Origin of the sequence: Pseudonocardia sp. NPDC046786 (assembly GCF_040645415.1) — a bacterium.
GTDB lineage: Bacteria > Actinomycetota > Actinomycetes > Mycobacteriales > Pseudonocardiaceae > Pseudonocardia > Pseudonocardia kongjuensis.
The window spans coordinates 173,014-229,916 of sequence record NZ_JBEYYF010000007.1 but is presented as its reverse complement, the minus strand read 5'-3'; the positions used below and the strand labels follow the sequence as shown (position 1 = coordinate 229,916).

Here is a 56,903-nt window from a genome sequence, read left to right as displayed (position 1 = left end):
GGGATCGCCGCTGCTCTACCTGGACGCGATGGCGCTGGCCGCCGCGCTGCTGGTGCTGGGGATCGTCGCCGGTCTGCTGTCGGCGGCCGTGCTCGGTCGCCCGGGACGGCCGGTTCGCCCACCTGGAGACCGGCCTGGACCTGCACCGGCGGCTGCGCGCCAATAACCGGTACAGCCGGCGCACCATCGGGTTGGCGCTGCTGGTGCGCTGGGCACGGTCGGGGTGGTCCTGCTGACGTTGCTGCTCGCCGACGTGCTGGTCCCGCTGGGCCCGGTCGCTGGCACGAGCGCTACTGGAAGCTCGTCGTGCAGGGCTGGGACCGGAGGCTCGCCGGGACCCCTTTCAAGAACTTCGCCTCCCGGGCGCTGGGCGTCCGGATCGGCAGGCGGGTGTTCGACGACGGCGGCGCCTTCGTGCACGACGGGGCCGTCGCCGGCGACGGCGCCCGGATCGGCTACGACGCCTTCCTCAAGATGGGCGAGGAGGTCCCGGCCGGTGCGCTCTGGGAGGGCAACCCGGCGTGCGCCCCCACCACGTCCGAGCGAACGGAGCGACCGCACGATGACGAGCATCCCCACCTCCCGGACCGGCCTCCCGGCGGGCCGGGCACCGGGCATCGAACAGCGCCGGGTGGTGCTGACCTGGTTGCCCGGTCGAGGCGCCGGCACGGTTCGCCGCGGCCGGGTTCCCGCCGGGGCTGCGCTCCGGCGGGCCGCTGCACACCTTCTTCCCGAGCGTCGACGCACCATCAAGATCGATTTTCAGCAGCCGCAGCCCCGGGTGTTCGATCCCGATGACCACCACCCCTACGTGGAGCCCGGGTACGCGCTGCCCTGGGCCGCAGCGGTGGCGGACCGGATCGCCGGCATGCGGGAACACCCGGTGCGGATCGAGTCCTACGTGGAGGGGTACACGGTGGACCGGCGCGGGACGGTCGAGCTGTCCGACACCGGCCCCGGGGCGTCGTGCTCGGCGGCTTCTCCGGGCAGGGCTTCAAGTGCGCCCGCGGTCGGCGAGATCGTCGCCGGCCTCGTCCGGACCGGTATCACCCACTGATCACGGATCGGGAACCCGGACGGTCGCCCGCGGGACGTTCCGGTGCCCGATTCGTGATCACCGCCGCAGCCACCCCGCGCCGGGAACCCGCCGGCCGGACCCGGGAGTTGACCGGGGATGACCGTCCCACCCCGTCCGGCGCTCGCGGTGCTGCTGCGCGCCGTGATCGTGCTGTGTGTCGTGGCCGTGCTGGTCGCGGTAGAGCTGACCTCCCGCTCGGGCGTCGGCTGGCGGCTGACGACGTTCACCTACCAGGCCAACGTGCTCGCCGCCGTGTTCTACGCCGGCACGCTGCTGACCCGCAGGCTCGACGCCCGGCCCGGGCTGCGTGGCGCCGTCGTGCTGTACCTGCTCGGCGCCGGGCCGGTGTGGCTGGTGTTCCTCATCGACCGGAGCACGGGATTCACCCCGGCGAACGTGCTGCTGCACCTGGTCGTCCCGGCGCTGGCGCTCGCCGACTGGCTGCTGACCGGCCGGGACCGGCCCGGGGCGCGCTGGTGGCATCCGCTGCTGTGGCTGCTGTACCCGGCCGGGTACCTGGCGCTGGTGCAGCTGGTGCTGGACGGCGCCCCCTACTACTTCCTCGACGTCCGCGTGCTCGGCTCGACCGGGCTGGTCCTGAACGTCGTCGGGCTGGGCGTCGGCTTCCTGGTGCTCGGCCTGCTCGTGGTCGCGCTCGGGCCGCGCGGTCAGGACGACAGGAAGCGGTCGATCTCCGCGGCGAACGGCTCCGGGTCCAGCAGCATCTCCAGGTGACCGCCGGGATAGCGGTGCACCCGGGACCGGCGGATCCCGCGGTTGAGCATCGTGGCGTTGCCGCGCGGCACGATCGGGTCGTCGTCGCCGGCGATGATCAGGGTGTCCGCGGTGATCGCGGGCAGCAGCGGCAGGCTGGTCCAGCCGGACAGCGCGAGCAGCTGGTAGTAGTACCCGCGCAGCGGGCCCCGCCGGGAGCCCGCCCCGAGCGCCTCGGCGGCGCGTTCCGGGTGGTGCCGCAGCGACCCGCCGTAGATCTTCGAGGCCACCGCGTCGACATAGGACGGGTCCTGGTGGCGTTTCGGCGAGGTCAGCACCGCCATCACCCGAGGTGACGCGGGCACCATCAGCGCGCCGGGGCCGGTCGCGACCAGCACCAGCTTCCGGACCCGCCGGCGGCGGCCGATCGCGAGCTGCTGGGCCAGCATCCCGCCCCAGGAGAAGCCGAGCACGTCGGCCTCGCCGATGCCCAGCTTCGTCAGCACCTGGCCGACCCGGTGCGCCATCCACGACAGGTGGTACGGCATCCGGGGGGCGGGCGAGCCGCCGATCCCGGGCGGATCGAACCGGATGATGTCCAGGTCCGCGGGCAGCGCGGCGACCAGCGGATCGAGGACGTCGGTCGCGGCGCCGATCCCGTTGCACAGCAGCAGCGGCGTGCGCCGCGCCCCGGGGCCGGACGCGGGCCGGCGCACGACGCGCAGTGAACGACCGCCGACGAGGACGTCGTGTTCCTCGAGCGGCGCGGGGCGGGGAGCTGATCCGGACATCACGGGCGAGCGTAAGCCTTGGCGGCGCCACCGACGGTGTGAGAGTGACCCGTCAGATAGGTGCCCGGCGCCGGGAACAGCGGCCGGAGCCTGCGCCCGCCCAGCTCGGGCGGCGCGTCCCGCAGCGCGCCGGACCGCTCGGCCAGCCAGCCGGCCAGGTCGTCCCACCAGGAGCCCTCGATCCGGCTCGCGGCGGCCAGCCAGGACTGGGGGTCACCGTCGCCGGTCCCGCAGCTCGCCGCCCGGAACGAGGCGCCGGGCCGGGGCGGGGCGATCAGCGCGCCCGCCTGGTCGCCGGGCGCGAGCACCAGACGGCAGGAGCCGCCCAGCATGCGGGCCGTGCGGTGGCCGCCGGTCCACGGCTGGACCGGATCGTCGGCGGCCGCCACCAGGTAGCCGTCGCGGCGGAGCTCGGCGGGACGGACCGGCGTGCCCAGCACCCTGACACCGCCGCCGCCACTGCCACCGCCGTCGTCGTCCGCGTCGAAGGCGGAGTCGGCGAGCGCCGCGAGATCGGTGTGCAGGGCCGCGGGCAGCGGCAGCAGATCGGCGGCCCAGGCCCGCATCGCGCGGGCCGCACGGCCGGGGGCCGCCCCGCCGGTCCCGTCCGGGACCGCCCACGGCAGCACCCGGTCCGGCCCGCGCCGCCACGCCCAGGCCGCGACGGCGGTGGGACCGTCCAGCACCCCGTCCCGGGCGGCCCGCTCGGCTGCGGCCCGGGTGACCGCGGGATCCGGCCGGAACCCGGGCAGCGCGTCCGACTGGTCGAGCACGGTCGCCAGGTAGCCGACACCGGCGACCCGGTCGTCCAGGCCGATCGCGGCCTGGTGCGCCTGCACGGCCGCGGCCAGCAGCCCGCCGGTGCGGACGCCGAGCAGCGAGACCCGGGGTGCGCGGGCGATCCGGGTGCATGCCTCCAGGGCGTCCAGGACGGCGGCGGCGTGCGCGTCGAGGTCCCGGCCCGCGTCGGCCGGTCCGGCCGGTCGCCAGGACAGCGCGAACACCTGCAGCCCGCGCCCGACCAGGTGCTCGACGAGCGAGAAGCCGGGGGCGAGATCGGCCAGCCAGTACCGGTGGACGAGCGGCGGCACGACCAGCACCGGCGCGTCGTGCACCCGTTCGGTGACCGGCAGGTACTGCAGGAGCTCGAACACCGGGGTGCGCAGCACGACGGCGCCGGGGGTGGCGGCGACGTCCCGGCCGACGACCGGGCCGCCGCGGGCGTCCCGGGCACCGGTGTCGAACGGCACGTCCGGGCCGCCGGGGGCGGGGGCGGTGAACACCCTCCCGGAGGCGTCGGGCCCTGACTCGTCGGGCTCGGTGGCGTCGGGTCCGGGTCCGGGTCCGGGTCCGGGTCCGGTGCCGGGCTCGTGATCGGGATCGGCCTCGGGATCGGCCTCGGGATCGGCCTCGGGATCGGCCTCGGGATCGGCCTCGGGATCGGCCTCGGGATCGGCCTCGGGATCGGCACTGCCCGCCGGGCCCGCCGGGTCGCCCGCCGGCGTCCCGGTGCCGAGCAGCAGTGCGCGCAGCCGGGCCGCGTCCGCGGCGGGCAGCGGGGACCCGTCGGCGGCGGCGTCGTCGAGGAGCCCGGACAGCGCGTCGGCGGTGACCCGCTGCAGCTGCGCCAGCCGGCGGCGGACCGGATCACCGGCCCGGTCACCGGGCACACCGTCACCGGGCACACCGTCGCCGGGCGGGGAGCCGGACATCCCGATCCCGACCCGGCCGAGCTCGATCACCCAGCCGGCGCCGCGGCGCAGCAGCAGCGACGGCCGCGCGGTCAGCGCCGCCGCCAGCCGCAGCCCGGCGGCGGGCAGCGCCAGCGGTCCACCTGCTGCCGGCCCGCCGGCACCGTCCGCGCGTCCCTCACCCGTCGTCATCGGCTCCATCATCCCCACTACCGGCCGTCGGGGCGCGTTCACCCCGCGTCCGTCGCCCGGTCAGGCCGGCCCGGCAGGGTGGGCCCGTAACCCGGCCCACCCCGCCCGCCCCGTAACCCGGCCCACCCCGCCCGCCCCGTAACCCGGCCCACCCCGCCCGCCCGTAACCCGGCCCACCCCGACCCGCACCCCGGAGCCCCGATGCCGACACCGTCCCCGGCGCCCGCGCCGCCGACCGGTCCGCGTACCGCCCGGCCCGGCGCGTTCCTGCGGGAGTTCCTGCGCGACCCGCTGCACACCGCGTCGCTGCTGCCCAGCTCCCGCCCGCTGGCCGCCGCGGCGAGCGGACCGGTGCCCGGCACCGGCGAACCGGTCGTCGTCGAGCTGGGGCCCGGCACCGGCGCCTTCACCGGGGCGATCGCCGAGCGGCTCGGCGGGCGCGGGCACCACCTGGCGGTCGAGCTGAACCCACGGCTGGCCGGGCTCCTGGAGCGCGCCCGTCCCGGGCTCGACGTCGCCGTCGCCGACGCGCTCGCGCTGCCCGCACTGCTCGCCGAGCGCGGGCTCGGCCGGGCCGACGTCGTCGTCTCCGGGCTGCCCTGGGCCGCCCACCCGGCGACCGGCCGGACGCTGTCCGCGGTGCTCGCCGGCTCGCTGCACCCGCACGGCGTGCTCACCCAGTTCGGCTACACCTGCACCCGCTCGCTTCCGCCGGCCCGCCGGCTGCGCCGCGAGCTGGCCGCCGCGTTCGCCGACGTCACCTGCGGCCCGACGGTGTGGGCGAACCTGCCGCCCGCCTTCGTCCTGACCGCCCGCCTGCCCCGCCACCCCTGACCTGGACCGACGGCGGGCAGCGCCCACCCCGGATCGGCGGGCGGGCGCCGGGCTACCCTGATCGGCGCCCCGCGGCCGGGTCGCCGCCGACCGAGACGCCCGCGGGAGTTCGCAGGTTCCCGCCCGGGAACGACCCACGGACCAGGGGAGACGTGTGTCGGAGACCCAGCTCGTGTCGCCGGAGACCCGCCCGCTGCGGGCATGGCAACGCAGCGCGCTCGCCCGTTACCTCGCCACCTCGCCGCAGGACTTCCTCGCGGTCGCGACGCCCGGCGCCGGCAAGACGACGTTCGCGCTGCGGGTCGCCTCCGAGCTGCTGCGCGACCGGGTGATCGACGCGGTGACGGTCGTCACCCCGACCGAGCACCTGAAGTTCCAGTGGGCCGAGGCGGCGGTCGCCGCGGGCATCGCGATCGACCCGGAGTTCCGCAACTCCGCGGGCGGCACCTCGCGGGACTACCACGGCATCGCCGTCACCTACGCCGGCGTCGCCGCACACCCGATGCTGCACCGCAACCGCACCGAGAACCGCCGGATGCTGGTGATCCTCGACGAGATCCACCACGCCGGCGACGCCCGCAGCTGGGGCGACGCCGTCTACGAGGCGTTCGAACCGGCCACCCGCAGGCTGGCGCTGACCGGTACCCCGTTCCGCTCCGACGACAACCCGATCCCGTTCGTCGAGTACGTGCCCGACTCCGACGGTGCGCCCCGCAGCCGGGCCGACCACCAGTACGGCTACGCCGAGGCGCTCGCCGACAACGTCGTCCGGCCGGTCGTGTTCCTCGCCTACTCGGGCACCTCGAACTGGCGCACCAGCGCCGGCGAGGAGATCTCCGCCCGGCTCGGCGAGCCGCTCACCCGCGAGCAGACCGCGATGGCGTGGCGGACCGCGCTGGACCCGGCGGGCGACTGGATGCCGTCGGTGCTCGCCGCCGCGGACCGGCGGCTGCAGAGCCACCGCGACGGCGGCATGCCCGACGCGGGCGGCCTGGTCATCGCCTCCGACCAGGCGACAGCGCGCGCCTACGCCGGGCTGCTGCGCCGGATCACCGGCGACCAGCCCGCCGTGGTGCTGTCCGACGAGGCGGGCGCCTCGGACCGGATCGCCGAGTTCGCCCGCTCGCAGGAACGCTGGATGGTCGCCGTCCGCATGGTGTCCGAGGGCGTCGACGTGCCGCGCCTCGCGGTCGGCGTCTACGCGACCTCGGCGTCCACGCCGCTGTTCTTCGCCCAGGCGATCGGTCGCTTCGTGCGGTCGCGGCGGCCGGGGGAGACGGCGTCGGTCTTCGTCCCCAGTGTGCCGGTGCTGCTGGGGCTGGCCAGCGAGCTGGAGGCGCAGCGCGACCACGTCATCGGGAAGCCGCAGCGTCCGGAGGAGATCTGGAACGACGCCGAGCTGAACGAGGCGAACAAGCAGCGCGACGAGCCCGACGACGACAAGGCGTTCACCTCGCTCGGTGCGGACGCCGAGTTGGACCAGCTGATCTACGAGGGTGCCACCTACTCCGCCGACGAGGAGGACTACCTCGGCCTGCCCGGGCTGCTGGAGCCCGATCAGGTGCGGACGCTGCTGTCCCAGCGGCAGGCGGACTGGATCAAGAAGGGGTCGCCGCGCACCGGCGCCCAGGCCCGGGCGACCCCGGCGACCGAGCCGCCGCCGCCCCCGCAGGCGCAGCGCGGGCAGAGCGTCCGGGAACGGCTGCAGACCCTGCGCAAGGAGCTGAACACGCTGGTCGCGCTGCACAACCACAAGACCCGCAAGCCGCACGGGAAGATCCACAACGAGCTGCGGACGCACTGCGGCGGACCGCCGGTGGCGATGGCCACCATCGAGCAGCTCGAGGAGCGGATCGCGACCCTGCGCTCCTGGCGCTGACGGCCGGCGGGGGAGCCGATCAGGGAGCGCGTCCGGGCCGTTCCGGGAGCGCCCCTCCGGTGCCGACGTCGCCGGGGGCGGGCTCGTCGCCGTCCCGGGACCGGAGCGCGACGGCGAGCACCACCAGCAGGATGCCCACCGCCTCCAGCCCGCCCGGCAGCTGTCCGAGCATGACCACCCCGATCCCGGTCGCCGTCGCCGGGAGAAGCGCCAGCAGCACCGCGAACCGGGCCTGCCCGACCCGGCGGAGCACGACCTGGTCCAGGACGTAGGGCACCACCGACGACAGCACACCCAGCCCGACGGACAGGGCGAGCACACCCGGGTCCAGCAGCGGTGCGAGATTCGCCACACCGGCGGATCCGTCGGGGTCGACCAGCAGCAGCGGCAGCAGCACGACCGCGGCCACGGTGAAGCCGGTGGCGAGATCGTCGATCCCGGTCCCGGCCCGGGCGACCCGCTTGCCGAGCAGGATGTAGGCGGCCCACATGGCCGCGGCGGCGAGCGCCCACAGCACGCCGGACGGGCTGCCGGACCACCGGACGTCGGCGATCAGCAGCACCCCGGCGGCGGCCAGCCCGACGGCGCCGAAGTCGCGCAGGCGGCGCGACGCCAGCGCAGCGACCAGCACCGGCCCGGTGAACTCGATGGCCACCGTGGTGCCCAGCGGGAGCCGGGCGATCGCCTCGTAGTACGCGACGTTCATCAGGGCCGTGGCCAGGCCGAACAGCCCGGCACGCAGCAGCCGTACGCCCCGCCACGCGGCGCGCCCGGGGCGCCGCCAGGCCAGCAGGACCAGTGCCGCGCCGATCAGCCGCAGCTCGGCGACCGCGGACGGCGCCAGCCGGTCGAACAGGCCGACGGCGAGCGCCGCGCCGACGTACATCGACGTGCCGCCGGCGAGGAACAGCAGCGGGGCCGGTACGCGTTCGCCGAACGGTCGTGCACTCACCGGAGCACGGTAGCCCCCGACACACCCTGTTTACCGACGCCCGCTTGCACGGGTGGCTCCCGTCCCCGCATGATTCACACGCAGTCAACTTCATACGCAATCGGTCACCGCGGGTACATCGCGGCGTCACCTGCTCGATCCGGACCCGGTTCGGACGTGACGGGCGTCGCGACTCGCCCCGGGAACACGTGCAGGGGCTTCGAGCGTCTGCTTTAGTGTGGGCGACCCGCCTGGTGCGGTCGTCACAGTGATACGGCGGAGGGCCGCCCGAGGCCCGCCGCCGCGACGGAGGGAGACCGCTATGCAGCCCGAAACGCTGACCCGGCCCGAACTGACCCTCGCCGACCGCTGTGACCGTTGCGGTGCGGCGGCCAAGGTGCGCGCGATCCTTCCCTCCGGTGGGGAACTCCTCTTCTGCAACCACCACGGCCGTGCTCACGCCGACAAGCTGCGTGAGTCCGGTGTGGAGGTGCAGGGCGGGGAGTGATTGCCCGCGGGCGTGACTCGTCGCGCCCATCAGACTCGACCGAGCGGGGCGGGGATCCGACCAGGATCCCCGCCCCGCTCGCGTGTGCGATGCCCCGTTCGGCGCCTGAGATGCGCTGAGCGGGCCGCGGTGCCGGTCCCGAGGGGGTCACCCCGGCCCGGGCCCGAGGCCGGGCGGTGGACGACGAAACGCCGCCGGGACCCGATGGGTCCTGGCGGCGTCGTGGACGGTGCTGCGGCTCAGGCCTCGACGAGCCGCCCGGTGACGACGTGGTTGCCGTTGCGCGACGCCGCCGCGGCCGGCTTCGGGTCGGGCGGCAGCGGCGTGTTGCCGAGGATCAGGTCCGCGGCCCGCTCCGCGACCATCACGACCGGCCCGTAGGTGTTGGAGTTCGGGACGTCCGGGAACACCGAGGCGTCGACCACCCGCAGCCCGTCGACCCCGTGCACCCGCATCGTGGCCGGATCGACGACCGCGCCCTGGTCGGTCCCCATCCGGCAGGTGCTGGTCGGGTGCAGCCCGTTCTGGGCCCGGCGGCCGATCCAGTCGAGCACCTGCTCCGGGGTGCGGACGCTCGGCCCGGGGAACGTCTCGCCGCCGTCCAGCCCGGCGAACGCGGGCTGGTCCAGCAGCGTCCGGGCGATCTGGATGGCCTCCACCCAGCGCCTGCGGTCCCGCTCGCTGCCGAGGTAGTTCAGCCGGATCTCGGGCGGCACACCGATGTCGCGGGAGGTGGCGCGGACGGTCCCGCGGGCGTCCGACGTCATCACGCTCACGTGCATCTCGTAGCCGTGCCCGGCCGGCCGCACATCCGGCGCGAACCGCATCGCGACCGGCGCGAACAGGATCATCACGTCCGGGATGCCGCCGGCCAGCGAGGTCGAGGCGAAGCCACCGATCTCGAAGTGGTTGCTCGCGCCGATGCCGGTGCCGGAGACGAGCCAGCGGGCCGCGGCACCGGGGAGCTTGTGCACCCGCCGGTGGGTCGCCAGCGAGACCGGGCGGACGCAGGCGTGCTGCAGGTGGATCGCGAGATGGTCCTGCAGGTCGGCGCCGACACCGGGCAGCTCGGCGCGCACGTCCACCCCGATCGATGCCAGGTGCTCCGGGTCACCGACGCCGGACACCTGCAGCAGCTGCGGGGTCGCGATCGCGCCGGCGGCGAGGATCGTGTCCCCGGCGTCGACGTCGCGGAAGGTGCCGTCGCCCGCCCGGTACCGGACCCCGATCACCCGGGTGCCGGTGTGGTCGAACCGCAGCTGGCGGACGTTCACGCCGGTCCGGACCTGCAGGTTCGGCCGGGACGCCGACACCGGGTGCAGGTAGGCGTCGGTCGCGGAGTACCGGCGGCCGCGGAAGATGGTCCGCTCGGTCCGGGAGAAGCCCTCCTGGCGCGGCCCGTTGACGTTGTCGACGACCGCGTGCCCGGCCTGGCCCGCGGCGATCAGGAACGCGTCGTTCAGCGGCCCCGCGGCGGGGGCGCGCTCCAGGATCTGCGGACCCGACCCGTCGGCGTCGAGCGCGATGCGGTGCTCGGAGAGCCTGCGCTCCAGCCGCCGGTAGTACGGCAGGCAGTGCGCCGAGCTCCACTCCTGCAGGCCAGGACCGGTCGCCCAGCGGTCGTAGTCGCCCGGGTTGCCGCGCTGGTAGACCATCCCGTTGATGCTGCTGCTCCCGCCGAGCACCTTGCCCCGGGGGACGGCGACCCGGCGCCCGGCGAGGCCGGGCTCCGGCTCGGAGGTGTAGCACCAGTCGTACCGCGGGTTGCCCCAGGCGTGGGAGAGCGCCGCGGGCATCCGGATGACCGGGTCCCAGCGGTGGTCGGGCTGACCGGCCTCCAGCATCAGCACCGTGCGCGACGGATCCTCGCTCAGGCGATGGGCGAGCACGGCACCGGCCGACCCACCGCCGACGATGACGACGTCGTACCGCGCCATACCGATTCTCCCGTTTCCGAAGTTGGCACTGTTGGCACTCACCTGCACGGATTGACCCATTCGAGTGAGCAACCCCCCTTGCGGGCTCTCACGGTACGCCGTTCCACCGGGCCGGGCTCACCGGCCCGTACCCTCACTCGTGTGACCACGGCGGAGGACAACGCTGACGACCCTGACGGCGCCGGCAGCGCCGGCAGCGCTGAGAGCGCCGACGACGCGGACAGGGCGCTGGCCGCGCTGGGTGCCCAACTCGACGCCTCCGTCGCCGATCTGGAGTTCGCCCGACGACGGGTCCGCGAACTGCAGGAACTGCGTGCCCGAGGCCTCGGTTGGAGAGAGATCGTACCGCGCGAGGAGCGGCCGTTGATCGTCGAGACCGTCACCCGAGCGTTGGACGGTCTCGGCGCGATAGGGGGACGCTTCCGCCGTGAGGAGGCGGTCGCCCTGCACGCCGAGGGGGAGACGATCGCCGGCATCGGCCGGCTGTTCGGGGTCAGCAGGCAGCGGGTGTCGGCCTACCTGCAGGAGCACGTCCAGCTGCAGGCGCTGCGCGCCGCCGCCGAGGCCGACCACGCGCCCTCAGAGCGCTGAGCCGGCCGCCGCTCAGGCGTCGTCGCGCCGGTGCCGGGCCCGCCGCTGGGCGGGGACCCGCGGCCCGGCGGGCGGCACCCCGGGGCGGCGGGCGGCCGGAATCAGCGCCGTGCGGTCCGGAGGTCGCTCACCGGACGACGGCCGGGGGCCGGTGCCGCGCGGGGCGGCGGCGCGCTGCTCCAGCCGGGCCAGCTCGCGGACGTCGCGGATCCGGGCGGCGAGCGCCGTCGTCACCACCTGCAGCGCGCCGGCGAGCCGATCGGCCGGCCGGGCCGCGGAGTCCCGGCGGTCGAGCAGCTGCAGCGCGCCCGCGGCGTGCGCGCCGACGAGCACCGGCACGGTCAGCGACCGCACCAGCCCGCAGCCGGCCGCGACCGCGGCCAGGCCCGGCGGATCGGCCCGGGCGAGATCGGGCGTGACCAGCACCCGGCCGTCGTGCGCGGTGCGCAGCGCGGGACCGGCGCCGGAACGGGCCTGCAGCTGGCCGATCCGGGTGGCCGCGGTGTCCGAGCCGAACACGCGCCGCCGCTCCGGATCGCGCGGGTCGGCCGGCTCGTGCAGGACCAGCACCGCGCCGGCGACCCCGGCCGCGGGCACCAGCGCCACGCAGATCCCGGACAGCATCGCCGCGACGTCGACGTGTGCGACGGACGTCGCGCCGGCCTGCAGCGCCACCCGCACGAGCGCCGGGCCGGGATCGGGTGCGGGCCGCCCGGGAGCGCCCGTGGGCCAGAGCGAGGCCGCCATCTCGTCCTTCCGTGTACCGCCGTGGTCGGCCCGAGGATATCGACCGGGTGACGGCGCCGGGCGGTGGCGCGGCTGGGATATCGTCCGGACGTACCGCGGGAGCCCGCGCACCGAGGCTGAGAGGGCGGCAGGACCGGCCGCCGACCGTTCGAACCTGATCCGGTTGACACCGGCGTAGGGAGGCCGCCCCCGTGCGCGCTCGTGTGCTGTCCCTGTTCGGGGCACTGCTGCTGCTCGTCCTCACCGGCTGCTCCGGCGGCGCCCCGGCGTCCGGACCGGTGCGGGTGGCGCTGGACTGGACACCCAACACCAACCACCTCGGGCTGTTCGTCGCCCAGCAGGCGGGCTACTTCGACGAGGCCGGCCTGGACGTGGAGTTCCTGCCCTGGAACGCCACCTCGCCGGACACCCTGGTCGGCACCGGCGCCGCCGACTTCGGCATCAGCTTCCAGGACTCGTTCACCTTCTCCAGGGCCGCCGGCGCCGACATCACCTCGGTGATGGCGATCCTGCAGCACTGGGCCACCGAGGTCGCGGTGCGCGCCGACCGCGCCGACATCCGCTCCCCGCGCGACCTCGACGGCAAGGTCTACGCCGGGTTCGGCGGGCCGGGCGAGATCCCGAAGATGCAGGCCGTCATCCGGGCCGCCGGCGGCCGCGGCGAGTTCACCACCGAGGTGCTCAACACCGCCGCCTACGAGGCGCTCTACGCCGGGCGGGCCGACTTCACCGAGCCGTTCGTCAACGTCGAGGGCATCGAGGCCGAGCTGCGCGGCGAGCCGATCCGGACGTTCCGCTACACCGACTACGGCTTCCCGGACGCCTACAACGTGCTGCTCATCGGCAACTCCACCCGGCTCGCCCAGGACCCGGAGCGGGCCCGCGCGTTCGTCGGCGCGGTGCAGCGCGGCTACCGGCTCGCCGCCGACGACCCGGCCGAGGCGGCCCGGATGCTGAAGGAGGCCAACCCGGGTGCCTTCACCTCCGACGAGCTGGTCGACCGCGGCGCCGCGATGCTCGCCGAGCGCTTCCTGCGCGACGAGCAGGGCCGGGTCGGCTTCCAGACGGCCGAGCGCTGGTCCGGGTTCTCCGGCTTCCTGTACTCCACCGGCTCGGTCACCGGTCCGGACGGCGCACCGGTCACCGAGCTGCCGGACTTCGCCACCTGGTTCACCAACGACTACCTGACGCCGTGATCCGCAGGCTCGGGCCGGCCCTGCTGGTCGTCGGGCTGCTGCTGGCGGTCTGGCAGGTCGCGGTGACCGTGTCCGGCGTCGCCCCGCAGGTGCTGCCCTCGCCGGCCCGGGTGCTCGAACAGGGCTGGGCGTTCCGCGACGCGCTGTGGGCGAACACCCTGCCGACGGTCCAGGTGACGGCGATCGGCTTCGCGGTGTCGCTGATGGTGGCCTGGTCCGTCGCGGTGGCGGTGGACTTCTCGCCGTGGCTGCGCCGCGCGCTGACCCCGCTGCTGGTCGCCTCGCAGACCCTGCCGGTGATCGCGATCGCCCCGTTGCTGATCATCTGGTTCGGCTTCGGGCTGTTGCCGAAGGTGCTGGTCATCGCGCTGGTGACGTTCTTCCCGGTGGCGGTCGGCCTGATCGAGGGCTTCGCGGCCACCGACCGGTCGGCGACGGCGCTGCTGCGGAGCATGGGCGCGAGCCGCTGGCAGCGGTTCCGGTACGTCCGGCTCCCCGGGGCGATGCCGTCGTTCTTCACCTCGCTGCGGATCGCCATCACCTACGCCGTGACCGGCGCGATCTTCGCCGAGTACGTCGGCGCCCGGGCCGGGCTGGGGATCTTCATGCAGCTGCAGCGCAACCAGTTCCGCACCGACCTGGTGCTGGCCGCGGTCGCCGTGACGGCCGCGCTGTCGGTGACCCTGTTCGGCCTGACCTACCTGGTGCAGCGCCTGGTCACGCCGTGGTACCGGGGGGACCACCGGTGAAGGTCTCGGTGCGGGACCTGGCGGTGTCCTACGGCGATCGCCCGGTGCTGTCCGGCGTCTCGCTGGACGTCGCGGCCGGCGAGTTCGTCTCGGTGGTCGGCCCGTCCGGCTGCGGCAAGTCCACCCTGTTCGGGGCGCTGACCGGGATCCTGGACGGCGCGACGACGACCGGCACGGTCACGGTGGACGGCGGCCCGGTGCGCGGGGCGCCGTTCGGCTACATGCCGCAGCAGGACCTGCTGTTCCCGTGGCGGACCGTGCTCGACAACACCACGCTCGGCCTGGAGGTCGCCGGGGTGTCCCGCCGCGAGGCCAGGGCGCGCGCCGGGGAGCTGTTCGAGCCGTTCGGCCTGGCCGGGTTCGAGCAGTCCCGGCCGGGGGAGCTCTCCGGCGGGATGCGGCAGCGCGCGGCGCTGCTGCGCACCGTCGTCGGTGGGCGCGAGGTGCTGCTGCTCGACGAGCCGTTCGGCGCGCTGGACGCGCTCACCCGCACCGGCATGCAGGAGTGGCTGGACGCGATGCGCGGGCGCTACGGCTGGACCACCCTGCTGATCACGCACGACGTGCGGGAGGCCGCCTTCCTCTCCGACCGGGTCGTCGTGTTCTCGCCGCGCCCGGCCGCCGTCCGCCGGGTGGTGCCGGTGGACCTGCCCCGTCCGCGCACCCGCGCGATGCTCACCGATCCGCGGATCGCCGCCGTGGAGGCCGAGCTGCTGGACGTCCTGCACTCCTGAGCGCGCCGCCGCCTAGCCTGGGGGCCGTGACCGGTCCGCGCACGGTGCTCGTCCTCGGCGGCACCACCGAGGGCCGGGCGGCCGCGGCGGAGCTGGCCGCCCGGGGCGGCGTCCGGGTGATCTCCTCGCTGGCCGGGGCGGTGCGCAGCCCCCGGCTGCCCGACGGCGAGGTGCGGATCGGCGGCTTCGGCGGACCCGGTGGGCTCGCCCGCTTCCTGCACGCCGAGCGGGTGTCCGCGGTGCTCGACGCCACACACCCGTTCGCCGCGACGATGACCGCCAATGCCGCCGCAGCCTGCACCGCCACCGGGACCCCGCTGGTGGTGCTGCGCCGGCCCGGCTGGAGGCCGGTCCCGGGGGACCGCTGGCACCGGGTCGGCTCGGTCGCCGCGGCCGCCGCCGCGGTCCTGCCCGCGCTGCCCGCCCTGCCGCCCGGTGAGCGCGGGCGGGTGCTGCTCACCACCGGGCGCGGTGGGCTGGCCGAGTTCGCCGGTGTCGACGCCGAGTTCTGGATCCGGGCCGTCGACCCGCCGGACGGGCCGCTCCCGGCGCGGCACACGCTGCTGCTCGACCGCGGCCCGTTCACCCTCGACGCCGAGCGGGGGCTGCTGGACCGGGTGCGCCCGCACGTGCTGGTGACCAAGGACTCCGGCGGGGACGCCACCGCGGCGAAGCTGACGGCCGCGCGGGAGCGCGGGATCGGCGTCGTCGTGGTGGACCGGCCCGGGGTGCCGCCCGGGGTGCCGGTGGCGGACACGGTCGCCGCGGCCCTCGCCCGGCTCCCCTGCTGATCCCCCTGATGATCATCGGTTGTGGAGCGCCGCACCCACCCGGCGGCCGCCGCGCTCCACAACCGGTGATCACGCCACGACGACGGTGAGCGAGCCCGGCTCCGGCTGCGCGGCCAGCGCCGCCGGGGCAGCGGCCAGCGGGATCCGGTGGGTGACCAGCCGGGCCGGATCGAGCCGCCCGGTGGAGACCAGCTCCATCAGCGCCGGGTAGTCGGCGGCGGCCATCCCGTGGCTGCCGGTCAGCACCAGCTCCTTGGCGATCATCTCCGGGACCGGGACTGTCGGGTCCCCGCTCAGCAGTCCGACCTGCACCAGCACACCCTGCGGGCGCAGCGCCCGGATCCCGAGGGTCAGTGCCTCGGCCCGCCCGGCGGCCTCCACGGCGACCCGGGCGCCGCCGTCGCCGATCAGCTCGCGCACCCGGTCCGGGCCGGCCGCCGGATCGAGCGTCGCGACCGCGCCCAGCCGTTCCGCCCTGGCCCGCGCGGCCGGCGACGGATCGGCGACCATCACGTCGGCGCCCAGCGTCCTGGCCACCAGCACCGCGGCCAGCCCGACCCCGCCCGCGCCGATCACCAGCACCGTGTCGCCGGGGGCGATCCCGCCGCGGCCGGTGAGCGCCCGGTAGGCGGTGGCGACCCGGCAGCCGAGGAGCGCGGCGCCGGCGGCATCGGTCCCGTCCGGCAGCGGGACGAGATTGTGGTCGGCGTGCCGCAGCGCGACCAGCTCGGCGAACGCGCCGTCGTGGGTGAAGCCGGGCTGCTGCTGGTGCGGGCAGATGTGGGACCGACCGGCCCGGCACTGTGCGCACGTCCCGCAGCCGCACACGAACGGGGTCGTGACCCGGTCGCCGATCCGCACCTGGTGCACGTCCCGCCCGGTCGCCACCACCCGGCCGGCGAGCTCGTGGCCGGGCACGAACGGCAGCGTGACGCCGTCGTCATGACCGAGCCAGGCGAACCGGTCGCTGGCGCACAGTCCGGTCGCCTCCACCCGGACGACGACGCCGTCCGGTGCGGGCACCGGATCGGGCAGCTCGACGAGCTCCGGCGTGGCGCCGAAGGCGGTGACCCGGACCGCCCGCATCAGGTGTTCGCCCCGCGCGCGTCGACCGGCCAGCGGTCGACGACGGTGTCCCCGCCCGCCCCGCCGCTGCTGATCACGACCAGATGATCGGCCAGGTTCACCGCGGAGCACACGTGGTTGGGGACCACCCGCACCCGGCTGCCCGGTTGCGGGACCGGCTCGTCGCCGAACGCGACGGTGGCGTGGTGCTCGGACAGCGCGGTGACCCGGGCGTCCGGGTGCCCGGGCAGCCGCCCGTACCCGGAGGCCCACGGTGCCCGGTCGGCGCCGAGGGTCTTGCTGCCCGCGTCCAGCACGGCGTGCCCGGGGCGGGCATGCACCACGGTGGCGACGGCGGTCAGCGCGCACCGGTCGAACCCGGCCGCGTCCAGCTCGACCTGTTGGGCGTCGCCGAACACCGACACCCCGGGCCGGGTCTCGGTGGGCGCCCACCGGTCGGGCAGCCCGGGGGAGAGGCCCTCGGTCGGGCTGGACCCGCCGCTGCGGACCAGCGGTTCGATCCCGGCGGCGGCCAGCCCGGCGGCGGCCGCGGACAGCGCGGCGACCTCGTCGGCGGCCGCGGCGGCGCGGGCGCCGGGGGCGTAGGCGTGCCCGGGGAAGGTGAACACCCCGGCCACCGCCAGTCCGGCCGCCCGGGCCCGCGCGGCGAGGCCGCCCGCGCCGCCGGGGTCGACCCCGGTCCGGTGGTGCCCGGAGTCGACCTCCACCAGCACCTGCGCCGGCGCCCCGCGCAGGGCCGCGGCCAGCCGGTCCGCACCGGCGACCGAGTCGACGCCGATCCGCAGCCGGACCCGCCCGGCCAGCGCGCGCAACCGGTCCGCCCGGCCGCCCGCCGCCCACACCGGGTAGGCGAGGAACAGGTCGTCGACGCCGGCGGCGGCGAACACCTCGGCCTCGGCGACCGTCGCCAGGGTCAGGCCGGCCGCGCCGTGCGCGAGCTGGCGGCGGGCCACCGCGACGCTCTTGTGCGTCTTGGCGTGCGGCCGCCAGGCGAGGCCGCGCCGGCGGGCCCGGTCCGCGCCGTCGGTCAGGTTGCGTTCCAGCACGCCGGCGTCGACGGCGAGGAACGGGGTGTCGAGATCCTCGGTGCGCATCGCGGTGATCGTCGCATCGGGCGGCTCACCCCGGGCGCAGGTCCCGGGTCATCAGCATCAGCGCGGCTGGGCCGCCGGCACCGGAAACCGTCCGGAAGCCGGTCTTCGCGTAGAAGGCCAGCGCGCGGGCGTTGCCCGGTTCCACCTTCAGCGTCAGCCGGGACCGGCCCTGCTCGAGGGAGACCGTCACCACGGCGTCGACCAGCGCGCCGGCCACCCCGGTCCCGCGGGCCTCCGCGGCGACCCACATGCCGTACAGGTATCCCTCGTCGTCGTCGGCGGAGGGGCGCCAGCAGGCCGTCCCGGCGGGCCGCCCGTCCCGGTGCGCGACGAACCGCGCGTGCCGGGTGAGCACGCCCCGCCAGGCGGCCTCGTCCAGGCCGGCCTGCTCGTGCAGGAAGTCGCTGTCGGGTCCGAACGACTCCCGGACCGAGGCGAGCCGGACCTCCCGGGCCAGCGCCCAGTCGTCGGGGCACAGACGGTGCACCGTCGTCGTCATCGCCCCGAGCCCTCCCCGCCTGCCGTCGGCGGTGACGGTAGCGGCTCAGCCGGTTGTCGTCCCGGTCGCGTAGTGCCGGGGGGTGAAGACGACCGGTTCGCCGCCGCGCTCGACGACCCGGGTGGTCGACGAGCCGACGATCACCAGGGTGCGCATGTCCACCAGCTCCGGGTCCAGCTCGCCCAGGGTGGTGACGGTGATCCGCTGCCCGGCGCCGCCGACGTCGCGGCCGAGCACCACCGGGGTGTCCGGGGAGCGGTGCTCCAGCAGCACGTCGCGGGCCGCACCGACCTGCCACGGCCGGGCCTTCGACCGCGGGTTGTAGATCGCGATCGCCAGGTCCGCGGACGCCGCGGCGCGCAGCCGGGTGGCGACCACGTCCCACGGCTTGAGCCGGTCGGACAGCGAGATCATCACATGGTCGTGCCCGAGCGGGGCGCCGACCGCCGCGGACACCGCCTGGGCCGCGGACAGCCCGGGCAGCACCCGGACCGGGACGTCGCGGTACTTGGGTTCCGCGGCGACCTCCAGCACCGCGGCGGCCATCGCGAACACGCCCGGGTCGCCGGCCGAGACGACCGCGACCCGCCGGCCGGACGCGGCCAGGTCCAGGGCGTGCGCGGCGCGCTCGGACTCCACCCGGTTGTCCGACGGGTACCGGTTCTGCCGCGGGTTGGGCGGCACCCGGTCCAGGTAGGGCCCGTACCCGACGAGATCGTCGGCGACCGACAGCGCGGCAGCGACCTGCGGGGTCAGCCAGTCCCGCCCGGCGGGCCCGGTGCCGACGACGACGACCTCGCCCGGCCCGCGCACCGACGCCGGATCGGCCAGATCGGGGGCGACCCGGTGGTCGTCGTTCTCCTGGTCGGGCACCGAGGAGGCGATGTCGCCGGGGACCAGCGCGATCGCGAAGTAGGGCACCCCGCCGGCGTCGACGTCGCCGACGGCGCCGGTGCGCTGACCCTCCATGGTGGCCCGCTCCACGTAGTGCGCGCGGTCCAGCTTCCCGGCGTCGGCGAGCGCGTCGCGCACGGTGCCGAAGGTCCGGCCGAGCTTCATCACGGCGGCCGAGTCGGTGTCGGCGAGCCGGCGGGCCAGCTCGTCGCGGGGCAGCGTGCCGGGCAGCACGGTGAGCACCTCGTCCCGCTCGACGAGCGGGCGGCCGAGCGCGGCGGCGGCCCCGCTGATCGAGGTGACGCCGGGCACCACCTCGGTGCGGTAGCGGCCGGCGAGCCGCTTGTGCATGTGCATGTAGGAGCCGTAGAAGAGCGGATCGCCCTCGGCGAGCAGGACGACGTCGCGCCCGGCGTCCAGGTGCGCGGCCAGCCGGGCGGCGGCCTCGGTGTAGAACTCGTCGATGGCGCCCTGGTAGCCGCCAGGATGGTCGGTGGTCTCGGTGGTGACCGGATAGACCAGCGCCTCCTCGATCGCGGTGCCGGACAGGTGCGGCTCGGCGATCCGGCGCGCGATGGACCGGCCGTGCCGGGCGGAGTGGTAGGCGATCACGTCGGCGTCGCGGACCAGCCGGGCCGCCTTGATCGTGGTCAGCTCGGGATCGCCGGGGCCGAGGCCGACGCCGTAGAGGGTCCCGGCGGGGAGGGCGCTGCTCACGCGATGATCTCCTGCTCGTGGGCCAGCGCGTTCAGCGCGGCGGCGGTGATCGCCGAGCCGCCGCGGCGGCCGTGCACCACCAGGTGCTCCAGGTCGGTGCGGGCGGCGAGGGCCTGCTTGGACTCGGCGGCGCCGATGAACCCGACCGGGATGCCGATCACGGCGGCCGGCCGCGGCGCGCCCCGGTCGATCAGGTCGAGCAGGTGGAACAGCGCGGTCGGGGCGTTGCCGACGGCGACGACGGCGCCGTCGAACCGGTCGGCGAGCAGCTCCAGCGCGGCCGCCGAGCGGGTGTTGCCGATCCGCTGCGCCAGCTCCGGCACGCGCGGGTCGCGGACCAGGCAGAGCACCTCGTTGCCGGCCGGGAGCCGGGCCGCGGTCACCCCGGAGGCGACCATCATCGCGTCGCACAGGATCGGCGCGCCCCCCTTCAGCGCCCGCCGGGCGGCGTCGACCAGGCCGTCCGAGGCGGCGATGCCGGTGGTCAGGTCGACCTGGCCGCAGGCGTGGATCATCCGCACCGCGACGTCGGCCATCCCGGGTGGCAGGCCGGTCAGGTCGGCCTCGGCGCGGATCGTCGCGAACGAGCGCCGGTAGATCTCGGCGCCGTCGGTGATGTAGTCGTGGCCGCTCAGCGGGTGCTCCTCGGTCGGTCGTGCGGTGGGGCGGTGAGCGCGCCGGGCGCGCCGTCGATCAGGTAGGTGCCGGGCCCGGTGGCGACGGCGTCGGCGTGCGGGGTGTGCGGGGCACCGCAGCGCCGGGCGCAGCCGACGACGTGCACCGGCCGCCCGGGGCCGCGCCGGATCAGCGCCCGGGCGTCGCCCCGGACGTCGGCGAGCGACTTCGCGCAGCCGGGGGTGCCGGCGCAGGCGCTGACCCGCAGCGCGGGATGGTCCGGATCGGTCACCAGCCCGGCCGCGCCCAGCCGGGCGGCGGCGCCGGGCACCGGGTGGGGGAGGACCAGCGTCCGCCACGGCGTCACCACCAGCTCCGGTGCGGTGTCGGCGAGCACCTCCAGCTGCCCGGCGGACAGCTCCCCGAGCACCGGGGCCACCCCCACCGCGCCGCCGCCGAGGTCCCCGACGCCGGGCGGTGCGCCGTCGAGCGTTGCGAGATGGTCGTCGCCGGAGCCATCTCGCAACGCTCGGCCGCCGGTTCCCAGCAGCGCGGCGATCCGGTCGGGGGCGTCGTGGAGCTCGGCGGTGCGCCAGGTGCCGGTGTCCAGGGTCAGGAACGCCTGCGCGGCGTCCAGCAGCAGGGCGGGGGCGCCGGCCCGGGGGCTGACCAGGCCGGTCCCGGTCCCGGCGACGACGAGCTCGCCGTCGTCCGGGGAGGTGGCCCGCCAGCACAGGTCGGGCCGCTCGCCGGCGACGTCGCCGCGGCCGTCGTCGAGGGCGAACAGGAACCGGCCGGACAGCCGGGCGAGCCCCGGCCGGGCGCACAGCCCGCGGTCCAGCGCGGCGGCCAGCCCGCGCACGTCGGCGAGTCCGCCGGTGATCCCGGACAGCGGCGAGGCCAGGATGTTCCGGACCCGCTCGTGGGTGGTCGAGGGCAGCAGCCCGGCCTCGGCGAGCTCCCGGACCGGCCGCGGATCGGCCGGATCGAGGCCGCGCAGCTGCAGGTTCCCGCGCGAGGTGAGGTGCACCGATCCGTCACCGGCCCGGGCGGCGAGCGCCCCGACCGCGCGCAGCGCCGGCGCGGGGGCCACGCCGCCGGGCAGCCGGACCCTGGCCAGCGCGCCGTCCGCCGCGAGATGCGGCGACACGACGCCCGGGCAGGCGTCGGCGCGGGTACGGGCGGTCGTCGGCACGCCGGTCACTGTAGGCACACCGGGACCCGCGGGGCGCCCGCGCGGGGCGGCGGCATCGGTCACACGCCGGGCGCGGACCAGGTCAGGCCGGGTCGGGCAGGTGCCTGCGCGCCCCGGCGTAGCTGTCGTCGAACCGGACCGGGGTGACCCGCACCGGGGTGGACGCGTCGAACGCCTCGATCATCTGCCCGTCGCCCGCGTAGATCGCGACGTGGGTGGCGGGCGAGTTCCAGAACAGCAGGTCGCCGGGCCGCAGGTCGTCCTTCCCGACGGCCCGGCCGCCGATCGCCTGGTCGGACGCGTCCCGGCCGATCGTGATCCCGTGCAGCTCGTGCACCAGCCCGGTCAGCCCGGAGCAGTCCGGCGCGAACCCGGAGCGGCCGCCCCACAGGTAGGGCCGGTCCAGGAACAGCCGCGCGGTGCCGACCAGGTCCTCTCCGGTCGCCGGTCCCGGCCCGCCGATCCGCAGGTGCGCCGCGTCGATCCAGGCGGTGCCGCCGCCGGGCAGCGACACCTGCACGCCGCCGGAGTCGCCGGAGAGCACCGGCAGCCGGGTGCCCGCGCTGATCTCGCGGAGCCGCTCGGTGCGCGTCTCCTCGGCGTAGAGCCAGGTGGTGGCGACCTCGTCGACGGTGCCCGCGGGCAGCGCCGCGGTGAGCCCGGCGAACGCGACACCGGTGGTGAGCTGGGCGGACGGGATCCAGCCCGGATAGCCGCGGTCGTACTTCGCGCTGGGCTGGCCGGGGACCGCGACCCGGGTCCAGTCGTCCCGGCGCTCCAGCACCTGCACCGGGGCGCCGTAGAGGACCTGGGTCTGGGTGCGGGACGCGGTGGTCAGCTCGCGCCGGTCGGCGGCGGTCATCGAACCGAGCCAGGCTGCCGGGTCGGCCGGCGCGGCGACGGCGGAGCGGTCCATCTCCCGGGGGCTGGTGGGGGAGGTCCACACGGTGGCGACCGAGACGCCGATGTACGCCCGATCGGCGAGGACGTCCGGCACCGCCGCCTGCGCCGCGGGCAGGGTGAGCGCCGTGACCAGCACCGTGCCGAGCAGCACGGTGAGGATGCGTCGGGTCACGGTGGCTCCCGCCGGTGGAGGTGGGTCGTGCCGGGAGAGCGTCGACCGGGGTACGGGTCCGGGCAAGCAGGCGCACCGGGGAGTCCCCCGACGGGGTCAGCGGGCGGCGAGTCCTCCCCGGGGCGGCCGGAACCCCGGGCGCGTCCGGCGCAGATCCGCCGGAACCTCCGCGGTCGTCGTCGCTCGGCGCGATGATGCGGCGATCCCGCTGTTCGGCGCGGGAGCGCGAGAGGGTGGAGCGATGGCCCTGCTGCCCGCGTCCTGGAGATCGGCACGGCCACCGGCTACGACGCCGCGATCCTCTGCGCGGGCTGGTGGGCGCCGAGCGGGTCACCACCGTCGAGCTGCACCCCGACCCGGCCGCGACCGCCCGCGAGCGCCTCGCTGCAGCAGGTCTGCGCCCGACGGTGGTGACCGGTGACGGCGCCGTCGGGGTCCCGCATGGGGCGCCGTCCGACCGCATCATCGCCACCTGCGGCGCGCCCCGGGTCCCCGGTGCGTGGGTGTCCCAGCTCGCCGACGGCGGCCGGATCGTGGTCGACCTGCGCAGCGAGTCCAGCAGCGGGCTCATCGTGCTCGACAGGAGCGACCCCGAGCACGTGTCGGGTCGGTTCACCGGCCGTCCCGGACACTTCATGTGGATGCGCCCCGATCCGGACCATCCGCTGCGCGACCCCGCGGCCGGGCCGCACGTCCGGGCCCACGACGAGCGCACCACGGTCCGCGACGTCGCGGACCATCCCGACGAGCTGGACCGGCCAGTTCTGCGCACCCTCGTCGGGATCGACCTGCCCGAGGTCGAGATGCTCATGACCGGAGTCCGGTCTCTCTACTCCGGCGACGGCTCCTGGGCGCAGCTCACCGACGACGCCTCCACCGTCGCCCAGGGTGGGCCCCGTCGGCTGTGGGGCCGCGTCGAGACGCTCGCCGGGATCTGGCGGCAGCTCGGCTCACCCGACACCGACCGGTACGGGGTCACGGTCTCGAGCGGGGGCCGGCACGTGTTCTGGCTGGACGCCCCATCGACCGCCCTGCCGGAGGGGATCGGCCCACGACCGATCCCGCAGGGCGATCTCCTGTCCGGGTGAGCAGACCGGCCTCCAGCGGCGCCCGCCACGACGGCCGGGGTGACCGGCGGCACCCGTGCCGAGCGCCACGGCGGTGCACGGTTCCTTGACGGGGGACCGGCCCGTTGCGGAAGGTGATCGGACAACCGAAGACGGCGGGTGGGATCAGGAAGCCGGTGCGAGTCCGGCGCGGTCCCGCCACTGTGATCCCTGCGGACCCTCGTGGACCGCCGGGGCAGCCAGACACTGGCCCCATCCGCCGCGCCACCTCCGTCCGGGACGAGGATCCCGAGGAAGGTACGCCGATGACGCGCGCCCGCACGCCCCGCACCGGGACCGCCCGGTGATCCTGCTCCTGTCCACCTCGGACACCGACCTGCTCTCCGCCCGCGCCGGCGGGGCGGACTACCGCCTCGCCAACCCGAACCGGGTGCTGCTCGACGAGCTGGCCGCGATGGCCGACGCGGCCGACGTCGTCGTCGTCCGGGTGCTCGGCGGCTACCGCTACTTCGAGGAGGGCCTGGACCTGCTGCGGGCCCGGTCCACGCCGCTGGTCTGCCTGGGCGGTGAGATGGCGCCGGACGCGGAGATGATGGAGCTCTCCACCGTGCCCGCCGGCGTCGCCGCCGAGGCGCACACCTACCTCGCGCAGGGCGGCACCGAGAACCTGCGGCAGCTGCACGCGTTCCTGTCCGACACGGTGCTGCTCACCGGCGAGGGCTTCGCGCCGCCGGTGGAGCTGCCCGAGTGGGGCGTGCTGGACCGCCCCGACACCGGCACCGGCACCGGCACCGGGATCGGGACCGGACCCACCGTGGCGGTGCTCTTCTACCGGGCGCAGTTCCTGGCCGGGAACACCGCCTACGTCGAGGCGCTCTGCGACGCGATCTCCGCGAAGGGCGCGACACCGCTGCCGATCTGGTGCGCCTCGCTGCGCCAGGCCCCGGCCGGGCTGCTGGAGCGGCTGCGTGGCGCCGACGCGATGGTCGTCACCGTGCTCGCCGCGGGCGGCACCAAGCCGGCGTCCGCGCAGGCCGGCGGCGAGGACGAGGAGTGGGACGTCACCGAGCTGGCCGCGCTCGACGTCCCGATCCTGCAGGGCCTGTGCCTGACCTCGTCCCGGGAGACCTGGGAGTCCAACGACGACGGCCTGTCCCCGCTCGACGTCGCCACCCAGGTCGCCGTCCCCGAGTTCGACGGCCGGCTGATCACCGTCCCGTTCTCGTTCAAGGAGACCGACGACGACGGCCTGTCCGTCTACGTCCCGGACCCCGAGCGGGCCGCCCGGGTCGCCGGGATCGCGGTCAACCACGCCAACCTCGGCCGGATCCCGAACGCCGACAAGAAGATCGTGCTGATGCTGTCGGCGTACCCGACCAAGCACGCCCGGATCGGGAACGCGGTCGGTCTGGACACCCCGGCCTCGACGGTCGCGCTGCTGCGCACGATGGCCGCCGCCGGGTACGAGACCGGCGGGTTCCCGGGTGTCGAGGCAGGCGACGGCGACGCGCTGATGCACGCGCTGATCGAGGCCGGCGGGCAGGACCCGGACTGGCTCACCGAGGAGAAGCTCGCCGGGAACCCGATCCGGATCTCCGCCTCGACCTACCGCAGCTGGTTCGGCACGCTTCCGCAGGACCTCCGCGACGGCGTCGTCGAGCACTGGGGCGAGCCGCCGGGCGAGCTGTACGTGCACGACGACCACATCGTCGTCGCCGCGCTGCGCAGCGGGAACGTCACGCTGATCGTGCAGCCGCCGCGCGGGTTCGGGGAGAACCCGGTCGCGATCTACCACGATCCGGACCTGCCGCCGTCGCACCACTACCTGGCCGCGTACCGCTGGCTGGCGGCGCCGGAGTCCGACGGCGGGTTCGGCGCGCACGCGATCGTGCACATCGGCAAGCACGGGAACCTGGAGTGGCTGCCGGGCAAGACACTGGGCATGTCGGCGTCCTGCGGCACCGACGCCGTGCTCGGCGACCTGCCGCTGATCTACCCGTTCCTGGTGAACGACCCGGGGGAGGGCACCCAGGCCAAGCGCCGGGCGCACGCCACCCTGGTCGACCACCTCATCCCGCCGATGGCCCGGGCCGAGAGCTACGGCGATATCGCCCGGCTGGAGCAGCTGCTCGACGAGCACGCCAACATCTCCGCGCTCGACCCGGCGAAGCTGCCCGCGATCCGCCAGCAGATCTGGACGCTGATGACGGCCGCGAAGATGCACCACGACCTGGGCCTGGAGGAGCGCCCGGACGAGGACGTCTTCGACGACATGCTGATGCACGTCGACGGCTGGCTCTGCGAGATCAAGGACGTGCAGATCCGGGACGGCCTGCACGTGCTGGCTCTCGCCCCGGCCGGTGAGCAGCGGATCGACCTGGTGCTCGCCGTGCTGCGGGCCCGGCAGATGTGGGGCGGCGAGCAGTCCGTGCCCGGGCTGCGGCAGGCGCTCGGGCTGGTCGAGGACGGCTCCGAGACCGGTGCCCGAACGGACGCCGTCGAGACCGTCGCCCGCGCGCTGGTCGCCGGGATGGAGGCCCGGGACTGGGATCCGGGAGCGGTCGACGACGTCGCCGCCGAGCACTGCGGTACTGGCGGTACCGCCGGTACTGCCGGTCCGGCCGTCCGGCCCGCTGCGGCGGCGGCACTCCCCGGCGTCGACGACGGCGCGGTGCGTGCGGTGCTGCGCTTCGCCGCCGTCGAGGTGGTGCCCCGGCTGGACGCCACCGCGCACGAGCTGGACCGGGTGCTGCACGCCCTGGACGGCGGCTTCATCCCGGCCGGCCCGTCCGGCTCGCCGCTTCGCGGACTGGTGAACGTGCTGCCGACCGGCCGGAACTTCTACTCGGTCGACCCGAAGGCCGTCCCGTCGAAGCTGGCCTGGGAGACCGGGCAGGCGATGGCCGAGTCGCTGGTCGAGCGCTACCGCGCCGACCACGGCGAGTACCCGCGCTCGGTCGGCCTGTCGGTGTGGGGGACCAGCGCGATGCGGACCTCCGGCGACGACGTCGCCGAGGTGTTCGCGCTGCTCGGCGTCCGCCCGGTGTGGGACGACGCGTCGCGCCGGGTCCGCGATCTCGAGGTGATCGGGCTCGACGAGCTGGGCCGCCCCCGGGTCGACGTCACCGTCCGCATCTCCGGGTTCTTCCGGGACGCGTTCCCGCACGTCCTGGCCCTGCTCGACGACGCGGTGAAGCTGGTCGCCGAGCTGGACGAGACGCCGGAGCAGAACTTCGTCCGCGCGCACGTGCTCGCCGACCGCGAGCGGCACGGCGACGACCGCCGGGCCCGCACCCGGATCTTCGGGTCCAAGCCGGGCACCTACGGCGCCGGGCTGCTGCAGCTGGTCGACTCGCGCGACTGGCGCGGCGACGCCGATCTCGCCGAGGTCTACTCGACCTGGGGCGGCTACGCCTACGGCCGCGGCCTGGACGGCGTGCCCGCCCGGGACGACATGGAGAACGCCTACCGGCGGATCGCGGTGGCGGCGAAGAACATCGACACCCGCGAGCACGACATCGCCGACTCCGACGACTACTACCAGTACCACGGCGGCATGGTCGCGACCGTCCGCGCGCTGACCGGCAGCTCGCCGGAGGCCTACGTCGGCGACTCGACCCGCCCCGAGGCCGTCCGCACCCGCACCCTGCACGAGGAGACCGCCCGGGTGTTCCGGGCCCGGGTGGTCAATCCGCGCTGGATCGCCGCGATGCGCAGGCACGGGTACAAGGGCGCGTTCGAGATGGCGGCGACGGTCGACTACCTGTTCGGCTGGGACGCCACCACCGGTGTCATCGCCGACTGGCAGTACGAGACGCTGACCGCGGGGTACGTGCTGGACCCGGACAACCGCAAGTTCCTGACCGAGTCCAATCCGTGGGCGCTGCACGGGATGGCGGAGCGGCTGCTGGAGGCCGTCGACCGGGGGCTGTGGGAGTCGCCGGAGGCGTCCACGCTGGACGCGCTGCGGCAGGCGTACCTGGAGTCGGAGGGGGACCTGGAGGGCGAGTAGCTCAGCCGAGCCGGGACAGTGCCGCCAGCACCGTCCCGGCGTCGGCGCCGAACGCGTCCAGGATCTCCCGTTCCACCCGCGCGACGCCCGGCTGCAACGCCGCGTGCAGCTCCCGGCCGCGGTCGGTGCCGAACACCAGCACCCGCCGGCGGTCGGCGTCGTCCGGCCGGCGGTACACCAGTGCCCGGTCCACCATCCGGTCGATGATCTTCGTCAGGGTCGGCGCCGGGACCATCGCGTGGACCGCGATGTCCGACATCGGGTGCCCCGCGCCGTCGGCGAGCAGATCGAGCACCCGCCAGCCGTCCAGGCCCGGCCCGTCCGGCGGCCGGACGGCCTCCTCGATCCGCCGCTCGACCCGGTGCGCGGCGCGGCCGAGCACGGCCGCGGCGGCCGGGGCGCCGGTGCAGGGTTCGGCGGCGGGCACGGGCATCCTCCGGGCTGGCGCGTTCGGGGTAGTGACGAGATCGCTGTCATCGTAAACACTGTCACCTTCAACCGACCGGGAGGTGACGTGTCCACGGCCCCCGCAGTGCTCGACGTCGCCTTCGTCGTGCCCCGCAGCGGCCCGGCCGGGATCCTCGGCCCGGCCTGCGAGGCATGCGGTGACCTGGCCGCCGCCGAGCTGAACGACGCGGGCGGGGTCCTCGGCCGCGAGGTCCGGCTGCTGCCGGTGGACGGCGGCCGGCCGCCGTCCGAGGTCGCCGCGGCCGTCCGGGACCTGCTCGACGCGGGCCGGGTGGCCGCGGTCAGCGGCTGGCACATCTCCGCGGTCCGGCAGGCCCTCGCCCCGGCCGTGGCCGGCCGGGTGCCCTACGTCTACGCCCCGCTCTACGAGGGCGGCGAGACGACGCCGGGGGTGTTCCTGACCGGTGAGACACCGGAGACCCAGGTGCTGCCCGCGCTGCGCTGGATGTCGGCGGAGCTGGGCGTGCGGACCTGGTGCGTGGTCGGCAACGACTACGTGTGGCCGCGCGGCTCGGCCCGCGCGGTGCGCCGCTTCGTGCGGACCAGCCCGGACGTCCGGGTGCTCGACGAGGTGTTCGTCCCGCTCGGCACCGACGACTTCGGCCCCGTCGTCACCCGGGTGCAGCGCTCCGGCGCGCAGGGCGTGCTGATGTTCCTGGTCGGCTCGGACGCGGTCCGGTTCAACCGTGCCTTCGCGGCGTCCGGCGCCGACCGCCATCGGGTCCGGCTCTCCCCGCTGATGGAGGAGAACATGCTGCTCGCGACCGGCGCCGAGGCCACCCGCGAGCTGTACGCGGCGGCCGGCTACTTCGAGACGCTGGCGACCGCGTCGTCGCTGGACTTCTCGGCCCGCTACGCGGCCCGGTTCGGCGTGCACGCCCCGGTGCCGGGCGCGCTTGCCGAGTCCTGCTTCGAGGCGATCACGCTGCTCGGCAGGCTGGCCGGCCGGGCGGGATCGGTGGAGCCCGCGGCGCTGCTCGCGGTCGCCGAGGACACCGGCTTCGACGGTCCCCGGGGTGCGGTCTCGCTGCGCGGCGGGCACCTGCGGCAGGACGTCTACCTGGCCCGGGCCGACGGCCTGTCGTTCGACGTTCTGGCCCGCCTGGCTTGACACCCATACTGTCAATGGAGATATTTTCATATGACAGTACTTTGGAGGTGTCCGTGCCCACCTACACCCATCGCTGCCCCGTCTGCGGCGAGTTCGACCAGGTCCGGCCGATGTCCGCGGCCGCCCGGGAGGCGCAGTGCCCGGACTGCGGATCGCACTCGTCGCGGATCTTCGGGGCGCCCGCGCTGCGCGGCGTCGATCCCGGCCTGCGCCGCGCGCTGGACGCCTCGGGCGCCAGCGCCGACGCGCCGCAGGTCGTCTCGTCGGTGCCGGGCCGCTCCCGGCGCGCCACGCCCGTCACCCGGGACCCGCGGCACGCCCGGCTGCCCCGGCCCTGATCCCCGCACCCCACCGAGTTCCAGGAGGCCACCGTGCCCGACGTCGTGTTCACCGTCGACCAGGCCAGGTCCATGCGCGACCAGGCGGTCCCCGGCCACAACCGCTGGCATCCCGACATCCCGCCGGCCGTCACCGTCCGCCCGGACACCTCGATCCGCGTCGAGTGCCGGGAGTGGACCGACGGCCAGATCGGCAACAACGACTCCGCGAACGACGTCCGCGACGTCGACCTGCGTGGCGCCCACATGCTCTCCGGCCCGATCGCGGTGGAGGGCGCCGAGCCGGGCGACCTGCTCGTCGTCGACATCCTCGATCTCGGTCCGGTGCCGCAGGAGACCGGTCCCGCACCCGGTCAGGGCTGGGGCTACACCGGCATCTTCGCCAAGCAGAACGGCGGCGGGTTCCTCACCGACACCTTCCCCGACGCGTACAAGGCGATCTGGGACTTCTCCGGCCAGAAGGCCACCTCCCGGCACATCCCCGGCGTCTCCTACACCGGGATCACCCATCCCGGACTCTTCGGCACCGCGCCGTCGCCCGAGCTGCTGGCCCGCTGGAACGCCCGGGAACGCGCGCTGATCGCCACCGACCCGGACCGGGTGCCCGCGCTCGCCCTCCCGCCGCTGGACGAGGAGGTGCTCGGCGGCACCGCGACCGGCGACGCGCTCGCCGGGATCGGCCGGGACGGCGCCCGCACCGTGCCGCCCCGGGAGAACGGCGGCAACCACGACATCAAGAACTTCACCCGCGGCAGCCGCGTCTTCTACCCGGTCCACGTGCCGGGCGCCCTGTTCTCCGGCGGTGACCTGCACTTCTCCCAGGGCGACGGCGAGATCACCTTCTGCGGCGCGATCGAGATGGGCGGGTTCATCGACTTCCACGTCGACCTGATCAAGGGCGGGATGGAGACCTACGGCGTCACCACCAACCCGATCCTGATGCCCGGCAACGTCGAACCGCGCTACTCCGAGTTCGTCACCTTCATCGGGATCGGCGTCGACCACACCACCGACACCAACCTCTACAACGACGCCACCGTCGCCTACCGCAACGCCTGCCTCAACGCCGTCACCTACCTGGAGAAGTTCGGCTACTCGGGTCCGCAGGCCTACCTGCTGCTCGGGTCGGCACCGATCGAGGGCCGGGTCTCGGGCGTCGTCGACATCCCGAACGCCTGCTGCTCGCTCTACCTGCCCACCGCGATCTTCGACGACGACATCCGCCCGTCCGCGTCCGGACCGGTGTGGAAGGACCGGGGGAGCTGCGCGGTGTCCTCGTGAGCCCGTTCGGCCGGGACGCCGCTGGACGACGGTGACGCCCGCCGCGCTCGATACCGCCGCTGAGCCCCTGGCGAGCCCGGCCGCCATCTGATCCCGTCCCGTCCCTGCACGAGCGCACCGCCCGTGCAGGGACGGGCCCGGCGTCAGGGGCGCACCGACTCCGCGAACCCGACGACCTCGCGCACCGCGGCGGCGTACACGTCGGGCATCGCGTCCCGGAACAGGATCTGCCCGACGTGGCAGAGCCCCAGGTCGACCTTCCCGACCGACGGCACACCGGCCTGCAGGAGCAGCCGGTGGTAGGCGATGCCCTCGTCGCGCAGCGGATCGAGCTCCGCACACGAGATGAGGTGCGGCGGCAGGCCGCGCAGGTCGTCGACGGTTGCCCGGGCCGGCCAGCAGGTGGGATCGTCGACGTTGCCCGCTCCCGGGTCGTAGACCTCGGCGAGCAGCGGGAAGAGCTGCCGGTTGAGCCAGTACCGGTCGTTCTCGCGCAGCGAGTGCAGGTGCTCGGGGGCCCGGTCCCAGGTGCCGAGCACGTACGGGCACAGCGCGTGGATGCCGGCGATCCGGTCGCTCCAGCCCTCCCGCCGGGCCCGGATCGCGACCGCGAGCGCGAGGTTCGCCCCGCCGGAGTCCCCGGTGACCACGACGTGCGTCCCGCCCAGCTCGTCGAGGTGGTCGAGCACCCAGCGGAGCCCGGTGGCGCAGTCGTCGAGCCCGGCCGGGAAGGGGTGCGCGCCGAGCCGGCCGCCGCCGTTGCGGTACTCGACGCCGACGACGACCGCCCCGGCCGCCGCGAGCTCGTCGCGCCAGTGCATGTACGCCTGCCCGGTCGCACCGAGCATGACCATCCCGCCGCCGTGGATCTGGTACACCACCGGCAGCGGGCCGTCGGCGCCCTCCGGGCGGTGCACGTGCAGGGTGACGCCGGGGGCCGGCTCGCGGGTCTCCCGCACGATCCCCGGCACCGGCGCCCACGGCTCGGCCAGCGCCGCGAAGAAGCCCTCGAAGCCCTCCTCGACGGCCGCGACGAACGCGAGCAGTGCCTCGCGGCCCGCAGTGCGGTCGATCGGCGCGTCGTCGGCGTGCCCGGTCACGCCGAAGGCGCCGAGGACGGCGATCATCCGGGGATCGGCGCGCGGATCGTCCGCCAGGCTGAGTGCGGGGTTCCCCAGCCGGCCGACAGGCCGGTGGGTCGTCGTGTCGGTCATGTCCTGCTCCTCGTTGAGCGCGGTCGCGCACCTCTGACGTGCACCCCCGAAAAGCTACAGAGCACGACGTGTGTCACACAAGAATGCCGTTCGGGCGAACGCTACTCGGGCATGCAGTGCCCCTGAACTGTGGATATCCTGCGTGGCAGGACCGAGCCGGGAAACCTGTCCGATACAGTCGGTGTATCACGTTGCATCCGATGCCGGGTGCGTCGGTACGTCACGGGCGGGGGGCGGAGGAGCGGTGAGCGGTGACCGGGGCGCTGCGGCCCGCGCGGGCTCCGCGGCGGTGACCCCGCTGCAGCGGCAGCTGCGTGCCGTGCCGGTGCGCACCAGGGCGAGCCCGCTGGACGCGCTGACGGTCGCGCTCCGGTGGTTCCGCGCGGGCCGCCGGATCGACATCCAGGCGCTCGCCAAGGAGCTCGGGATCAGCCGGGTGACGCTGCACCGCTGGGTCGGGACGCGGGACCAGCTGCTGGTCGAGGTGCTGTGGCTCACCGCCGACCGCGCGCTCGCCGCCGTGTGGGACACCGTACGCGACGAGGGGCCCGCGCACAGCCTGACCGCCGAGACGCTCAGCCGGTGGGCGGCCGACGTGCTGCTGCACCCGGGGTTCCGGCGGATGCAGGCCGACGAGGGCGAGTTGCTCGCCCGGCTGCTCACCCGGGAGGCGAGCGAGTTCCAGAGCCGGCTGATCGGGCTCGTCACCACGATGCTGACCCACGACGTCGAGACCGGCCGGGTGACCATCGACCTCGAACCGGCCGAGCTCGCCTACGCCACCGTGCGGATCGCGGAGTCGTTCGTGCACACGCCGGCGATCACCGGCGGCGAGCCCGATCCGGAGCGCAACGCGCGGGTCCTGCGGGCGCTGCTGCGCTGACCGGCTGCCGCCGGTCAGGCCGGCAGCCGGGTGCGCGGCGCCGTCGCCGCGCCGGTCAGCGCCAGCACCGCCACCACCCCGAGCAGCACCGGCATCGCGACGGCGGGCGAGGTGAGCATCGCCAGCAGCGCCCCGCCGAGCCCGACGAACGCCGCCGTCGCCAGCTGGTCCAGCAGCTGCGCCGCCGACGAGTGCGATCCGACGTCGATCGCCGTCGAGTGGGCGAGCGTCAGGAACGCGATCGCGGAGAACGCGACGCCCATCCCGAGCCCGGCCAGCCCCCAGAACCCGATCGCGAGCCAGCCGGGCAGCCATCCCGCGGCGACCGGCAGCAGCCCGAGCTGGCCGACGGCGATCGTCGCGAATCCGGCGCGCAGCATCACCGACCGGTCCCTGTCGGGATGGCGGGCCTGCCAGGCGGCGGCCGCCGACCACCCCAGTGACGCGACGATCAGCGGGACGCCGGCCGCGGTCAGCGACCATCCGTGCGTCGCGGTGAGGATCAGCGGCAGGAACGACACCACCGTGAAGAACGCCCCCGCCACCAGGCCGCGGGCCGCGACCACCGAGGCGATGCCCGGCCGTGCCTTGACGACCCCGCCGGGCAGCAGCCTGCGCAGCGAGGGGACGAGCGCGAGCACCGCGACCGCGCCGACCACCGCGCCGCGGGCGTCGAGGTTCTCCAGCGCCCAGCTGAGACCGGCCACCCCGAGTGCGGCGCCGAGCGCGGCGATCACCAACCCGGTGCCGCCGCCGGTCGTGCGCTCGCGCGGCGGACCGAGCCCCCGCACGGCGGGCATGATCAGGACGAGGGCGAGGCCGACGACCGGGAGCAGCCCGAGGAACACCCAGTGCCAGGAGAACCGTTCGGTGACGATCGCCGCCAGCGGCGGGCCGGCGAGCGAGGGCAGCACCCACGCCGACGAGATGAGCCCGAACACCACGGGCCGCTGCCGGCTCGGGTAGACCGCGGCGACCAGCACGTACACCGCGACGCCCTGCACTCCGGCGCCGAGGCCCTGCAGCACCCGGCCGGTGAGCAGCTCGGCGGCCGTCGTCGCCGAGCCGGCGACGAGCAGGCCGATCCCGAACACCGTCGGTGCGACGACGAGCGGGGCCCGTGGCCCGCGGGCGTCGCACCAGCGGCCGCCGAAGGCCGTCCCGAAGACCGCCGCGGCCAGGAACGCGACGAACGGCCACGCGTAGAGCGCGAGCCCGCCGAGATCGTCCACGATGGCCGGCATCGCGGTGCCGACCCCCATCGCCTCGAACGCGGTGAGGCTGATCAGCAGCAGGATGCCGACGGTGGTCGGGGCCCGCCCGGATGACCAGACACCCGGCTCGTTCCCTGCGCCACGTCCCGGGACGGTCTCCACCACGCGTCCAGCCTGCGACCTGCACCCCGGTGCAGGTCAAGCGGGTTCCGCGTTCACGATGCGTGATCACGGGCAGGTCAGGGGTGTTTTCGTGCCGCACGAACGGGTACAGACCGATATGACCGACATCACAACGATCATCATCGTGGCCGTGGTGGTGATCGTCCTCGTGGCGATCGTGGCCGCCGCGCTCGCGGCGGCGCGCCGACGCCGATCGGCCGCGCTACGCGAGCAGTTCGGTCCCGAGTACGACCGCGCGGTGCGTGGCGCCGACGACCCGCGGGACGCCGAGAAGGACCTCGCGGAGCGGCGCAGGCGACACCGCTCGCTGCGGCTGCGCGATCTCGACCCGCAGGAGCGCGCGGGCTACCGCGGCCGCTGGACCCAGGTGCAGCAGGGCTTCGTCGACGACCCGGCGAGCGCGGTCCGGGAGGCCGACCGCCTGGTCGCCGAGGTGATGTCCGCCCGTGGCTATCCGGTCGAGGACTTCGACCAGCGGGCCGAGGACCTGTCCGTCGCCTACCCCGTGCTGACCCAGCGTTACCGGGAGGCGCGCGGGATCTCCCGGGAGCACGCCGCGGGGCGGGCCGGTACGGAGGACCTGCGGCAGGCCGTGACGAGCTACCGGGCGCTGGTCGACGCGTTGCTCGACGACACCGGCGACGAGCGCGACCGGGATGCCCGGGGGCCCGGTGACGCCGCCGCCCGGGGGACCGCCGCGCCGGGGGCCGGGAGCGCCGCGCCGGTGGCCGGGACAGCGGCGCCGGCGGGGCCGAGGGCAGTGCAGCCCGATCCGCGGGCGGCGCAGGCCGATCCGCGGGGGGTGCACGGGGACCCACGGGCAGCGCAGGCCGACCCGCGAGCTGCGCAGCCCGATCCGCATGGTGTGCAGGGGGATCCGCGAGCTGCGCAGCCTGATCCGCGGGTCGCGCAGGGGGACCCGCGGGCTGTGCAGCCCGATCCCCGCGCCGCCGGACCCGATCTCCGCAACGGCCGGATCGACCCCCGCGCGGCCCAGGCCGATCCGCGCACCGGCCGGACCGACCCGCAGCGCGACCCCGCCGGACCTCGGCCGCAGCAGCCGCAGACCGGACACGACACACGACGGGAGACGAGCGCATGAGCGACCGTTCCGGACACCGGCCCGAGAGCCGCGCGGCCAGGCTGGCCGGGGAGATCAAGGAGCGGCTCGTCGGCCGCAGCGACGACGAGCGCGACGCCGACTGGGACGGCACCGACGCCGCCGTCACCGCGCAGCGCGACGCGGGCGCGGCCGGTCCGGGCGACCCACTGCGCGAGCCGGTCCCCGGCGCCGGCCCGCCACCCGGCATCGACGCGCGCAGCCGGGGTGCGGACCTCCCGCCGGGCGCGAGCCGCGCTCGGGCGGTGCGGATCTCCCACCCGGGACGGATCCGTGGCCGGGCGAGGCGCCGCGCGGACGGCATGCCGAGCACCCGGCCCCGCCGGGCGGCGGCGCCGGGGCACCCCCGCACACCGCGGGCCCGGATGGCGCCGCCCCGGCCGCGGGTGTCCCCGCGGCCGATGCCTCCGGCGGCGCCCCGGTCCGCGGCGCCGGCTCGCCGGCCCCGCAGGGCGCACCCCCGGCCCCGGGGGATCCCGGACCTCCCGTGACGCCCGGCCCGGGCGGCGCGCCGTACGACACCGGCGCGGCGCAGCCCGGCCGACCGGCCGGGCCGGACGGCGGACCACCGCGGGGCGCTGCCGGCCCCGCCGATCCGGTCGGTCCCGCCGGCCACCCGGGCGCCGCTCGGGCCGCGGCACCGGGCGGAGCGCCCGCAGCGGCCCCGGGCGGAGCGCCCGCAGCCGGACCAGATGGGGCGCCTGCCGGGGATCCCGGCGCGCGACCGGGCACCGCCGATCCGGCGCCCGGCGGCTCGTCGCTGATCCCGCCGGACCGGGCCGGCCGTTACCAGGAGCGCTGGAACGTCCTGAAGGGCGAGTTCGTCGACGAGCCCCGCCGCGCCGTGCACGGCGCGAACGAGCTGGTCGGCGAGGTGCTCGACGAGCTGGAGAGCCTGTTCCGCAACCAGCGTGACGACCTGGAGCAGCAGTTCTCCCGCCAGGACGCCTCGACCGAGGACCTGCGCCAGGCCCTCGGCCGCTACCGGGAGTTCTTCGACCGACTGCTGTCGCTGTAGCACCTGAGCGACCGACCATGATCCCTGTTTCGGGAGCGCCGGAGCGCCGCAGGCGCACCAGGACTCCCGAAACAGGGATCATGAACGCCGCGACACGAGCAACCCCGGGAGAGCTCAGCCCACCGCGGGCACGATCGCCTCGATCAGGTGCGGCCCGGGCTCGTCCCGGGCCCACCGCAGGGCGTCGAGCAGCGCCTCGGTCGTCTCCACCCGCCGGGCCGGGACACCGAGGCCGGTCGCCAGGGACACGAAGTCCGGCGTCGGGTCGGACAGGTCCAGCATCCGGCCGGCCCGCCCCGACCGGGCGGCCTCGCCCGCCCCGGTGCGGGCCAGCTCGACCCGCAGGATCGCGTACGCCGAGTTGTTGATCAGCACCGTGGTGACGTCGAGCTGCTCGCGGGCCTGGGTCCACAGCGCCTGGAAGGTGTACAGCGCGCTGCCGTCGGCCTGCACCGCCACCACCGGCCGGTCCGGCGCGGCGACCGCGGCACCGACCGCGGTCGGCGGCCCCTGGCCGATCGCGCCGCCGGTCAGCGCCAGCTGGGTGTGCGGGGCCGCGGTCTGCAGTGCCGGGGCGAGCGCCGCACCGGCGGTGAGCGACTCGTCGACGACGATCGCGCCGTCCGGCAGCTCCGCCGCGATCGCCGCGCTCATCGAGCGGACGTCCAGCGGTCCCGGCGGCGGCTGCGGCGCGGACCGCGGGGCCGGCTCGGCGACGGCGTCCGGGGCGACCGCCGCGGCGAGCTCCTCCAGCGCGGCGCAGGCGTCGGTCGCGGTGTCGGCGAGGCCGAGCACCGGGCAGCCGTCCGGGACCAGGTCGCCGGGCACGCCCGGATACCCGAAGAACGACACCGGCGAGCGGGCACCGGCGAGCACCAGCGACGACGCGCCGTCGAGCTGGGCGAGCGCCTGCTCGGCGAAGTAGCCGAGCTTGTCCACCCGCGGCCGTCCGGCGCCGGTGTCCCAGCAGCGCGGGAACGTCTCGACCAGCAGCCGGGTGCCGGTCGCGGCGGCGATCCGGCCGGCCGCGTCCATCGCCCGCTCGCCCAGCGCGGGCCCGCCGAGCAGGAGCACGGCGCCGGGTGCGGCGACCGCGGCCGCCGCGGCGGCGACCCGCCCGGGATCGGGCGGGTGCGGCGGCGCCGCCGGCAGCGCGGGAGCGGGTGCCGCGCCCTCGGACCAGGACACGTCCGCGGGCAGCACCAGCGTCGCGATCTGCCCGCCGCGCTCCGAGGTGGCGGCCAGCGCCCGCATCGCGTCGGCGGCGACGTCCCGGGCGTCGCCCGAGGTGTGCACCCAGCCCGACACGGTCCGCGCGACCGCGGTGATGTCGGACTCCAGCGGCGCGTCGTGCCGGACGTGGTCGGTGGCGTGCGCGCCCACCACGCACAGCAGTGGGGTGCCCGCCCGGCGCGCGTTGTGCAGGTTCGCCAGCCCGTTACCCAGCCCCGGCCCCAGGTGCAGCAGCACCGCGGCCGGCTTCCCGGCGATCCGGGCGTACCCGTCGGCGGCGCCGGTGGCGACGCCCTCGAACAGCGCGAGCACGCCACGCATCTCCGGCACCGCGTCGAGCGCCTGCACGAAGTGCATCTCCGAGGTGCCCGGATTCATGAAGCAGACCTCGACGCCGGCCCCGGCCAGCGACCCGACGAGCGCCTCCGCGCCCCTCACGCGTCGATCCGCTTCAGCACGGCGGCGGTCATCTCGTCGGTCCCGGCCGTCCCGCCCAGGTCGCCGGTGCGCACCTCCAGCAGCGCGGAGCGGATCGCGGCGAGCACCTCGGCGCCAGCGTCGGGGTACCCGAGGTGCTCGAGCAGCAGCCCGGCCGACCAGATCGCGCCGAGCGGGTTCGCGATGCCGCGGCCGGCGATGTCCGGGGCGGAGCCGTGCACCGGCTCGAACATCGACGGGTGGCTGCGGGTCGGGTCGAGGTTCCCCGACGGCGCGATCCCGATCGACCCGGCGACCGCCGCGGCCAGGTCGGACAGCACGTCACCGAACAGGTTGGACGCCAGCACCACGTCGAACGACGCCGGGTCCAGCACCAGCTTCGCGGCGAGCGCGTCGATGTGCTCGGACCGCCACTGTACGCCCGCGAACCCGGCGGCCCGCTCGGTCACCACCTCGTCCCAGAACGGCATGGTGTGCACGATGCCGTTCGACTTCGTCGCCGACACCAGCCGGTGCCGCCGCCGCGACGCCAGGTCGAACGCGAAGTCCGCGATCCGGCCGACGCCGCGCCGGGTGAACACCGCCTCCTGCACCGCGAACTCGCCGTCCGTGCCGCGCCCGAACCGGCCGCCCATCTCGGAGTACTCGCCCTCCGAGTTCTCCCGGACGATCACCAGGTCGACGCCGCCCTCGGTGTCGCCGGGCCGGGCCGCGGACAGCGGCGAGCGCACGCCGTCGAACACCGTGATCGGGCGCAGGTTCACGTACTGGGCGAACGCGCGGCGGATCGGGATGAGCAGCCCCCACAGCGACACGTGATCGGGCACCCCCGGCCAGCCGACGGCGCCGAGCAGGATCGCGTCGTGCTGCCGGATCCGGTCCAGGCCGTCGTCGGGCATCATCGCGCCGGTGTGCGCGTAGCGCTCGCAGGACCAGTCGAACTCGTCGTAGCCGAAGCTCAGGCCGTGCCGGCGGCCGACGGCGTCCAGCACGGCGGTGGCGGGCGGGAGGACCTCCTTGCCGATCCCGTCGCCGGGGATCAGCGCGATGCGCAACGACGTCGTCATGCTCCCAGTGCACACGGTGTGACCCCGTCCGGAGAACCCGGGGTCCGGGTTGCGGCGCGCACCCCGGCACCCGCGAATGGTGGGGTGCACGATCCCGATCCCCGCCGCTGGTCAGCGCTGTCCGTCTGCCTGGTCGCCGGCTTCATGAGCCTGCTCGACGTCAGCATCGTCAACGTGGCGCTGCCGTCGGTGCAGGCCGACCTGGACGCGTCCGCCGCCCAGGTGTCGTGGGTGGTGTCCGGCTACGCCCTCACCTTCGGGCTGGTGCTGGTCGCGGCCGGGCGGCTCGGCGACGACCGCGGCCGGCGCCGGATGTTCCTGGCCGGGCTCGCGCTGTTCACCCTCACCAGCGCGGTCGCCGGGCTCGCCCCGACACCGGAGGTGCTGGTCGCGGTCCGGCTGCTGCAGGGCGCCGCGGCCGGGCTGCTCTCCCCGCAGGTCGTCGGCCTCATCCAGGACCTGTTCCGAGGCCCGGAGCGGGGGACGGCGTTCGGCACGTTCGGCGCCGTCGTCGGGATCTCGACGGCGGTCGGCCCGCTGCTCGGAGGGCTGCTGCTGGCGCTCGCCGGGGACGTCGACGGCTGGCGCTGGGTGTTCTTCGTGAACATCCCGATCGGGCTGGGCGCGCTGGTGTTCGCGGCCCGGGTGCTGCCCCGGGACGCCCCGGCGCGCGGTCCGCGCCGCCCGCTGGACGTGCCCGGTGTCGCGCTGCTCGGCACCGGGGTGGTGTGCTTGATGCTGCCGCTGGTGCTCGCCGAGCGGGACCCGGCGTCGTCGCCGTGGTGGCTGCTGCCCGTCGCGGTCGCGGCGCTGGTGGCGTTCGTCGGCTGGGAGCGGCGGGCCGGGCGCACGCACGGCCATCCGCTGGTCGATCTCGGGCTGCTGCGGATCCGCAGCTACGCGGTCGGCGCGACGCTCGGCGCGACCTACTTCGCCGGGTTCACCTCGATCTTCTTCGTGCTCACCCTGTACCTGCAGAACGGGCTCGGCTACACGCCGCTGCAGACCGGGCTGGCGATGACGCCGTTCGCGCTCAGCTCGGCGCTGACCTCCGCGTGGAGCGGGCGGCTGGTGGCCCGGTACGGGCAACTGGTGGTCGTGACCGGGCTCGCCGTCGTACTGGCCGGGCTGGTGGCGACCGACGTGGCACTGGCCCTGACCGCGGGGAGCCCGCTGACCGGCTGGGCGGTCGCGGCGACCCTGCTGGTCGCCGGCGCGGGCGGCGGGCTGGTCGTCGCCCCGAACCAGACGATCGCGCTGTCCGAGATCCCGCCGGCCGCGGGCGGCACCGCGGCCGGCGTGCTGCAGACCGGGCAGCGGATCGGGACGGCGGTCGGGCTGTCGGCGGTGGGCGCGGTCTTCTTCACCCGGCTCGCCGCGACCGGCGACTGGGCGTCCGCGATCTCCCGCGGACTGGTCGTGACGGTCGGGCTGCTCGCGCTGGCGCTGGTGCTCGGGATCGTCGACGTCGTGCTCGCCCGCCGCCGGGCGGCCACCCCGGCCGGTCACCGGCCGACCCACCTGGGCGGGCCCACCGGCGGCGGGTGAGCGGCGCCGGTCACCCGCGGGCGGCGGCCACCCGGGTGTCGTCGCGCAGGCCGGAGCGCAGCGTCTCGGTCATCAGGTACGAGCAGCCCATCGAGACCAGCGCGATGAACGCGACGTACCCGGCGACCGCATACAGCGACCCGGTCCAGGCGACCAGCGCGGTGCACAGCAGCGGCGCGACGCCGCCCAGGATCGAGGCGATCTGGTAGGCCAGCGACGCCCCGGAGTAGCGCATCCGGGTGGAGAACTGCTCGGCGAAGAACGCCGACTGCGGCCCGTATACCGCCGACCGGCAGGCCTGCACGACCAGCCCGCCCAGCACGAACAGCCACACGCTGCCGGTCGAGACGAGCCAGAAGTAGGGCACCGCGAACAGCGCGAGCACCCCCATCCCGGCCAGGAACATCGGCCGTCGGCCGAGCCGGTCGGAGAGCAGGCCGAAGGCGAGGATCATCGGGATGTCGGACAGCGACAGGAAGGCGTTCGCGGTCAGGATCGTCGTCCGGTCGTAGGCGAGCTCCTGGGTGGCGTAGGTGACCAGCCAGACCGAGCCCACGTAGAACGTCGAGTTGGTCGCCAGGAAGGACCCGGCGGCCAGCGCGATCTCCTTCGGGTAGGTGCGCAGCGCCTCGAGCACCGGCATCCGGTTCGCCGTCTTCTCGTCCATCGTCTGCTGGAACACCGGCGACTCGTGCACGCCGAGCCGGATCCACATGCCGACGCCGATCAGCGCGATGCTGGCCAGGAACGGCACCCGCCAGCCCCAGGCCAGGAACTGTTCGTCGGTGAGCACCGCGGACAGCACCGCGAACGTCGCCGTGCCCATGACCAGGCCGAGCGGGACGCCGACCTGCGGCCAGCTGCCGTAGAACCCGCGCCGGTGCGCCGGTGCGTGCTCGACGGCCATCAGCGCGGCCCCGCCCCACTCGCCGCCGACCCCGAAGCCCTGCAGGAACCGCAGCGTCACCAGCAGCACCGGGGCCCAGATGCCGATCGTGTCGTAGCCGGGGAGCAGCCCCATCCCGACGGTCGCGGCCCCCATCAGCAGCAGCGAGTAGACGAGCATCGGCTTGCGGCCGATCCGGTCGCCGAAGTGCGCGAAGACCGCGCCGCCGACCGGGCGGGCGATGAACCCGACGGCGAACGCGCCGAACGAGGCCAGCGTGCCGGCCAGCGGATCCACCGACGGGAAGAACACCTGGCCGAACACGAGGGCCGCGGCGGTGCCGAAGATGAAGAAGTCGTACCACTCGATGGTGGTGCCGATGAGACTGGCGGTGGCGACCTTGCGGGACGACCGGAGCGTGGGTGCCACGGTTCCTCCCGGCGACGCCGACGGGACGGATGACGACATGGCCGCCGACGCTAAACGACCGATCGGTTCGTGTCGAGACGCAGCATTGACCGACGGAACGTGCCGGATGTCCGGCTCGGCGGCCGGCCCGGGATCAGCCGGCGGGCGCCCGGCGGCCCGGGAGCGCCGCGGCGAGGAACAGCACCACCAGCCCGGCCAGCGGGACGACGAGCAGTCCGGTCCGCAGCCCGGCGGCGTCCGCGATCACCCCGATCACCGGCGGGGAGAGCAGGAAGCCGACCCGCATCAGCCAGGTCACCACGGTCAGCCCGGCGCCCGGCGCGAGACCGGGGATCCGGTCGGCGGCGGTCATCGCGGCCGGGACCAGGGTGGCCACCCCGAAGCCGGCGATCCCGAACCCGGCGACGCTGCCGGGCACCGTCGGGAACGCGAGCGCCGCCCCCATCCCGGCCAGCACCAGGGCGCCCCCGGCCCGGGTCACCGCCCGCTGGCCGAACCGGTCCACCATCCGGTCGCCGAGCAGCCTGCCCACGAACTGGCAGCCCTGCAGCGCGACGAACCCGAGCCCGGCGATCGCGGCACCCGCCCCCAGCCCATCCAGGTACACCGCGGCCCAGGTGGCACCCGCGTCCTCGACGACCGTTCCCGAGTTCGCGACCAGCCCGAACACCAGCAGCAGCAGCAGGACCGTCCGGAGCCCGAGCCCGGCCCACGGGCGCCGCCCGGCGGGCGCCTGCCCGCCGGTGCCGTCGGTGCCCCCGGGATCGCGGCGTTCGGCGTCCTCCGGCCCGTGCAGCAGCAGTGGGTACACCGCGACCGCGATCAGCACCGACAGCGCCGAGGACAGGCCCAGGTGCAGCGGGAGCGCCATCGCGATCCCGGCCGCGGCCGATCCCATCAGCCCGCCGGCCACCGCGCCGACCGACCACAGCGCGTGGAACGAGTTGAGGATGGAACGGCCGTAGCGCCGCTGCACCCGCAGGCCGTGCGCGTTCTGCGCGACGTCGACCACCGCGTCCGCGGCGCCGACCAGGAACATCGCGGCCGCGAACAGGCCCCAGCCCGGGGCGAACCCGACCAGCACCACGCCGGCCGCGATCACCGCCATCCCGAACGACGCCACCCGCGACGACCGGAACCGCGCGATCAGCGCTCCGGCGGTCAGCCCGGCGAGCAGCGCGCCGAACGGCATCGCCGCCACGGCCAGGCCGAGCTGGGCGTTGGTCAGCCCGAGATCGTCCTTGAGCTGCGGGAAGCGGGGGAGCAGGCTCGCGTAGACCAGGCCGTTGGTCGCGAAGACCAGGGCCACTCCGGCCCGGGCCCGCCGCTCGATCCGGCCCGGCCGTGCCACCGTCGCCCGCTCCACCACCCGCCGAGCATGCATGACGGCCCCGACGGTCCGGCCGGCCCCGCCGGGTGGGTGTCAGCCCCGCAGGGCGTTCAGCTTCCCGGCGGTCCGCAGCGCACCGGACATGCCGCGGTAGGCGCCCTTGCGGGCGCCGTCGCGCAGGGTGCGCAGCCGGGCGCGGCGCTCCCGGCCGGCCCCGTTCCAGGCCAGCAGCGAGCGGCCCCACGGGTCGCGGGCCAGCGCCGCGGTGCCCGCCTCGCGGGCGAGCAGCGACCAGCGGTCGCCGAAGTCGTCCAGCCCGTCCCGGTAGGCGAACACGGCGGGCCGGATGTAGGCCATTCCCGGGTGCATCCGCTGCATGCCGGGCGCGTAGTCGGAGATCACCTTGTCCAGGCACTCGAAGCGGCGCTGCCGGTTCGAGCTGATCGACCCGGTGCGCATCAGCCGCATGTCGAGCAGGTACCGGCGGGTGCCCCACATCAGCGGGTAGTTCGAGCCGGTCGCGATTCGCAGCCACATCTCGAAGTCGACGGCCGAGGGCAGCGACGAGTCGAACCCGCCGACCTGGTCGAAGCAGGCCCGCCGGACCATCAGCGAGCTGCCGTTGTGCGGCGGGTTGTTCTCGACGAGCTGGCGGTCCACGTCGATCCGGCCGGCCGGCTGCCAGCGCAGCGCGACCACCTGACCGCTCTCCAGCATCACCCGGCTGTGGCAGTAGGCCATGCCCACCCCGGGCGGGGCGGTGTGCAGGGTCTCCAGCATGTGCCGCAGGAACTGCGGGTGCCAGCGGTCGTCCCCGTCGAGGAACGCGACGAACGGCGCGGCGCTCTCGGCGAGCGCCCGGTTGCGCGCGGCGCCGGAGCCGCCGTTCTCCACCTGGATGAGCCGGACCCGCGGATCGGCCGCGGCCCGGGCACGGACCACGTCGGCGGTGTCGTCGGTCGAGCCGTCGTCGACGATCAGGTACTCGAAGCGGGACTCGGTCTGTGCGAGGACTGAGTCGATGGCCTCCGCGATCCACGGACCGACGTTGTAGGCCGGGGTGATCACTGTCACCAGAACGCTGTTGTTCTGCACGAACGGCACGTTATCAAGGCTCCTTCCGGGTGTGCGCGGCGCATCACGCACCCACCGACATTCGTCCGGAGGGGTTATCGCCGACCTGGCACCACAAGGGCGTTGCTCCGACAGTGTGATCATTGTCGTCGAACCGGAACGGCTCCGGATTCGAAGGGGTAGTCGTCCACCGGTGCGCCGGCGTAACCACCTGCTGGCACGACGTGCCCGGGGACGGGTGGCGAGAGGGGCTCCTCTATCCTCCCGAGAATGTCGTTCGACGCTCGGGTGATGCTGTCCCGGCGGCTCCGATTCCTGCCGCACCGCGCATTCGCGATCATGCACCACGCTTTGTTCCAGGGCGAGATCACGACGTTCCGGAAGCCGAAGACCTACGCACAGTTGCTGGCGAAGAAAAACCTCGGCGAACAGACCGAACTCGTGCACGTCACCGCGGACAAGTACCGGGTGCGCGCGCACGTCGCGGACCGGATCGGGGCCGAGCACCTGATCCCGCTGATCCAGGTGGTGGAGCGGGCCGAGGACCTCGACCTGGAGGGGCCGCAGCGGCCCTACGTGGTGAAGGGGACGCACGGCTGCGACATGACCATCCTGGTCCCGCACCCGGCCGCCGCCGACCACGCCCGGATCCGGGCGACGGTCGCGCGCTGGCTGCGCACCGACTTCTTCCGGCACGGCTGGCGGGAGCGCCCCTACCAGGGCCTGACCCCGCGGGCGGTGGTCGAGGAGATGATCGGCGACGGGCAGGGGGCGCCGAACGACTACAAGTTCTTCGTCTTCCACGGCGAGCCCGCCATGGTCGTCGTCGACCAGGATCGGTTCGTCGCGCACACCTCCACGATGATGCACCCGGACTGGGTGCCGTTCCGGATCTCCGGGCGGTTCTCCCAGGCCCGGTCGCTGCCGGAGAAGCCGGCGGGCTACGAGCGGATGCTCGAGATCGCCCGTGCGCTGGGCAAGGACTTCACCTTCGCCCGGGTCGACCTCTACGACGTCGACGGGCACGTCTACTTCGGCGAGATCACGCACAACCCGGGCGGCGGGCTGGTCCGGCTCCGCCCGCGGGCGTTCGACCGGGCGCTGGGCAACCTGTGGCGCAACGGAACCCCGATCCCCGAGCGGTTCATCGACCGGGGCTGAGGGGCACTCCCGGGGTCACTCCCGCACGCGCGGGATCCGCCGGGTCGGGCCGTCGTCGGCGGGCCCGGCCGGGCCGCTGCCGCCGTCGGCGGGCCCGGCCGGGCCGCTGCCGCCGTCATTGTCCTTGTCGCCGTCGTCGATCCGGCCGATCACCTCGGTGACCTCGCCGGCGCCCGGATCGGTGGGGGCCGGCCCGCGGGCGGGCACCGGATGGGTGCCGCGCAGCCAGCGCACGACGATCGGCGCCAGGAACACCGCGAGCAGCAGCTCGGCGGCCAGCCAGGACCAGCCGACCGCGTCGAGCCCCAGCGAGGGCGAGAGCAGCAGCGTCCCGCCCAGCACGACGACGGCGTGCACGAGCTGCTGCACGGCCAGCGGACCGGTCCGGTTCGCCAGCCGGGAGCGGGTCATCCAGAGCGTGACGACGACCCGCGGGAGCATCGAGATCATCAGCAGCTGCAGTAGCAGCGAGGCATTCTCGGCGTACTCGCGGCCGTAGAGCAGCAGCAGCAGCGGGGCGGCCAGCGCCACCAGCAGCGCCGCCGGGAGCACGATGACCGCGATCCGGCGCAGGATCGAGCGGGCCAGCAGGTGCGCCCGCGCCGGGTCCCGCGAGCCCTCGACGACCAGCGACGAGGTGATCGCCACCGAGAGCATGTTCATCGCGATGAACACGGTCTGGGCGGGCAGCAGGTAGGCGCTCTGCTGCGGGCCCAGCAGCTGGATGATCAGGACCGGCAGGAACGACGACGTCGCCTGGTTGAACACCTGGCCGACGTAGTCGCCCGCCATGTAGCGGCGCAGGGTCGCCGGGGCGGGCGCGCCGGCGCCCGGTTCGGCGGCGGAGGCGGCCGCGTGCCGGGGGACCAGCCGGCGCGCGATCAGCAGGGTGAACGGCACCAGCAGCGCCAGCACCGGGGCGGACCAGGACGTGAACACGCCGTCGGAGACCGAGGTGAACGACACAGCGACCAGCAGCACCAGCTTGACGACGCCGTAGACGCCGTTCTCCAGCGCCACCCACATCGCCGAGCGCAGGCCGGTGAACACCTGGTCCTGCAGGTTGAATATCGACCAGGCGGCCGTCGAGACCACGAACCAGATCGCGAATCCCGGCGAGACCCACAGCGGGTCACCGGGGGAGTGGACCAGGTTCAGGTAGATCATCACCCCGGCTGCGGCGACGGTGCCCAGACCGGCCGACACCGCGTAGGCCAGCCGCACGAGCCGGGCCGAGTCGTTGCCCGCGGTCGGCAGGAACCGGATCAGCGCCTGCCCGAAGTTCAGCGTGGTCAGCACCGAGATGAGCATCATCAGGTTGACCAGAGCCGAGCCGCGCCCCACCTCCTCGGGGCTGTAGGTGCGCGCCGCGAAGATCCAGTAGAGCAGGCCGAACCCGGAGTTGACGACCGTGTTCAGCATGAGGGCGTAGGCGTTGCGGTAGAGCGGGTTGCCCATCTCCCGGCGCACCGAACGGACCCGTCCGGCGAGCATGCCGCCGACGCTCACCGGGCGCCCGCACGGCGCGTGGTCAGCGGGGCGGTGCCGCACCCGGCGGCGCTCGCAGCGAACACGCTGCCCACGCTAACGACGACCCGCCGTCGACGATGGTCCGGGTGGCACCGGCGGCCGCACACCCGATCGGGGTTCGCAAACGTTGCGCTACGGTGCCACTCCATTGGGGTGAACACCTGAACCGAGGGGGCTTCGGTTGCGTATAGCGTGCGTCGGAGGCGGGCCCACCGGCCTCTACCTGGCGATTCTCGCCCGTCTGCGGTCCGGGGGGCGCGACGAGGTGGTCGTCCACGAGCGCAACCGGCGCGGCTGGACGCACGGTTTCGGCGTGACGTTCGGCGAGGACCTGCTCGACGACTTCTTCCGCACCGACCCCGCCGGCGCCCCCGCGCTGCGCCGGGCGTCGCGGCTGTGGAGCGACCAGATGGTGCGCATCGGCGATCTCAAGCCGGTGCACCTCGGCGGGAAGTACGGCTACTCGATGGCCCGGGTCACCATGCTGCAGGTGCTGACCGAGCGTGCCGAGCAGCTGGGCGTCGATCTGCGGTTCGGCAGCAACGTCACCGGCCGGGACGAGATCGACGCCGACGTCGTCGTGGCCACCGACGGGGTCGGCAGCCGGTTGCGCACGGCCCGCGCCGGGCACTTCGGCACCACCGTCGAGCCGGGGGAGAACCGCTACGTCTGGCTCGGCACCGATCGCTGCGTCGACGTGTTCACCTTCGCCTTCGAGCGCACCGACGCCGGCTGGATCTGGTTCTACGCCTACCCGTCCGCCGACGGCGCCAGCACCTGCATCGTGGAGTGCGCGCCGGAGACCTGGACCGGGCTCGGCCTGGACTCCGTGCCGGCGGCCGACGGGCTCCGGATGCTGGAGTCGATCTTCGCCGACGCGCTCGGCGGGCACCGGCTGCTGGCCCCCGCCGGTGGCGACGGGGCGGGCGAGCTGCCCTGGCTGCGGTTCCGCGAGGTCCGCAACCGCACGTGGCGCGACGACGACCTGGTGCTCGCCGGGGACGCGGCGCACACCACGCACTTCGGGATCGGGTCCGGCACCGTGCTCGCCGTCCAGGACGGGGTGGCGCTGGCCGACGCCCTGTACGCGACGCACGACGGCCGGGCCACCGCGCAGGGCCGGATCGCTGCGCTGTCCGCCTACGACGCCCGGCGCCGCGCCCGGCTCGGCCCGATCCAGGACATGGCCCGCCGCAACATGCGGTGGTTCGAGCGCGCCGGGGAGCGGCTGGAGCGCGGCGAGGACCCGGTCGAGTTCTCCTGGGCGCTGCTGGACCGGCGCGGCGACATGGGCCGCCTGCACTACCGGCTGCACCGGGCGACCCAGATCGGCCCGGTCCGCCAGGTCCGCCGCACCCTGACCAGCGCGCGCCGGGTCCGGCGCGCCGCCCAGCGCGGCGAGCGGGGGGCGATCGGCTGAGCACACCGCGCGTCACCTGATCCGTCACGGTCCGGACCGGAACCGGCTACCCCTCGTAGCGCCGGTGTCCGGTTCCTGCCCTACCCTGACGCCGAGCCCGTTCCCCGGCGGGCCCGGAAGGGACCTGGCGTGAAGATCGTCTGCGTGGGTGGTGGCCCGGCCGGCCTCTACACCGGCATCCTGGCGCGGCTGCGCTCCGGTGGCCGGGACGAGGTCGTCGTCGCCGAACGCACCGCGCCGGGCACCGCGTCCGGTTTCGCGGTGACCCTCGGTGAGGACATCCTGGACGAGCTGTACCGGACCGACCCGGTCGGCGCCGAGGGCGTCCGCGCCGCCGCGCACGTCTGGGGCGACCAGGTCGTCGAGGTCGGGGACGAGACCGTCCACCTCGGCGGCCGGTACGGCTACTCGATCGGGCGGGCCCGGCTGCTCGAGGTGCTGACCGCCCGCGCCCGGCAGGTCGGCGTCGACCTGCGGTTCGAGACCGCCGTCGCGCCCGACGGCGATCTCGCGGCCGATCCGCTCACCGCCGACGCGGACGTCGTCGTCGCGGCCGACGGTATCGGCAGCGCGATCCGCACCGCGCGGGAGCACGACTTCGGCACCCGGATCGCGCACGGCGCCAACCGCTACGTCTGGTTCGGGACGTCCAAGCCGTTCCGCGCGTTCACCTTCACGTTCGAGTACACCCGCGCCGGCTGGATCTGGTTCCACGCCTACCCGGCCGCGGACTGCGTCAGCACCTGCATCGTCGAGTGCACCCCGGACACCTGGCGCGGGCTGGGGCTGGACACCATGCCGGCCGACGATGTGATGCGGATGCTGGAGGGGATCTTCCACCGCTCGCTGGACGGCGAGTCGCTGATCGCGCCGCCCGGCGCCGGGGACTCGCCCTGGCTGGAGTTCCGGGAGGTCCGCAACACCTCGTGGCGCTCGGGGAACGTGGTCCTCGCCGGCGACGCCGCGCACACCACGCACTTCGCGATCGGATCCGGCACCGTGCTCGCCGTCGCCGATGCGATCGCGCTCACCGAGGAGCTCTACCCGGCACACGGCCCGGACGGCGCGGTCGAGCCGGTCACCGACGTCGAGGCCGCGCTGGCCGCCTACGACGCGCGCCGCCGCGCCGCGATGGCACCGGTGCAGGACATGGCCCGGCGCAGCATGCAGTGGTTCGAGACCGTGCCGCACCGTCTCGACGGCGTCGACGCGATCGAGTTCTCCTGGTCGCTGCTCGACCGGCGCGGCGACCAGGGGCCGCTGCACCGGCGACTGCACGAGGTCACCCAGATCGAGCCGGTGCGGCAGGTCCGCCGGCAGCTGACCTTCGCCCGCCGGCTGCGCCGCGCGCTGCGCCGGGGCGAGGTCAGCCCGGTGTCCACGCTCACCGGCTGTCCCTGACCGCTCGACCGGCCGGCCCCGGGCCGCCCGGCGCCGCTCGTGGGGACGGTCCGTGTCCGGGGTGTCACGGTTCGCCGGGATCCGCCGGTGAATCCTGATAATCCTGTGTGAACGTTCAACGGCGGCTGTCCGGAACGGCCCGCGGTCGGTGAAGATCGGGTCGGGCCGGTTCCCGTCGCGACGTCGGTCGCCCGCCGGTCCTGGACGGGGGAGCGGTGCCCGGACGACGCCTGTACCGCTGGGCCGGTGTGCTCGCTGCGGTCGTCGCTGTCACCGCGCCCGCCGCGCTCGGCGCGGGGACGGCCCCGGCCGGACCTGCGCCGGCCGGACCGTCCGCGGTCGCCGCCGCATCGCCGGACCCGGAACAGCCGGCGCCCGTCCCCGCGCAGGCAGCCGTGCCCGGCCCGGCCCCGGCCTCCGGCCCGGGTAGCGCGGCCGACGTGCCGGGGCCCGTCCCGTCGGCCGTCGCGATCGCGCCGCGACCGTCGTCCGGCGCGCCCGGCACCGGACCGGCGGTGGCCGGACCCGGCCCGGCGGGGCCGTACCTGCCCGAACCGCAGGCCGACGGCGCACCGGCGCCGGACGGCGCCCCGGCCGCCGACGGCGAGCCCCCCGCCGGTGGCGGTGAGCCGGCCGCCGACGGCGGTGAGCCGGCCGGCGACACCACCGCGGCGGATCCGGTGGTGCCGCCGGCCGCGCAGCCGGAGTCGGCCGCGTCGCTGCTCTACGGGACGACCCGGGACCTGTTCCTCGCGATGATCGAACCGGGTGCCGACGCCGGGATCGCCCCGCGCGAGGCCGTCACCCTGCCGCCGGGCACGATCCCGGTCACCCGGGAGGACGAGGAGGGCCTGCAGCTGTCCTGGGCGCTGCTCGACACCGCCACCGGCCGCTGGACCGGCTCCGCCGACGCCGACAGCACCCGCACCGAGGCCGAGTCGACGATCAAGGCGTGGCTGGCCGCGGACACCCTGCGCGCCGCGGCCGAGGCAGGGCGCCCGGTCACCGAGGCCGAGCGGGCCGACATCTCGGCGGCCGTGCGGGCGAGCAGCAACTCCGCCGCGGAACGGCTCTACCGGCGGGGCGGCCGGGAGGCCACCACCGACCGGCTCGCGGCCGAGTGCGGGGTGTCGGTGACCACGTCGCGCCCCGGGTGGTGGTCGTTCACCCAGCTCAGCGCCCTGGAGGCGGCCGCGATCCTGGGCTGCGTCCGGGACCGCGCCGAGGAGTGGCCGGGCGGGACCGAGCTGCTCACCGACCTGGCGTCGATCACCCCCGACGGGCGCTCCGGGATCCACGGCATGCTCCCCGGCGCCGTCGCGGAGAAGAACGGCTGGACCCGGCACGGCGCCGGATACTGGAACGTCAACTGCGTGCTCGCCTGGGAGAACCGTGCACTCGCGGTGCTCACGACCTATCCGGCCGAGCGGGACGTCGAGTTCGGCTGGGCGGCCTGCCGCGACGTCGCCTCCGACGTGCTCGCCGCGGACGGTGTCACCGTCGCCCCGGACGTGCTCGCGGCGGACGATGGAACCGCGGCCCCGGACACGCTCGCCGGCAACGGTTGAGCCGCACCGCGCGGGTTTCACCCGCCGGACCGGCGGGAAGACCTCCCAGCGGCGAAACCCGACGAGAGGTGACTGATGACCGGCTTCTTCGGTCCCGGCGACCCCCGTGGACCGGTGCACCGGATCGACCTGAACCGGTTGATGAGCGCCGGTGCCAGGGAGATCATGGCCCATGCGGCACAGGAGGCCGTGCAGCGGTCCGGGCGCGGCGACGCCGACCTGGACGCCACCCACATCCTGCTGGCCTGCGCACGCACCGAGACGACCCGGCAGTGGATCACCCGGGCCGGTGCCGATCCCGACGTGATCGCGCGGACGCTCGACGAGCGGCTGCCGCGCGGTGGCGGCACCGATCCGCGTCCGCCGTCGCTCACCCCGTCGGCGAAGCGGGCCCTGCTCGACGCGCACCAGGTCTCCCGCTCGCTCGGGTCGACCTACATCGGCCCGGAGCACCTGCTGCTCGCACTGGCGGCCAACGAGGAGTCCGCCGCGGGGCGGCTGCTCGCCCGCTCCCGGTTCGCGCCGGGCTCGATGACCGACGGCCGGACCCCGCAGGCCGGACCGGTCCCCGAGCAGCCGGACTCCGCCACCCCGACGCTCGACCGGTACGGCCAGGACCTGACGGTCGCCGCCCGCGGCGGCCGGCTGGACCCGGTCGTCGGGCGGGACGACGAGATCGAGCAGACCGTCGAGGTGCTGTCCCGCCGCACCAAGAACAATCCGGTGCTGATCGGCGAGGCGGGCGTCGGCAAGACCGCCGTCGTCGAGGGCATCGCGCAGCGGATCGCCGACGGCGAGGTGCCCGACATCCTGCGCGCCCGCCGCGTCGTGCAGCTCGACCTGGCGGGCGTCGTCGCGGGGACCAAGTACCGCGGCGACTTCGAGGAGCGGATGCGCACGCTGATCGAGGAGATCCGCGAGCACTCGCACGACCTGATCGTGTTCATCGACGAGCTGCACACGATGGTCGGCGCCGGCACCGGTGGCGGCGAAGGCGGCGCGATGGACGCCGGCAACCTCCTCAAGCCCGCGCTGGCCCGCGGCGAGCTGCACGTGATCGGCGCGACGACGCTCGACGAGTACCGCAGCCACATCGAGTCCGACTCCGCGCTGGCCCGGCGGTTCCAGCCCGTCCTGGTGCCGGAGCCGTCGGTCGAGGACACCGTGGCGATCCTGCGCGGCCTGGCCGACCGCTACGAGGCACACCACCAGGTCCGGTACACCCCGGATGCGCTGCGGGCGGCGGTCGAGCTGTCCGACCGCTACGTCACCGAGCGGTTCCTGCCGGACAAGGCGATCGACCTGCTCGACCAGGCGGGGGCCCGGGTGCGGCTGCGCACCCGCACCCCGACCGTCGACCACCGGGAGATCGAGCAGCGGATCGAGCAGCTGACACGGGACAAGGACCAGGCGGTCGCGCACGAGGACTACGAGCGGGCCTCCCAGCTGCGCGACGAGATCACCGAGGCCCGGGCCCGGCTCGCCGCGGATCCGGCGGATCCGGGTGGGAAAGCGCCGACCGTCGGCGTCGACGAGATCGCCGAGGTGGTGTCGCGGTCGACCGGGATCCCGGTCACCCAGCTCACCGAGGCCGAGCGGGACCGGCTGCTGAGGCTGGAGGACGAGCTGCACCGGCGCGTCGTCGGGCAGGATCCGGCGGTGACCGCGGTCGCCGAGGCGATCCGCCGGTCGCGCTCCGGGCTCGGGGACGAGGGCCGCCCGGTCGGCAGCTTCCTGTTCCTCGGCCCGACCGGGGTCGGGAAGACCGAGCTGGCGCGTGCGCTCGCCGAGGCCCTGTTCGGCGACGAGGACCGGATGGTCCGGCTCGACATGAGCGAGTACGGCGAGAAGCACACCGTGGCCCGGATGGTCGGGTCCCCACCCGGTTACGTGGGGTACGGGGAATCCGGCGAGCTGACCGAGGCCGTCCGCAGGCGCCCGTACTCGGTGCTGCTGCTCGACGAGATCGAGAAGGCGCACCCGGACGTCTTCAACACCCTGCTCCAGGTGCTCGACGACGGCAGGCTCACCGACGGCCAGGGCCGGACCGTGGACTTCCGGCACACCGTCGTCGTCATGACGTCGAACGTCGGCTCCGAGCTGATCACCGGGCACGGCATGACACTCGGCTTCGGCTCCGCGGCGGCCCAGGAGGCCACACCGGCCGAGCGGGAGGACGCGGTGCTCGCCGACCGGTTGATGCCGCGGCTGCGCGAGGTGTTCCGGCCGGAGTTCCTGAACCGGATCGACGAGACCGTCGTGTTCCGGCGGCTGGACACCGAGCAGCTGGCGCACATCACCCGGCTGCTCCTCGACGATACCCGGGACCGGCTGGCCCGCAAGGAGATCGGCCTGGAGATCGGGGACGACGCGGTCCGCCTGCTCACCGAGCACGGCTATCAGCCCGACTTCGGCGCCCGGCCGCTGCGCCGGACGATCCGCCGCGAGCTGGACAATCCGCTGTCGGCGATGCTGCTCGACGGCCGGATCGGGCCCGGCCGGACCGTCCGGGTCGGCGCCGAGGACGGCGAGCTGCTCATCGAGGCGGGGGAGCCCGCGGTGCCGTGAGGCGGCGTGCCGGCCGCACCCGGCAGTCCTGCCGCACCCGGCAGTCCTGCCGCACCCGGTAGGCATGCCGCACCCGGTAGGCATGCCGCACCCGGTGGTCCAGATGGGCCGCACTCGGCGTGGCTGCCGCGCCCGGGCGTGCCTGCCCTGCCGCACCCCGCCTGCTCGTCGCACCCCTCCCCACCGTTTGCCGCACCCCCACTCCGGCGCCGCACCCGTGCACGACGGTGCGGCGTCGCGCGGGCGGTGCGATGTCATCGGAGTGCCTCGCGCAGGAGGCCCACCATGCCGTGCGGTCCCGGCGCTCCGATGTCGGGCCACGTCCACCGGACGACGATCAGCCCGGTCGCGCGGATCCGGTCCTCCCGGCGCTTCTCCCGCCAGACGAGTCGGCCGGCGGTGTCCGGGTCGGCGTCCGGTCCGACGAGACGCCCGTACTTGCCCCGGCCGTCGAACTCGCCCACGATCCCGTGATCCGGCCAGCCGAAATCGCAGCGGTAGGACGTGCCGGGGACCGGATACTGCAGGATCGGGGCCGGAAGCCCGGCCCGGCGCATCCCGAGCCTGCTCAGCGACTCGCCGGGGCTGCCCGAGCGGCCGTCGGCGAAGTCCACCACCCGGGCCGCCGCCGATCGCCCCCGGGACCGGGGCTGCCGGTCCAGCACGGTGGCGATCTCGCTGCGGGTGGTCGCTCCCGGCTGGGGGCTCCCGTCGTCGGCGGAGCTCCCGGCGAGGCCCAGCGCGCCGTCGGCGATCGCGGAACCCCGACCGGAGACCCATTCGTTTAGACATGCGAATACATGCATGGGTAAGCTGCGGGCATGGGGCACGGACACGGAGGCCACGGGCACGGCGGCGCGGACCGGCGGCGGCTCGGGATCGCACTCGCCATCACGCTGTGCACCGCGGTGCTGGGCGCGGTCGGTGCCGTGCTCACCGGCTCGCTCGCGCTGCTCGCCGATCTCGGCCACCTGCTGACCGACGCCGGTGCGCTGTTCGCGGCGCTGGTCGCGTCCGTCCTGGCCGCCCGGCCGGCGACCGACCGGCGCACCTACGGCATGGGCCGCGCCGAGGTGCTGGTCGCGGCGCTGAACGCGCTGACCCTGGTCGCGGTCGTCGTCTGGGTGGCGGTCGAGGGTGTCCAGCGGATCTTCGAGCCGGTCGAGATCCCGGGCCTGCCGCTGCTGGTGATCGGCGCGCTCGGCCTGCTCGGCAACATCGCGGCGCTGGTCGTCCTGTCCGGCGGCGACCGCGGCAACATGAACATGCGCGGCGCCATGCTGCACGTCCTGGGCGACGCGCTGGGCTCGGTCGGTGTGCTCGCCGCCGCGGTCGTGCTGATGACCACCGGATGGCCGTACGCGGACACGGTCGCGTCGCTGTTCATCGTCGCGCTGATCCTGCCGCGGGCGGTCGGGCTGCTGCGCGAGGCGTCGCACGTGCTGCTGGAGGGCGCACCGAAGGGGATCGACGTGGCCGCGGTGCGCACCGAGCTGCTCGCCGTCTCCGGCGTCCGGGACGTGCACGACCTGCACCTGTGGGCGATCAACGACCGGACCCCGGCGATGTCGGCCCACCTGGTGGTGGACGAGGAGATCGAGCTGCACTGCGGCACCGGATCGGTGCTGGACCGGGCCTCGCACGCACTGCGGGAGCGCTTCGGGCTGGAGCACTCGACCTTGCAGGTCGAGCACCACGCCCACGTCGCGCACGAGAACCACTGCGGCTGAGATCCGGCCGGGGGTTCCCGGAGCGGTGGTTACGGTGTGCGTCGTGACCACCGTACCGTCCGCCACGGGCCCGACCGGCCGCTGGGCGGTCGCACCCGACGGCACCCGGATCGGCTTCGACGTCGTCGGCGACGGTGAGCCGCTGCTGCTGCTCGCCGGGCAGGCGAACTCGCGGGACTGGTGGGGCCCGGTCCGCCCGGACCTCGCCGGCCACCGGACGATCGTGGTCGACCACGCCGGGACCGGGGCCAGTGACGACGTGGCCGACGGGGGGTGGAGCACCCGGCGCTTCGCGCACGACGCGGTGGCCGTGCTCGACGAGCTCGGCATCGGGCGGGCGCACGTCTACGGCACCTCGATGGGCGGCCGGATCGCGCAGTGGATCGCCGTCGACCATCCGGATCGGGTCGGAGCACTGGTCCTGGGCTGCACCAGCGCGGGCGGCCTCGGTACCGCACCGGCGGACCGGGGGATCCTGCGCACCCTGGCCGGCCCCCCGGGTCCCGCGCGACGCGAGCTGGTCCGCCTGATGGTCGGCGAACGGTGGGCCGGTCCGCTGCCGGTCCTCGGTGACGCGTCGATGACCACCAGGGCCCGGGCCGGACACCGCCGGGCGAGTGCCCGGCACGACGCCTGGGATGCGCTCCCCGGTGTCACCGCGCCGACCCTGGTCCTGCACGGCGACGCCGACGAGTACACGCCGGTGGCGAACGGACGGCTGCTGGCCGAGCGGATCCCGGGCGCGGAGCTGGTCGTCCTTCCAGGGGCGCGGCACGCGTACTTCCTGGACCGGCAGGCCCGGGCCTCTGCGGAGGTCCTGCGGTTCCTCGCCGAGCACCCGCTCCCGGCCGGCTGACGCCCGGACCTCAGCCGGCCAGGTGCGACCAGCGCGCCGACAGCTCGTCCCACGGTCCCTCGTCGGCGACCCGGCCCCGGTCCAGCACGACCACCCGATCGGCCCGGGCCAGTGCGGCCCGCTTGGTGCTGGCCCCGACCACGGTGCTGCCCCGGCGCCGCAGCGCCGCCCACAGCTCGATCTCCGTGCGGACGTCCAGCGCCGACGACACGTCGTC

The 56,903-nt window shown here is 75.2% G+C and carries 51 protein-coding genes and 2 riboswitches (2 of these 53 only partly in view); of the genes, 28 read left to right on the top strand and 23 right to left on the bottom strand.

Annotated features, from left to right (window positions below; translation table 11 throughout):
- The 3 genes from ABZ881_RS11645 to ABZ881_RS11635 all read left to right on the top strand — a co-directional run.
- Positions 1 to 166: the 3' portion of a hypothetical protein gene (locus tag ABZ881_RS11645; protein WP_358483881.1), read on the top strand. The gene continues 104 nt to the left of window position 1, outside the view; the window shows 166 of its 270 coding nt (coding positions 105-270); its start codon lies beyond the left edge, outside the window; its stop codon occupies positions 164 to 166.
- A 396-nt stretch (positions 167 to 562) separates the two neighbouring features.
- Positions 563 to 1,057, top strand: a complete 495-nt coding sequence (locus ABZ881_RS11640) for a hypothetical protein (RefSeq protein WP_358483880.1) — start codon at positions 563 to 565, stop codon at positions 1,055 to 1,057.
- A gap of 117 nt (positions 1,058 to 1,174) precedes the next feature.
- A complete protein-coding gene (locus tag ABZ881_RS11635) occupies positions 1,175 to 1,813 on the top strand; it encodes a Pr6Pr family membrane protein (protein WP_358483879.1) in 639 nt (212 codons plus the stop codon).
- On the opposite strand, the gene ABZ881_RS11630 is transcribed toward ABZ881_RS11635, so the two are convergent.
- Both ABZ881_RS11630 and ABZ881_RS11625 read right to left on the bottom strand, forming a co-directional pair.
- Positions 1,747 to 2,583: an alpha/beta fold hydrolase gene (locus ABZ881_RS11630; RefSeq protein ID WP_358483878.1), complete on the bottom strand. Its 837-nt coding sequence runs from the start codon at positions 2,581 to 2,583 to the stop codon at positions 1,747 to 1,749. The genes ABZ881_RS11635 and ABZ881_RS11630 overlap by 67 nt on opposite strands.
- Entirely contained in the window at positions 2,583 to 4,466 is a 1,884-nt protein-coding gene (locus ABZ881_RS11625; RefSeq protein WP_358483876.1) for a hypothetical protein, read from the bottom strand. The genes ABZ881_RS11630 and ABZ881_RS11625 overlap by 1 nt, the downstream gene beginning before the upstream one ends.
- Before the next feature lie 201 nt (positions 4,467 to 4,667).
- Between ABZ881_RS11625 and ABZ881_RS11620 the strand changes: the two genes are divergently transcribed.
- Both ABZ881_RS11620 and ABZ881_RS11615 read left to right on the top strand, forming a co-directional pair.
- Complete coding sequence (locus ABZ881_RS11620) at positions 4,668 to 5,300, top strand: SAM-dependent methyltransferase (RefSeq protein WP_358483875.1); 633 nt, start codon at positions 4,668 to 4,670, stop codon at positions 5,298 to 5,300.
- A gap of 154 nt (positions 5,301 to 5,454) precedes the next feature.
- On the top strand, positions 5,455 to 7,179 hold the full coding sequence (locus ABZ881_RS11615) for a DEAD/DEAH box helicase (protein WP_358483874.1): 1,725 nt from the start codon (positions 5,455 to 5,457) through the stop codon (positions 7,177 to 7,179).
- Between the two features lie 19 nt (positions 7,180 to 7,198).
- Here the strand turns inward: ABZ881_RS11615 and ABZ881_RS11610 are convergent, their stop codons facing one another.
- Entirely contained in the window at positions 7,199 to 8,065 is an 867-nt protein-coding gene (locus ABZ881_RS11610; protein WP_358483974.1) for an EamA family transporter, read from the bottom strand.
- Between the two features lie 367 nt (positions 8,066 to 8,432).
- Between ABZ881_RS11610 and ABZ881_RS11605 the strand changes: the two genes are divergently transcribed.
- Complete coding sequence (locus tag ABZ881_RS11605) at positions 8,433 to 8,618, top strand: hypothetical protein (protein WP_358483872.1); 186 nt, start codon at positions 8,433 to 8,435, stop codon at positions 8,616 to 8,618.
- A 239-nt stretch (positions 8,619 to 8,857) separates the two neighbouring features.
- Here ABZ881_RS11605 and ABZ881_RS11600 read toward each other — a convergent pair whose 3' ends face one another.
- Positions 8,858 to 10,555 carry a choline dehydrogenase gene (locus ABZ881_RS11600; RefSeq protein ID WP_358483871.1) on the bottom strand — a complete coding sequence of 566 codons (1,698 nt, stop codon included), beginning with the start codon at positions 10,553 to 10,555 and terminating at the stop codon, positions 8,858 to 8,860.
- A gap of 141 nt (positions 10,556 to 10,696) precedes the next feature.
- On the opposite strand from ABZ881_RS11600, the gene ABZ881_RS11595 reads away from it, so the two are divergent.
- Complete coding sequence (locus ABZ881_RS11595; protein ID WP_358483869.1) at positions 10,697 to 11,146, top strand: hypothetical protein; 450 nt, start codon at positions 10,697 to 10,699, stop codon at positions 11,144 to 11,146.
- Positions 11,147 to 11,158: 12 nt separating this feature from the next.
- Here the strand turns inward: ABZ881_RS11595 and ABZ881_RS11590 are convergent, their stop codons facing one another.
- Entirely contained in the window at positions 11,159 to 11,893 is a 735-nt protein-coding gene (locus ABZ881_RS11590; protein WP_358483867.1) for a GAF domain-containing protein, read from the bottom strand.
- A gap of 93 nt (positions 11,894 to 11,986) precedes the next feature.
- A riboswitch (TPP riboswitch) is annotated at positions 11,987 to 12,076 on the top strand.
- Positions 12,077 to 12,084: 8 nt separating this feature from the next.
- Here ABZ881_RS11590 and ABZ881_RS11585 point away from each other — a divergent pair.
- Genes ABZ881_RS11585 through ABZ881_RS11570 form a run of 4 tightly spaced genes read left to right on the top strand, consistent with a single transcriptional unit; the run spans position 12,085 to position 15,363 of the window.
- Positions 12,085 to 13,089 carry an ABC transporter substrate-binding protein gene (locus tag ABZ881_RS11585; protein WP_358483865.1) on the top strand — a complete coding sequence of 335 codons (1,005 nt, stop codon included), beginning with the start codon at positions 12,085 to 12,087 and terminating at the stop codon, positions 13,087 to 13,089.
- Entirely contained in the window at positions 13,086 to 13,838 is a 753-nt protein-coding gene (locus ABZ881_RS11580) for an ABC transporter permease (RefSeq protein ID WP_358483863.1), read from the top strand. Before ABZ881_RS11585 ends, ABZ881_RS11580 begins: the two co-directional genes overlap by 4 nt.
- Entirely contained in the window at positions 13,835 to 14,572 is a 738-nt protein-coding gene (locus ABZ881_RS11575) for an ABC transporter ATP-binding protein (protein WP_358483861.1), read from the top strand. Before ABZ881_RS11580 ends, ABZ881_RS11575 begins: the two co-directional genes overlap by 4 nt.
- Positions 14,573 to 14,598: 26 nt before the next feature.
- Positions 14,599 to 15,363, top strand: a complete 765-nt coding sequence (locus ABZ881_RS11570) for a cobalt-precorrin-6A reductase (protein ID WP_358483859.1) — start codon at positions 14,599 to 14,601, stop codon at positions 15,361 to 15,363.
- 69 nt (positions 15,364 to 15,432) lie between these two features.
- Here the strand turns inward: ABZ881_RS11570 and ABZ881_RS11565 are convergent, their stop codons facing one another.
- From ABZ881_RS11565 to ABZ881_RS11535, 7 genes are all read right to left on the bottom strand, one after another.
- Positions 15,433 to 16,449, bottom strand: coding sequence for an alcohol dehydrogenase catalytic domain-containing protein (locus ABZ881_RS11565; RefSeq protein ID WP_358483858.1), 1,017 nt, complete (start codon positions 16,447 to 16,449; stop codon positions 15,433 to 15,435).
- Entirely contained in the window at positions 16,449 to 17,543 is a 1,095-nt protein-coding gene (locus tag ABZ881_RS11560; RefSeq protein ID WP_358483857.1) for an alanine racemase, read from the bottom strand. Before ABZ881_RS11560 ends, ABZ881_RS11565 begins: the two co-directional genes overlap by 1 nt.
- A gap of 25 nt (positions 17,544 to 17,568) precedes the next feature.
- Entirely contained in the window at positions 17,569 to 18,042 is a 474-nt protein-coding gene (locus tag ABZ881_RS11555; RefSeq protein ID WP_358483855.1) for a GNAT family N-acetyltransferase, read from the bottom strand.
- A 45-nt stretch (positions 18,043 to 18,087) separates the two neighbouring features.
- Entirely contained in the window at positions 18,088 to 19,653 is a 1,566-nt protein-coding gene (locus tag ABZ881_RS11550) for a precorrin-2 C(20)-methyltransferase (RefSeq protein WP_358483854.1), read from the bottom strand.
- Complete coding sequence (locus ABZ881_RS11545; RefSeq protein ID WP_358483973.1) at positions 19,650 to 20,288, bottom strand: precorrin-8X methylmutase; 639 nt, start codon at positions 20,286 to 20,288, stop codon at positions 19,650 to 19,652. The genes ABZ881_RS11550 and ABZ881_RS11545 overlap by 4 nt, the downstream gene beginning before the upstream one ends.
- On the bottom strand, positions 20,285 to 21,463 hold the full coding sequence (locus ABZ881_RS11540) for a precorrin-3B synthase (protein WP_358483853.1): 1,179 nt from the start codon (positions 21,461 to 21,463) through the stop codon (positions 20,285 to 20,287). The genes ABZ881_RS11545 and ABZ881_RS11540 overlap by 4 nt, the downstream gene beginning before the upstream one ends.
- An 82-nt stretch (positions 21,464 to 21,545) precedes the next feature.
- Positions 21,546 to 22,538, bottom strand: a complete 993-nt coding sequence (locus ABZ881_RS11535; RefSeq protein ID WP_358483851.1) for a C40 family peptidase — start codon at positions 22,536 to 22,538, stop codon at positions 21,546 to 21,548.
- A gap of 314 nt (positions 22,539 to 22,852) precedes the next feature.
- Here ABZ881_RS11535 and ABZ881_RS11530 point away from each other — a divergent pair, with 314 nt between their 5' ends.
- On the top strand, positions 22,853 to 23,626 hold the full coding sequence (locus ABZ881_RS11530; RefSeq protein ID WP_358483850.1) for a hypothetical protein: 774 nt from the start codon (positions 22,853 to 22,855) through the stop codon (positions 23,624 to 23,626).
- A 102-nt stretch (positions 23,627 to 23,728) separates the two neighbouring features.
- Positions 23,729 to 23,875: riboswitch (cobalamin riboswitch) on the top strand.
- Positions 23,876 to 23,948: 73 nt separating this feature from the next.
- Entirely contained in the window at positions 23,949 to 27,617 is a 3,669-nt protein-coding gene (gene cobN / locus ABZ881_RS11525) for a cobaltochelatase subunit CobN (RefSeq protein ID WP_358483848.1), read from the top strand.
- A gap of 1 nt (position 27,618) precedes the next feature.
- On the opposite strand, the gene ABZ881_RS11520 is transcribed toward cobN, so the two are convergent.
- On the bottom strand, positions 27,619 to 28,044 hold the full coding sequence (locus ABZ881_RS11520) for a MarR family transcriptional regulator (protein WP_358483846.1): 426 nt from the start codon (positions 28,042 to 28,044) through the stop codon (positions 27,619 to 27,621).
- Positions 28,045 to 28,131: 87 nt separating this feature from the next.
- Between ABZ881_RS11520 and ABZ881_RS11515 the strand changes: the two genes are divergently transcribed.
- From ABZ881_RS11515 to fmdA, 3 genes are read left to right on the top strand one after another with little or no spacing between them, the layout of a single operon-like run.
- Positions 28,132 to 29,196: a substrate-binding domain-containing protein gene (locus ABZ881_RS11515; protein ID WP_344025203.1), complete on the top strand. Its 1,065-nt coding sequence runs from the start codon at positions 28,132 to 28,134 to the stop codon at positions 29,194 to 29,196.
- Positions 29,197 to 29,249: 53 nt separating this feature from the next.
- Positions 29,250 to 29,534 (top strand): zinc ribbon domain-containing protein, encoded by a 285-nt coding sequence (locus ABZ881_RS11510; protein ID WP_358483845.1) that lies wholly within the window; start codon positions 29,250 to 29,252, stop codon positions 29,532 to 29,534.
- 33 nt (positions 29,535 to 29,567) lie between these two features.
- Positions 29,568 to 30,815: a formamidase gene (gene fmdA, locus ABZ881_RS11505; RefSeq protein ID WP_358483844.1), complete on the top strand. Its 1,248-nt coding sequence runs from the start codon at positions 29,568 to 29,570 to the stop codon at positions 30,813 to 30,815.
- A gap of 143 nt (positions 30,816 to 30,958) precedes the next feature.
- Here the strand turns inward: fmdA and ABZ881_RS11500 are convergent, their stop codons facing one another.
- The gene (locus ABZ881_RS11500; RefSeq protein ID WP_358483842.1) at positions 30,959 to 32,029 is read right to left on the bottom strand and encodes an alpha/beta hydrolase fold domain-containing protein; all 1,071 of its coding nucleotides are present in this window, start codon (positions 32,027 to 32,029) and stop codon (positions 30,959 to 30,961) included.
- A 244-nt stretch (positions 32,030 to 32,273) separates the two neighbouring features.
- On the opposite strand from ABZ881_RS11500, the gene ABZ881_RS11495 reads away from it, so the two are divergent.
- Positions 32,274 to 32,912: a QsdR family transcriptional regulator gene (locus tag ABZ881_RS11495; RefSeq protein WP_358483840.1), complete on the top strand. Its 639-nt coding sequence runs from the start codon at positions 32,274 to 32,276 to the stop codon at positions 32,910 to 32,912.
- Between the two features lie 14 nt (positions 32,913 to 32,926).
- Here ABZ881_RS11495 and ABZ881_RS11490 read toward each other — a convergent pair whose 3' ends face one another.
- The gene (locus ABZ881_RS11490) at positions 32,927 to 34,291 is read right to left on the bottom strand and encodes an MFS transporter (RefSeq protein WP_358483838.1); all 1,365 of its coding nucleotides are present in this window, start codon (positions 34,289 to 34,291) and stop codon (positions 32,927 to 32,929) included.
- 115 nt (positions 34,292 to 34,406) lie between these two features.
- Here ABZ881_RS11490 and ABZ881_RS11485 point away from each other — a divergent pair, with 115 nt between their 5' ends.
- The 3 genes from ABZ881_RS11485 to ABZ881_RS11475 are packed head-to-tail and all read left to right on the top strand — an operon-like array spanning position 34,407 to position 36,447.
- A complete protein-coding gene (locus ABZ881_RS11485) occupies positions 34,407 to 35,411 on the top strand; it encodes a hypothetical protein (protein ID WP_358483836.1) in 1,005 nt (334 codons plus the stop codon).
- The gene (locus ABZ881_RS11480; protein ID WP_358483835.1) at positions 35,408 to 35,920 is read left to right on the top strand and encodes a hypothetical protein; all 513 of its coding nucleotides are present in this window, start codon (positions 35,408 to 35,410) and stop codon (positions 35,918 to 35,920) included. Before ABZ881_RS11485 ends, ABZ881_RS11480 begins: the two co-directional genes overlap by 4 nt.
- Positions 35,917 to 36,447, top strand: a complete 531-nt coding sequence (locus ABZ881_RS11475) for a hypothetical protein (RefSeq protein WP_358483833.1) — start codon at positions 35,917 to 35,919, stop codon at positions 36,445 to 36,447. The genes ABZ881_RS11480 and ABZ881_RS11475 overlap by 4 nt, the downstream gene beginning before the upstream one ends.
- Before the next feature lie 114 nt (positions 36,448 to 36,561).
- Here ABZ881_RS11475 and ABZ881_RS11470 read toward each other — a convergent pair whose 3' ends face one another.
- Together ABZ881_RS11470 and ABZ881_RS11465 are read right to left on the bottom strand one after the other, a co-directional pair.
- Positions 36,562 to 38,118 carry an acetolactate synthase large subunit gene (locus ABZ881_RS11470; protein WP_358483831.1) on the bottom strand — a complete coding sequence of 519 codons (1,557 nt, stop codon included), beginning with the start codon at positions 38,116 to 38,118 and terminating at the stop codon, positions 36,562 to 36,564.
- Positions 38,115 to 39,185 (bottom strand): tartrate dehydrogenase, encoded by a 1,071-nt coding sequence (locus tag ABZ881_RS11465; protein ID WP_358483829.1) that lies wholly within the window; start codon positions 39,183 to 39,185, stop codon positions 38,115 to 38,117. Before ABZ881_RS11465 ends, ABZ881_RS11470 begins: the two co-directional genes overlap by 4 nt.
- An 84-nt stretch (positions 39,186 to 39,269) precedes the next feature.
- Here ABZ881_RS11465 and ABZ881_RS11460 point away from each other — a divergent pair, with 84 nt between their 5' ends.
- Positions 39,270 to 40,733, top strand: coding sequence for an MFS transporter (locus ABZ881_RS11460; protein ID WP_358483827.1), 1,464 nt, complete (start codon positions 39,270 to 39,272; stop codon positions 40,731 to 40,733).
- 10 nt (positions 40,734 to 40,743) lie between these two features.
- On the opposite strand, the gene ABZ881_RS11455 is transcribed toward ABZ881_RS11460, so the two are convergent.
- The 3 genes from ABZ881_RS11455 to ABZ881_RS11445 all read right to left on the bottom strand — a co-directional run bounded on the left by ABZ881_RS11455 (position 40,744) and on the right by ABZ881_RS11445 (position 44,482).
- The gene (locus ABZ881_RS11455) at positions 40,744 to 42,048 is read right to left on the bottom strand and encodes an MFS transporter (protein ID WP_344026355.1); all 1,305 of its coding nucleotides are present in this window, start codon (positions 42,046 to 42,048) and stop codon (positions 40,744 to 40,746) included.
- 133 nt (positions 42,049 to 42,181) lie between these two features.
- Entirely contained in the window at positions 42,182 to 43,432 is a 1,251-nt protein-coding gene (locus ABZ881_RS11450) for an MFS transporter (protein ID WP_358483825.1), read from the bottom strand.
- 39 nt (positions 43,433 to 43,471) lie between these two features.
- Positions 43,472 to 44,482 (bottom strand): glycosyltransferase family A protein, encoded by a 1,011-nt coding sequence (locus ABZ881_RS11445; protein WP_358483823.1) that lies wholly within the window; start codon positions 44,480 to 44,482, stop codon positions 43,472 to 43,474.
- 240 nt (positions 44,483 to 44,722) lie between these two features.
- Between ABZ881_RS11445 and ABZ881_RS11440 the strand changes: the two genes are divergently transcribed.
- The gene (locus tag ABZ881_RS11440; RefSeq protein WP_358483821.1) at positions 44,723 to 45,613 is read left to right on the top strand and encodes an ATP-grasp fold amidoligase family protein; all 891 of its coding nucleotides are present in this window, start codon (positions 44,723 to 44,725) and stop codon (positions 45,611 to 45,613) included.
- 15 nt (positions 45,614 to 45,628) lie between these two features.
- Here ABZ881_RS11440 and ABZ881_RS11435 read toward each other — a convergent pair whose 3' ends face one another.
- Entirely contained in the window at positions 45,629 to 47,107 is a 1,479-nt protein-coding gene (locus ABZ881_RS11435; RefSeq protein WP_358483819.1) for an oligosaccharide flippase family protein, read from the bottom strand.
- A gap of 349 nt (positions 47,108 to 47,456) precedes the next feature.
- Between ABZ881_RS11435 and ABZ881_RS11430 the strand changes: the two genes are divergently transcribed.
- The 4 genes from ABZ881_RS11430 to ABZ881_RS11415 all read left to right on the top strand — a co-directional run bounded on the left by ABZ881_RS11430 (position 47,457) and on the right by ABZ881_RS11415 (position 54,100).
- Entirely contained in the window at positions 47,457 to 48,563 is a 1,107-nt protein-coding gene (locus ABZ881_RS11430; protein ID WP_358483817.1) for an FAD-dependent monooxygenase, read from the top strand.
- Between the two features lie 129 nt (positions 48,564 to 48,692).
- Complete coding sequence (locus tag ABZ881_RS11425; protein WP_358483815.1) at positions 48,693 to 49,964, top strand: FAD-dependent monooxygenase; 1,272 nt, start codon at positions 48,693 to 48,695, stop codon at positions 49,962 to 49,964.
- 215 nt (positions 49,965 to 50,179) lie between these two features.
- Positions 50,180 to 51,532, top strand: a complete 1,353-nt coding sequence (locus ABZ881_RS11420; protein WP_358483813.1) for a hypothetical protein — start codon at positions 50,180 to 50,182, stop codon at positions 51,530 to 51,532.
- 75 nt (positions 51,533 to 51,607) lie between these two features.
- Positions 51,608 to 54,100: an ATP-dependent Clp protease ATP-binding subunit gene (locus ABZ881_RS11415; protein ID WP_358483811.1), complete on the top strand. Its 2,493-nt coding sequence runs from the start codon at positions 51,608 to 51,610 to the stop codon at positions 54,098 to 54,100.
- A gap of 254 nt (positions 54,101 to 54,354) precedes the next feature.
- Here ABZ881_RS11415 and ABZ881_RS11410 read toward each other — a convergent pair whose 3' ends face one another.
- Positions 54,355 to 54,906, bottom strand: coding sequence for a hypothetical protein (locus tag ABZ881_RS11410; protein ID WP_358483809.1), 552 nt, complete (start codon positions 54,904 to 54,906; stop codon positions 54,355 to 54,357).
- Between the two features lie 15 nt (positions 54,907 to 54,921).
- Between ABZ881_RS11410 and ABZ881_RS11405 the strand changes: the two genes are divergently transcribed.
- Positions 54,922 to 55,830, top strand: coding sequence for a cation diffusion facilitator family transporter (locus ABZ881_RS11405; RefSeq protein ID WP_358483807.1), 909 nt, complete (start codon positions 54,922 to 54,924; stop codon positions 55,828 to 55,830).
- Positions 55,831 to 55,873: 43 nt separating this feature from the next.
- The gene (locus ABZ881_RS11400) at positions 55,874 to 56,686 is read left to right on the top strand and encodes an alpha/beta fold hydrolase (protein ID WP_358483805.1); all 813 of its coding nucleotides are present in this window, start codon (positions 55,874 to 55,876) and stop codon (positions 56,684 to 56,686) included.
- Positions 56,687 to 56,696: 10 nt separating this feature from the next.
- Here ABZ881_RS11400 and ABZ881_RS11395 read toward each other — a convergent pair whose 3' ends face one another.
- Positions 56,697 to 56,903, bottom strand: partial view of an ABC transporter ATP-binding protein gene (locus ABZ881_RS11395; RefSeq protein WP_358483804.1) — the final stretch only. It continues 3,246 nt past the right edge of the window; only the last 207 of its 3,453 coding nucleotides appear in the window; the start codon falls outside the window, past its right edge — the gene reads right to left on this strand; its stop codon occupies positions 56,697 to 56,699.

Bases quoted from the DNA above. Each gene is read 5' to 3' on its own strand.
- ABZ881_RS11435 (WP_358483819.1), bottom strand. From the start codon at position 47,107: ATGCTCGCCGGACGGGTCCGTTCGGTGCGCCGGGAGATGGGCAACCCG.
- ABZ881_RS11410 (WP_358483809.1), bottom strand. From the start codon at position 54,906: ATGCATGTATTCGCATGTCTAAACGAATGGGTCTCCGGTCGGGGTTCC.
- ABZ881_RS11600 (WP_358483871.1), bottom strand. From the start codon at position 10,555: ATGGCGCGGTACGACGTCGTCATCGTCGGCGGTGGGTCGGCCGGTGCC.
- ABZ881_RS11440 (WP_358483821.1), top strand. From the start codon at position 44,723: ATGTCGTTCGACGCTCGGGTGATGCTGTCCCGGCGGCTCCGATTCCTG.
- ABZ881_RS11630 (WP_358483878.1), bottom strand. From the start codon at position 2,583: ATGTCCGGATCAGCTCCCCGCCCCGCGCCGCTCGAGGAACACGACGTC.
- ABZ881_RS11640 (WP_358483880.1), top strand. From the start codon at position 563: ATGACGAGCATCCCCACCTCCCGGACCGGCCTCCCGGCGGGCCGGGCA.
- ABZ881_RS11560 (WP_358483857.1), bottom strand. From the start codon at position 17,543: ATGCGCACCGAGGATCTCGACACCCCGTTCCTCGCCGTCGACGCCGGC.
- ABZ881_RS11405 (WP_358483807.1), top strand. From the start codon at position 54,922: ATGGGGCACGGACACGGAGGCCACGGGCACGGCGGCGCGGACCGGCGG.
- ABZ881_RS11500 (WP_358483842.1), bottom strand. From the start codon at position 32,029: ATGACCGACACGACGACCCACCGGCCTGTCGGCCGGCTGGGGAACCCC.
- ABZ881_RS11610 (WP_358483974.1), bottom strand. From the start codon at position 8,065: ATGTACGTCGGCGCGGCGCTCGCCGTCGGCCTGTTCGACCGGCTGGCG.
- ABZ881_RS11625 (WP_358483876.1), bottom strand. From the start codon at position 4,466: ATGACGACGGGTGAGGGACGCGCGGACGGTGCCGGCGGGCCGGCAGCA.
- ABZ881_RS11415 (WP_358483811.1), top strand. From the start codon at position 51,608: ATGACCGGCTTCTTCGGTCCCGGCGACCCCCGTGGACCGGTGCACCGG.
- ABZ881_RS11590 (WP_358483867.1), bottom strand. From the start codon at position 11,893: ATGGCGGCCTCGCTCTGGCCCACGGGCGCTCCCGGGCGGCCCGCACCC.
- ABZ881_RS11555 (WP_358483855.1), bottom strand. From the start codon at position 18,042: ATGACGACGACGGTGCACCGTCTGTGCCCCGACGACTGGGCGCTGGCC.
- ABZ881_RS11465 (WP_358483829.1), bottom strand. From the start codon at position 39,185: ATGACGACGTCGTTGCGCATCGCGCTGATCCCCGGCGACGGGATCGGC.
- ABZ881_RS11620 (WP_358483875.1), top strand. From the start codon at position 4,668: ATGCCGACACCGTCCCCGGCGCCCGCGCCGCCGACCGGTCCGCGTACC.
- ABZ881_RS11450 (WP_358483825.1), bottom strand. From the start codon at position 43,432: ATGCATGCTCGGCGGGTGGTGGAGCGGGCGACGGTGGCACGGCCGGGC.
- ABZ881_RS11635 (WP_358483879.1), top strand. From the start codon at position 1,175: ATGACCGTCCCACCCCGTCCGGCGCTCGCGGTGCTGCTGCGCGCCGTG.
- ABZ881_RS11565 (WP_358483858.1), bottom strand. From the start codon at position 16,449: ATGCGGGCGGTCCGGGTCACCGCCTTCGGCGCCACGCCGGAGCTCGTC.
- ABZ881_RS11605 (WP_358483872.1), top strand. From the start codon at position 8,433: ATGCAGCCCGAAACGCTGACCCGGCCCGAACTGACCCTCGCCGACCGC.
- ABZ881_RS11485 (WP_358483836.1), top strand. From the start codon at position 34,407: ATGACCGACATCACAACGATCATCATCGTGGCCGTGGTGGTGATCGTC.
- ABZ881_RS11480 (WP_358483835.1), top strand. From the start codon at position 35,408: ATGAGCGACCGTTCCGGACACCGGCCCGAGAGCCGCGCGGCCAGGCTG.